Below are 46,918 nucleotides of genomic sequence, written 5' to 3' on the forward strand. Positions count from 1 at the left end.
TCATAGGCTGAACCTTGCATACGGGTTGCATTGCCTGTCTCGTCCACATATACGGCATACAAGCCGCCAATGGCTTCTCCGTTTGCTGGTGTGTAGGGGATGGCTACTGTCGCAGTACCGCTGCCGAAGCTGGCGACTGTGCCGTTGTTTCCATCACCTACGGTGATGTTGTATATGGGTCTTGTGCCAATCATTTGTTTTGCTGCTTCGGTAAGGTTTGTCTGGGGCGCAATGGTGATCTGTATGGTGCCGCTTGTTTGCTGTTGGATTTCTCTCAGCGCTTTTTGGTCAAAGGTGACTCTCACAGGGGCACCGTTGATTTCAAGGGTTGTGACGCCTGCACTCACAAGGCTGTTCAGGGCACTCTGTGTGAGGGTTGCTGTGAGTGCGGTTGTTTCCTCTGGCATGGTTACCTGCAGTGCGACTGCAACGCCGTTTGTGGTTTTGCCCTGGGCTTTGGCGTCTGCCTGGGCTTTAGAAATGGCGTCGGTGATGGCTTTATCGGGGATGGCTGCGCTGGCGGTGCCGTTTGCTCCGGCTGTGGCCGTGACAAAAGCCGCTGCGGTTATCGGTTGGTTCGGTTGATTGCCTGTGACGGTGGTTGTTCTTGTGGCACTGCTGCCGCCGGAACTTCCGCCAGAGGAGCCGCCGCCGCTTGTATAGGTAGTGACTGTCACGGTGCACCTTGCTGTGTAGCCGCCGTCGGTGGTTCTCACGGTAATGGTTGTGGTGCCGTTGCCAACAGCTCTTACTGTGCCGTTTGTGTCTACGGTGGCTACGGATGTGTTGCTGCTCTGCCATGTTACGGATTGATCTGTGGCATTGACAGGCGCGACGATGGCTGTCATGACTGCCGTTTTGGGTGTGGTGTTGCTGTACAGGGACAGGCTGTGTCTGTTCAACGTCACTCCGGTGACCGGTGTGACGCCAGCGGGAATATTCTCGTAGGTTGCCGTTATCTCCACTGCATTTGCTGGCATGGTGAAGGTGGTGCTTGCTGCCTTTGAATTTGCCAGGGTTATGCTGCCGCTTTGAATCGTCCACTCTTTGAATCGCTTACCACTGGGGGCGGTATTGGCGGTAATGGTCACAACTGCGCTTTGTGAATATTCGCCGCTTCCCGTTCCGTTAGTCACCGTTACAATGTTTTTGGGGGATTCCGTGCCGATATACACATATTTTGAAGCTGCCCACAGCGCCTCACACTCATCACGGGTCTTGGAAGAGAGCAGTGTGCCCTCGCCCGCAGGGGAAGGCTGGGTAGTATCCGTGTTGGTCCAGAATTTCAGCGCAGCGCCTGCAGTGTAATTCAAATCCGCCTCAAAAGCAACGCCACACCAGCTGCCTATAGCCGTCAGGGAAATAGCGTTACTCTCAAGGTTAAGATTATCAGCACCTTCAAACAGAAGCCCGACTGAGCCGGATGTGTAAACCTTAGCACCCTGTTTTAATGTCAGGTTATCACTAATATAGATTCCGCCGTAATTCAGGCTATCGGCATCAGCTATAACTGTGGCGTTCTCAACAGTAAGGTTTCGTGCATAAATCGATGAAGTGTTGTCATCTGTATCGCTGCCCAGTCTTGCCACAAGGGTGCCGTTTTGTATGGTGATTTCGTTCCCTTGGAGTGCTTCATTGTAATTGCCGCCTGTCATCAGTGTCAGGGTGTGACCGCCAAGGTCAATGGTCAGATTGCCTGAGCTATAGAGACACGTCCGAGTTGATGCTGGCTCATCAATAGTCACGTCTCCCGACAACTCCAGTGTTGCCATTTCAGAATCGAAATCATAAAAATCTATACTGCCTGCCCCATAGTCAGAAGTCAGGGTCAGGGTCTTGGTGGTAGCGTTCCAGCTGTAGCCAGTGCCGCTGAAATCGGTAGCCACTTTGTGTACTGTTGGCCCAAAGCTAAGGCGTGGTGCTCTTTCGGTAACCGTTAAACTCACAGGCACTGAAGCCAACATCACTGAAGTCGCATAGTCACTGCCTTTTCTGACTTCCAGTGTGGCTGTATAGGTGCCTGGAGAAAGGTCGTGGTATGGTGTTAAAGTGAATTCAGCCGACGCCTTCGGGGCGAGAGAAGCAGGTATGTTACTAACATTGCCCCAGACTCCGCCATTGAAAGAACGGATTATAAACAGTTCATTAAGCTCTGTATCCCCTGTATTCGTCATAGTGAATGTTTTTGCTTCGGCTTTATCAAGGTAGGAATAATAGCCATAACCATACCCTCTCTCCAGCGGGTCAAAGGTATAGGTTGATGGGTTCACCGTCAATACCGTTACACTGATGGTAAAGTCCTGTGTATAATCTGTACCGATTGCAATGCCATTTGTGATGGTGGCTGTTACCGTAACCGTACCTGCGGCTGTGGCAGATAGCGTGCTGTCGGTAATGGTGGCACCAGTGGTTCCCGCATCCTTAATGCTCCAGGAAATAGCCTGATTTGATGCGTTTGCAGGGGCAATCGTGCCGCTTAGATCAACGGAATCACCAATTCCCATTGTGTCCTGCACATGGGTAATGTCTGTAACCGGAACAAATTCTAACACCCTTACGGTTATCGTGGGTGGCGTTACACCATCTGCCAGTATCACATCTGCCGATAAATCAAGGGTTGGTGTCAAGGTATATTGACCTGCCGTGTTGCTGTCATAAACAGAATCATATACCCAGGTGGATACGGTTGCGGTAGAGGTTGAACTGCTGTTTACGGTGGCCGTTAAATCACCTGGAAGGGTTAACGCCTCCACAGGTGTGCCGGATGCTACTTCCTGTAAAGCTACCTCCTCCGCCAAATCTTTGAAAGCAGTAATTTCGTTTGTGGCATCTGCAAATGCTGCTATCGGCAGCATCGTAAACATCAGACACATCGCCATCAGCAAACTGCCCATACGTGTTCTTCTTTTACTCATATCTCGTATTACCTCCTTTTTTCTTTTGCACTCATGTTTACTTTATTCATTATGGTAATCTTGATTTAGGTGTTTATGTCATCCATTCGTATCATGGTTTGATTGTCTCTCTACTGGGTGCGATCAACGGCCAGCAGATCCATAAAGGTAGCGGCTGAAATCTCCAACACTTCATTGCCATCCCGGTAAAAAATCAGGCGGTATCCATCTGTTGCCACACTTCGGAAAACATCCTGATGACGCAGTAATCGAAATCGCACCGATTGCATGCGCCGGTGCATCATCAGACGAACCGTGCAGCCTGATTCCATTTCCACTTGGAGGCAGGCGTCTTCCATGGGTGTTACTGCACGAAAGATTCTGCTGTTTTGCATAATAAGCCTCCTTTCCAACTTTTTAGCGTGGCAGACTACCAGGCTTTCAGCATACTCCGTCTTTTGGGCGTTGGTATATCCCCCATCGGGTATTTATTTCAACATTAGCTTAAAAAATTAGCTTAAAAGGAAACATAAAAACGCCGTACAATTCGTGTACGACGTCTCTTCAAGGTAACTATGTTCCCCATTGGGTCTTTATTTTTAGATTTTTCCTGAATTCTTTAATTCTTGAAGCTGAACGCGGGAACGCATGCCCAGTTTATGAAAAATGCTTTTCATCGTTGACTTGACCGTTTCCTGTGAAATAAGCAATCGAGAAGCAATGTCCCTATTGGTTAACTCTCCGGCGGCCAGGTGTGCAACCTCCCGTTCCCTTGGCGTAAGCTGACCGTACAGGGTGGCTTTTCGGATTTTATCCACGCCCAACCTGTGGCGTGTGCATAAAGCTGTTAGTTTAGGTATGTGGGATTTCTTCTCTTGTAACTTTAGTAAGGGAGCCAGCATCTCGTCATATTCGGCAAAAGGAAGATAAATGTCGTCTGGCAGCGCAAGGGAAAGGGCACATTCCAATGCCGCTTCCGCTTCTTTCGGTTGCTCCAATCGGTGGTACGCAATGGCCATAAACAAATGAAAATAGACCTGAGGCAGGATAAAATGATGCTGTTCTACCGCAGGAAGCGCGCCTTGGGCAATCCCCAACAGCTTTGCATTGTGCCCTTGGTACAGCAGCCATCGCAGATATGTCAGCACGCCAAAAGGAATGGCTACATCGTATAAAATACGTGTGATTTTATTTAAATCCGTGAGCCATTCAGGTATGGCAGTCTCTCCAGCCAGAACGGAGACGAAGGACAGCGCCAAATCTGCCATTTTTTTTACAGCAGGCTCTGTACCATTTTTTCTTCTTTTCAGAATACTATTCTTAATGTTCTCAAAGCCCTCCGCATCTCCACGAAGCAACGCAATACGCAAGAGCGTCATTTCAGCGGCAATACATATGCTGTCTTGCTTTTGATTATCGGCAACGTAAATGGCCTTGTGGCACAGAACCTCGGCGACAGTGTCATCTCCCCGCATTAAAAGAGTTTCTGCCCGCATGGCACAATCTGCGCCGCTTCCGTGTCCCTCTGTTAAACGAACATAGTAGGGAAGGCATTCATCCATGCAGTCAAGTTCTTTATCAAGTGCTCCGCTGGCACTCCAAAATAAATACAGCACAGAGGGCTGGCCAAAGGACCAAGAGTCATTCCAGTCTTCACGATTGGAGTAAGGACCGCCCAATACTTCCCAGGCTTTTCGATGAAGCGCGCTCATTTTTTCAATGTCGTTAAAGGCGGTGAAAGATTCTAAAAAGGCAAGCTGTCCAATGAGTACCCGAGTATCCTCATCATTAAGCGCGTTTTTTTCAGGATTAGAAATGAGTTCATTAATCAGCAAACAGCCTTTTTCAAACGACGCATAGTTGCCCAAACGAAACAGCTCAAAGATAATCATGCACAACGTTTGAGGATAGCGAAGAAGAATGCTACTGTCACATTCTATAAATACCCTCTCCAGCACCGCTGCACTGCCAGCCTCCAGATACAAAGAAAAATCTTCGGCTTTAAGAGGGAGAGAAAGCAATGCTTCCAACTCACCGACCTCCAAATAACCGCATAGGGCGTAATAACGTTCACCTGCCACCGCGTAAGCATCAGCGGCCAGCTTTTGCATGTTGCGTATGACATTAGATGGCAACCCTTTAAGTTCCTGCTTCAGAAAGCTTTGCAATAAACTGTGCAGCGTATAGGAACCATTTTCGCGTTCGTAGTGGAGAAAAGAACCACTGCCAAGCAGCCGAAGAATACCTGCTGGAAGCGTCTTCTTTTCCAAAAAGACATGCGCCTGCTTCACAGTAAACCGTTGCAGCAAAGATACCGCCATAAGAAATTGTTGATCATCTGCCTCCAGGCGATTCCAGATGACAGCACGAATCAACGCGTCCATGCTGTCGCTTACTTCAAAATCTCCCTCCCGCAAGTAACGGATTAACTGGAGATTCAGCGCAGCAGCCCACCCCTCGGATAGCATCTGGAGCTTATCCAGTTCATCCTTAGACAGGGCAATCTCATTCGCACGAAAATAGGCGTCGGTATCCTCTTTTTGAAAAAAGAAGGTTTCATTCTGAACGAGCATCACCTGTTCTGCGGGTATTCCAACCATATCTATTGAATCAACGGTTTGGGTAATCACGACAATATGCAGGCCTGAACAACCGTGGCATGAAAGTGCGTGCAACATACGTTCGGGCAATTCACCTTGTATGTATTGAAAGTTGTCAAGTATGAGCCATGTATCTCCGTTGACTTCACACCCTCTCATTATATCCACAATATCCACAAGGTTTTCTTGTGTTGGATATTCCAAAGTCTCCAATTGCTTTGCCGCATGTTGGTCAATCTGGGAGAATGTTTTGCAGATACCCTTCCATGCTTTACGCAGCGGCTCTCCCATACAGGTGTACCAGCAAACCTGATGAGCGTAAGACTGGTGGAGGTATTCACTGATGACTGTGGTTTTTCCAAAACCGGAGGCCGCTTGCAGAACTATAAGTGGATAGTTCTTTATGCTTTTAAGGCGTTTTTGCAATGCGACCGGGATATAGATCGTCGGTTTGAGGCCTTGGATTTTATTCAGTGGCATAAATTTCCTCCCTTTGTCTGTGTTCAGATTAAATTTCCGCCCTCTCTGTAGTATACACCCTGCCTTATTGTTAAGCGCTAATTTTTAATTATACCTTAATCAGTAGAAGGTTGTGCCAAATTCCACTTCCTGTCAATCAACCTCTTCTGCCAAATCTTCAAAGGCAGTGATTTCGTTTGTAAAATCTGCAAATGCTGCTATAGGCAGCATCGCTAAGATCAGACATGTAGAAAACAGCAGGCTTCCGATTTGTTTTCTTGCTTGTTCCATGTTCGTTTCATTTTCAACATGGCCTCCTTCATTTCTGGATGGGTTACATCGACAGCCATTGCAGTATTTCTCCCAGCGCGATTCGGGGACCATCCTGCCAGAAAATGCTCTGGCCGTCGGTGTTTGGGCGGGGCAGTAACTCCAAGTCCCGCAGGCTATCGTAGCTGTGATCCGTTTTCGGCAGTCGCTGGATATCGAACAGGATCAGATGACCGTTGCTCAGCTCAATGTCCAGTGTCTGCCCGTCCACGATGTCCACCCGGGTTATTTGCAACATAAAGTATCACCTCGTTTCAGCTAGTTGCGTTTCTATGTTCCGGTGCATTAACCGGTCCATTGACCAGTACATTATAAGGGTACCGTAAAATGTTTTCTGTGTGTGAAAGGTCAAGAAATCTTATCTGTTTGAATTAACGCTTGCGACGTTTCTTTCTTCGCATAAACTATGGTAAAATAACATTCTAAGATTGAGGGGGATGTCATGAAAAGCGTAAAACTCTTGCTGATAGAGGATGAATCAGATGTGTTGGAAATCAACCGGGAGTATTTTGAAGGCAAAGGGTATGAAACCTTCTGTGCGGCCACCCTTGCAAAAGCACGGTTTCTACTGGAGGAACATGCCCCCGACCTGATTCTGCTGGACGTGATGATGCCTGACGGCTCAGGGTTTGATTTTTGCGCCGAGCTGCGGCAAAAAACAAACGCCCCCATCATCTTCCTGACATGCAGGGACGAAAATGAGAGCGTGGTAAAAGGTCTTTTGCAGGGCGGGGACGACTACGTCACGAAGCCCTATGATTTGAACATACTCAACGCACGGGTGGCCGCGCAGCTTCGCAGGGCCGGTATCATGACTGCCGGAAAAATTGAACTGCCCCCTCTGACCATTGATTTTTTATCTGGAGAAGCCACCCTTAATGGAGAACGCATTCCATTAACACAGAAGGAGTTGCAGCTTCTTGGCTGCTTTGCCCTGTTTGCAGGTCGACGGCTCAGCTTTGAGGAAATTTACCGCCGTGCATGGGGTGAGATGTCTCCCGGCGCGACAGGAACCATTAAGACTCACGTGGCAAATCTGCGCAAGAAACTGAAGCTGGATGACAACGGCTGGTTTGAGCTGGTAAGCTCCGGGAGAAACGAGTACATTTTCAGCAAGGTACGGTATTAGATTAACCGTCACGCACCGGCAGGGTGAAGAACAGGTGGGTGCCATGCCCTTCTTTACTTTCAATCCAGATTTCACCGCCGTGCTGTTCTACGATATGCTTGCAGATATATAACCCAAGTCCGGTGCCGGTATCTTGACCGCCGCCGGATTTTTGTTTTTTGCTGTACCGCTCAAAAATATGAGGAAGCCGTTCTGCCGCGATTCCAACGCCGGTATCTGACACACAGATGAGAATGTTGTCATTGTTCTTCTTTGCAGATATGGTAATCACGCCGTCTGCGGTGAAGCGCACTGCATTGGAAACAAGGTTGACAATGACCTGCGAAATTCGCGCCGGGTCGGCATCGATGGCGGGAAGTCCTCTTTCGATACGGATGTCCAGCCGGTTCCGGTTTTTGTTCAGGATCGGGTAATGGGTTTCAATGGCCGCATGGATGATTTCATCTGTATAGCAGCGCACTGGCTCCATGACCATACGCCCTTCTTCCATGCGGGTCACATCCAGAATCTGTCCCACCATCAGGGAAAGTCGCTCTGCCTCAGAGGAAATCAGCGTCATTCGGCGGGATACCTCGCTGCTGTCCAGCGTGTCAGGCCGCTCCGCAAGTTGCTTGGTGATCTGGGCATAGCCGGACACGACCGTCAGCGGCGTTTTCAGTTCGTGGGAAACATCACCTAAAAATTCTGTTTTCATCCGGTTCAGGCTTTCCAAAGCTGTATTCTCCGCTTCCAGCTTCTGCTCCATTTTTTTGGCTTCCCCCAGCACACGATTGTTCATTTGAAACAATGACACCGACTGTGCCAGCACGAACACCAGCATCGCAATTTCAGATATGGGGGTGTTGTCCCGGGCACCGAACAACTCGCTATACATCATAATGTCGGAAAGGGCTGCCAGGAAAAAGACCGCTATGCCAAACATCGCAACTGCCTGTTCCTTATTAATCGAGTTGCGCATTTTCCAAAACAAACCGGCAATTCCCAAGGCAATACACATCACAAGCAGTATTTGATACACGATCAATCCTGAAGTGTAAAAAATGGAATCTCCAAACAGCACACACACGCCGTAAAGGCAGGAGCCGAGAATCGCCGTGTATTGAATGCCCCGCAGAAATTTCCCGGTGGCATACTGTCCAAGATACAGTGCAAGAAAAACAGACAGCAGGACCATGCTCAGGTATTCCAGCATAAAAGAGAGGTTTCCGGGAATGGGGAAATAAATCCAGGCCTGACTTTGCAGGCATTCGCGCAGTGCCATGACGAGGCAGGCAAGCGCAAAATACAAGGTTTCCCGGGTGCGGGAGAGCATCAGGTAAATGCCCAGCAGCAAGACAGATGCACACAAAAACGCGCCCATAATGACAATTCCCTTTATCCGACCAAAAAAGAAGGGATCAGGCACTGTTCCACCTTTGCTCAGGCTCAGTTCTGCGAGGGATGCGCCCCGCTTGGCATGGTAAAAATGCGCGCTGTGAAGAATTATGTCCATGTCACCGTTGACCGCCGCTGCATGAAAGGTGATGTTGTTTTCCCAAACCTCTGTATCTTGCTTGGTGGTGCCGGGTTGCCCGGTTTGTGCTGCGAACCTGCCGTTGACAATCACCCGCATGGCATGGCGGCCGGAAAGGGTGAACGTCAGGGCATAGGTATCGCTGGTATCGGGAAGCTTGAGAACAAAGCGCTGAGAAAGATATTCGGCGCGTATTTTCTCAAGGTTATCAACACTTTCGGGAACAACGTCATCAGCGTTCGTTGAAGTGAGGTATGTATTGGGGTAGTAAACTGTACTGGGAGCCAGTCGGATGACCGTTTTGTCAAAGCTGGTGATGCCCGTCAAGTCATAGATGCCGTCTCTCTCGGAAATAACAACGTTGTTGAGTGCCTCCCCTGTCAACCAGGTTAAACTGGTTAGATTAGCCAGTGCCGTCAGTGCTGCCGTTGTAAGAAGGGCCGCTAATACGATAGCCAAAAGCTTATGCTTATAAATCATACTTTTGATACGCAGCATCTCCTTCTTTAACCGGTCAATCTTTCCGGATGCTTTTTCATGGTTAGATAGATTCGTCTGTTCTCCGGTTGGAAGAAACCGTCTTACGATGGGCTATTTCATTGAAGAAAAGTTCCCTGACGATGGCGTTCGGTACATCGTCATCCTTCACGCCATAGGCACGGTTTTGCGCCTGCTTAATACCCTTCATCCTGCCGCTGAAAATTTACTGTGTTTTTTGCCACATAAGCTTCCATAACCCCCTCAGGGGTAAGGCCCAGCTTGACTGCCAGAGCCATAAATTCCTGGAACAATTGATGGTAATTTTCAGCAGAAGTTTCTCTTTCAAAGTAGGTAGCTGCCCGGTAAACCCGCTGAAACTGGTCGCAGGAATCGACGGCCGCCGGCACTTCTTCCAGTTGATCAAACCGGTACCCCAGAGACAGTCCCAAACTCAGAAGAAAATGCAGTCCGTCCACATATTCCTCCAGGATCACCGAGGGGGGAGACGGGGGCTTCAGGCTCCAGAATTTGAAGCAACGGGTTTCGTTGGCCAGTTCTCCCAATTCCACCTGAAAAGCCAGTATTTTTCGACCAGTGAGGTCTTCCGCTTCAAGGCGGTGATTTTGTTGAATGTGTTTGTCAAGTTGTGCCTGCATGTCAAATAGATGGTTCCAGTTCAAAGCAGCTTCCTCCTGACAGTTGTGATTACTTGAAACATTTCCTGTTTATGCCAACGCTCCATAGATCCGCAGTGTGTCCGCCACCAGTGCCGCTTCTTCGTTTTGAAGAGGCATCAATGGGCGACGCGGAATACCACCGGTATAGCCCAGCAGGTCCGCTGCTGTCTTCAATGCTGAAACGCCTTTTCCCCGGGTAACCAGATGATTGATAGCCAGCATTTTCAGCTGTAACTGCCTGGCTTCTTCCAGGTCTCCGGCATGAAATAAATCCATCAGCCGGCAGCATTCTTGAGGCAGAATATTGGCCAGGGCCAGGGTGGCTCCCTGGGCACCCAAAGAAAGGGCCGGCAGCAGATACCCTGCATTTCCGGCAAAAACTGCAAAATCAGGTGCCGCATCCCGAATTATCTCTGCCAACTGAACAATATTACCGGAGGTATCCTTTATGCCCTGGATATTTTCATGCTGGGACAGTCTGGTCACCAGTGCCGATCCCAGATTCAGTCCCGTATTGGCAGGCATATTATACATCATAACTGGGACCGGGCAGGCGTCGGCCACATCGGTGAAATACTGATAAAGAACACTCTCATTCATGCTCCCTGTATAGTAATGAGGCGGTAGCACCAGCACGGCATCTGCTCCCAGCTCGGCCACCCTGTGACTAAAACGAATGGTTTCCAGCGTCGACTCACAACTGGTTCCCACAATGACTTTTTTGTTCCTGGGAAAATGACTGATGCAAAATGCAGCCAGTGCTTCCTTTTCCTCCTGAGTCAGGTAGACAAACTCGCCATTGGATCCCAACACCACAATTCCAGATAGGTCTGTCGCCGCCCAGCGGCTTAAATTGTGGGCCATTCCCTCATAATCAATGGTTTCATCTCGTGTAAAGGGTGTGAGTACCGGTGTGTAAATGCCGTTGAACATGAAGCTCCCTCCTTATCATCCGACGCCCTTGTTGATGCTTCTTCTTCAGCATACCTTATTTCTTCCAAAAGAAAAACCCTTTTACCGGGCACTTCCGATAAAAGGGTTTCGAGTTGGACAATGACAGAACCAATTAACGGTTCAGGTTAAGTCTAATACCAGCCGCGGAGTTTCATGGCATCGGCCACACGCTTGATGGACATCATGTAGGCAGCGGTTCGCATATCCACCTGATGTTCATTCATCAGTGCCCAGATATCATCAAACGCCTTGTTCATGCTCTTTTCCTGTTTTTCCTGAACTTCTTCAAAGGTCCAGTTATAACGCATCAGGTTCTGTACCCACTCGAAGTAAGAAACGGTAACACCACCGGCATTGGCCAGGATATCAGGAATCACCAGGATACCCTTTTCATTCATGATTTTGTCTGCTTCAGGTGTGGTGGGGCCATTGGCACCTTCACACACAATTTTGGCTTTAATATCGTTGACATTGTCTGATTTAATGACATTCTCAAGAGCGCAAGGCATGAGAATATCCACATCCAGCGTCAGTACAGCGTTGCGGTCCAGTTCTTTCTGTGCGCCGGAGAATCCGGTGATCACTTTGGTTTTATTCTGCTGGGCATATTCCATAACGGCTTTAATATCGAGGCCGTCTTCATGGTACAGGGTGCAGGATACATCAGAAATGGCAACAACCTTGGCACCCATTTCCTCCATGTACATGGCCGCGTAGGAACCTACGTTACCAAAGCCCTGAATGGCAACGGGCATCCCCTTCAGATCCATGCCTTTCTTTTGGGCTGCATAGCGGGCCATAATGGCAACCCCAAAGCCGGTAGCTTCTGTACGCGCCAGTGAACCATAGTAGCTGACGGGCTTTCCTGTGAAAACGCCGGGCTCAAAACGGCCGGTTGTTTTTTCATATTCGTCAACCATCCAGGCCATAATCTGTCCAGTGGTGCCTACATCAGGTGCTGGAATGTCAATCTTTTCGCCAATGATAGGGGCAATGGCACGGGCATATCCTCTGGAAAGTCTTTCCAGTTCACCTTCTGACAAATCGTAAGGGTTCACGATGATTCCGCCCTTACCGCCGCCGTATGGAATGCCGACAACGCCGCACTTGAATGTCATCCAGGTGGATAGTGCCTTGACTTCGTCTCTGGTAACATCCTGATGAAAACGTACGCCGCCTTTGAAGGGACCTACTGCATCATTGTGCTGTGACCGGTAACCGATGAAAGTACGAATGGAGCCATCGTCCATTTTCACCGGGATGGATACCTGAAGAACGCGAATGGGGTTTTTCAGAATTTCGTACACTTCAGGCGGGGTTCCCAGTTTGTCACACGCTGCTTTCACTTGCTGCTGTGCGATTTCAAACGGGTTAAGGGTTTTTTCGGCCATTTGACTGCCTCCTCATCATAAATGATTATTCTTGTTCAGGTGAATCTTCCTCGTTGCAGTTGCTCCCCAGAAAAGTGCATAACCTGAAAACGTTTTCATTGTCAAGGAAGAACCGGACTCATTTTCAGTCTATTTGAACTTTTCCAACAGTGAAGCTTTTGCAATTCCTTGTTTTCACCTGTGTTGATCACTTGAATTATATCACACTCATTGAAAAAGTGGTAGTTTTTTCCCCATTATTTTGGGGAGATCGATATTTTTTTATCAATTATGACGAATGACGGGCTGTTGCCATTTTCCACTGCGATACATCAGCCATCCCATGAAACAAATCAATGCATTGCTGATGACCATGGCATACCAGACGCCGTGAGACCCCAGGGATGTCCATCTTCCAAGCAGGAGAATCAGCGGGATTCTGAACACCCAAAGCCTCCCCATATCCATCATCATGGCGTAAAGGGTATGGCCTGACCCCTGAAAGGTACCCAGCAGTATTTGAAAAATGGCCATTAATGGCAGTGTCAACGTGATCAGACGGGTGTAGTCAAGACTTTGTTTTAAGACTTCCGGATCATTTTTGATGAAAGCTCCCACCACCAGATCGGCGGCCAGAAAGAGAATGATTCCGCCCAGACTCATGATGGTGATGGATCCCAGCGCCGCCGTTCTCACTGCCCGGCGTGCCCGCTCCGGCTGGCCGGCTCCCAGATTTTGACCCACCAAGGTGGCCAATGCTGTTCCAATCCCCATCACCGGCATGATAATCACCATGGAAATCCTGTTTCCAATACCAAAAGCTGCCAGGGTTCCTTCTCCATAGCCAATGACAAAGGCATTGAGAATGATGAATCCGAAGGCTGAAAATGACTGGCCGGTGGAGGCAGGTAATCCAATCCGAACAATTTGCGTCAATATGCCGCTGTCCATCTTCAGGTCTTTTCCCCTCAACCGAATACCGTTGCCCTGACGAAAAAGGCTGTAAACAGCATAGACTGCAAAAAGAGTTCGCGAGAACACCGTGGCCGCTGCCACCCCCCGAATGCCCCACCCTAAAAAAAGGATGGCAATTGGATCCAGGACAATGTTCAGCAACACACCGGAAACATTCAGTACCATTGGGGTATATGTATCTCCCTGTCCCTGGCGGATGGCATTGAACACAAAAAAAGCAAAGAGGGCAGGCAGTTCCCACAGCATGATTTGAACATACTGAAGAGCGTAGACATACACAGCTCCCTGTGCACCCATCATGCGGAGCACCCAGGGAGCCGCCAGGGTTCCCATGAGACTGATTGCCACTGCCATCAGCAGGGCAAAGGTGAGCAGCTGCCCTGCCACTTTCGTTGCCTGTGCAGGGCTGCCAGCGCCACTGAACCTTGAAATTAGCGCTGTGCCGGCAATGTTGACACCCATTCCCAGGGAAAGGGTAAAATAGAGCACAGGGAAAACCAAAATAATAGCTGCCAATTCTGAAGTTCCCAGATAGTTTCCCACCCAGTAAGTATCTGCCAGGCTGTACAGCATCTGTACAAAGTTATTGAACATGAGGGGGAGGGCCATGGTAATGAGAATTTTTGGCAGTGATCCGGATAATATCATGGCCCTTTTATCATTGATTTCCATGAAGTCGCCTGCTTTCCATAATCATCATAACATGAAAACGCCTTCCCCATTATACCATAATACAGACACTTTGGCCTGTGATTGTCTTTCTGCGAAGGACTTTCAACGAAAGTCCCTTCACCAGATTTGACCTTGCATGGTAGAATCAATACAGATGGTATCCTTTCGGGAGCCATACTCGTTGTGTTGGAGGCATGTATTATGAAAAAACTGGAAAACATTGAAAAAATGCAGCAATTTTCCTTCCAGGCCCGAAAAAAAAGCCACATCATTGGCCTGGTGCCCACCATGGGGGCCCTTCACCAAGGCCATCTATCTTTAATCCAGGCAGCCCGTCAGGAATGTCATGAAGTGGTGGTGAGTATTTTTGTGAATCCCACCCAGTTTGGCGAAAACGAAGATTACGAACGTTATCCCCGCGATTGGAATCAGGACTGTTCTCTGGCGGCCGCCGCCGGTGCCACGGCTGTCTTTTTGCCCAGTGCGTCAGACATATACCCCCCCAGCTATCAAACCACCCTGCATCTGGATTCTTTGACCCAACATCTCTGCGGCGCTCATCGCCCCGGTCATTTTGATGCTGTAGCCACTGTTGTCTGCAAGCTGCTGAATATCGTCGCACCTCATCGTGCTTATTTCGGTCAAAAGGATGTTCAACAGCTGCGCGTCATTCAGCAAATGACCGCTGATCTGAACATGAACGTTGGCATTGTCCCCATGCCAACTCTCAGAGAATCAGACGGTCTTGCCATGAGCTCCCGCAACGCTTATCTCTCCCCTTCAGAACGCCTGGCCGCCGGCATCATTTACCAGGCATTGCTGACAACTGAACAGGCGGCACAGGCTGGTGAAACATCGCCACTGATCCTTCAACAGCTGCTGCTGTCGCATTTGGTCTCCGAACCACTGGTTCATGTGGAATATGCCGCCGTTGCAGATCCCGTCACGCTGACACCCCTTGAACAACAGCAGTCATCCATGCTGCTGGCTGTGGCCGTGCGCATTGGTGATACCCGGTTAATTGACAACTTGCTGATCAACCTTCCCTCCTGCGCAGGTTTTACGAAGTGACTTCTTCTCCCAGCAGCTCCCGCTGTTTTTTCTTGCTGAGGGAGCTGACAATCAGCTCATGGGACATGTCAATCATTTGCCGCAGCACTTCACTTGGCACCTGACCGTCCAGATCCACTGAATTCCAATGTTCCTTGTTCATGTAGTACCCCGGGCGAATTTCCGGATAAGTGGCTCTCAGATGCTGTCCAAAGGACGGCTCACATTTCAGCGTGAGGATATGCCGTCCTTCATTGTCATGTCCCAGCATGCCGAACATTTTTCCACCCACCTGGTAACGGTCAACACCCCATTCTTCCTTATAATCTTTTTCTGCAGCCGGCCGGCCCAGACAGTAGGCGTCCAGCCATTCGTATGTTTGTTTCATGATGCGCCTCCTTTTTCTCCGTTGATGATTGATCGACAGCACAGCGTGCTTACTGATTACCTGCTTCCATTATCCCCTGATTCTCATTTTTCATCAAGGTGTCTTTTCATACGTATTCATTTCCATAGCAAAAAAAGTGCCCTCAATAGGGCACTCAGACTGTAGACAAAATAAGATGAAGACAAGGGATTTGGTAAGGGACAACCTTGGAAATCTTGTCAGTGTTTTTTCGAAAAGGAGAGAAAACCGCCAGCGCCTGCTGTTTGAGCGCAGCGAGTTCAGGTGCTGTTTTCGAGACTTTCGACTAAAAACACACAAGATTGGAATCAGCTGGCCAGTCCAAATCCCTTTGTCTTCAGCCTCAGTGCCCTCAATAGGGCACTCAATGTGACAGGCAAGGCACTTTGGTCAGGGCAACTCCTTGCCGGGCTTCTTGCCTGTATCGTATGATGCCGGTGGCCGAAAGCATGCCATGACCTGAAGCTTCTTTTTCTGTTAAACTGTTTTGATACACTGAATCAATGCTTCTGCATATGTTTCCGGCTGGAAGAACAGGGCTTCGTGGCTGCCCTGCAGTTCGACCACCGGTGCTTCTCCCAGGCTTTGGAACATGCCCACAAAGGCACCCGGCGGCAGCGACAGATCTTCAGTGCAATACAGCAATACCCGGGGTGTCTCCAGTTGCGCAAAGGCATTCGCTTCAATGGGTGTATCGAAGAGTGCCAGCGGCTGGGGAACCAGGTGGCTGATTAAACGATTCTGCTCTTCTTCTGAAACACCACTGGCCAGCGCCCCCCGAATGAAATCCTCCATTAACGGAATACTGTGATCCGGTGTCGCCAATGCCATTTGCTTAATTCCCATGGCCATTTCCTGATCGGGAATCATATCAAACTGACTCTTTCCCTGGGGCAGAATCCATGCATTGTTAAAGACTATTTTGCCGATTTTATCCGCCACCTTCGGTGCAGTCATCTGAATCACATGCCCGGCACTGGAATGTCCCACCAGCACCGCCGGTTCTGGCTGTTCCTCCAGTTTTTCCACCAAAGGTTTGATTGCCTGTTCATAAGTAATTCCTTTTCGATCGTCTTCAGGTCCATTGCCGGCCAGCGTCACCGCTTCTGCCTCATATCCCTTCTCTTTCAGCGCTTTGATAACACCTTCCCAGCAAGAAGCATTGTGCCATGCGCCATGAACCAAAATGATTTTCTCCATGATTTTCTCCTCCTTTTTTGATGATTCCTTTTGACGATTTTGGCAGTTCCTACAAAAACCTGCCGCCCGTCATCAATGATCCCTTTTTCAGTTCAAGCACCATCACATTCACCTGCTGTGTATCGATATCCAGAACCGTCCCCATGGCAGCCGCCACAGATTGCATCACTTTCTGACGCTCTTCCAGCGACTTGCCCTCCAGCCAGTAAACCATTGCCAGAGGCTGCCTGCCGCCTTCATGAAACCAGTCCTCCTCCGGGATTTCTTCACCCGTCACCGTCAGTCTCTCCACCGGCCAGTCCATGGCGGCGGCCACCTGAAGAGCCACCTGTCGCAGAACGTGTTTCTCCCGTCCCAGCTTCATCTTCTCCGGTCCCAGCTTCAACTGAATCAGGGGCATGATTTCCACCTCCATCTCCTGTCAAAATCCACCTTGCGTCAGCGTGAAAAATGCAGGAACATCTTCACCCTCATACTGATAACGGCGTTATAATCCTTTGTTTATATCAGCAATAACTATGCCAACATCATGTGTCTGGGAGTGATCTCCTATTCGGCCTAAAAACAGGGTGGTTTTCCTGCCACAATCAGCCTTGGCACCCATTCATCTTTTTCGCAAAAAAAGAACCCGGGTCACGGATTCATTTTCCTGTTTTCTGATTGTTCCAGATGGGAACAGTTCTATTTTGATTAATGGTTCTTCCTCACATCTTTTCAGCCTTTTTCGCCGGTGTTCCGAATGGGATCAGTGTCAAAAATGGTGACAGCGGTCGCACTCACTTCACACTTCCTCCCTGGTATCTTTTATTATTCGATAGAGGGTGGGTCTGCTGATTCCCAAGCGTCGGGCGGCTTCACTGATGTTTCCGTCACTTTCCTTCAGAACCTGCCGGGCCATCTGTCTTTCAAGATGGTTCAACAGCTTTTTCCCGTCGCCGGCAGGTGTCCATTGAATGGCGCCCTGGTTCCCAGCGGTCGTCACACTGCCGGCTTCAGCCCCTCGGTTGAGCCAAGCCGAATGATATCGGATGATTTCCGGCAAATCCGAAATGGTGATCTCATCATTCTGACAGGTGATCAGTAGTTGTTCCATCAGATTTTTCAACTGCCGCACGTTTCCCGGCCACGGGTAATGACATAAGCAGGATATGGCTTCTTCTGTCAATCGGGGTATGGCCCGTCCCATTGTCTCTGCCAGTTGTTTCAACAGCACCTCCATCAGCAGGGGAATATCCTCCCGCCGGTGCCGGAGTGGCGGTATTGCAATGTCATATCCTCCAATTCGATAGTAAAAGTCTGCCCGCCAAACACCTTCAGCCAGGGCCTGTTCCCCGGTTATTTTAGAAGCACTCACCAGTCTGAAATCAACCGGCCGTTCTTCTGTTCCACCCACGGGGAGTATCTTTTTCTCCGCCAGGCAGCGAAGCAGCATGACCTGCACTGTGGGCGACAGGCTTTCCAGTTCATCCAGAAACAAAGTGCCGCCATGGGATGCTTCGATGAGACCGGGTTTTCCGACAGACCGGGCTCCGGTAAAAGCACCCCTTCCATAACCAAAGAGAGTGGTTTCTGCCAGTGTTTCCGAAAGCGCCCCACAGTTTATCGCAATCAACGGCCCTTTTCTGCGAGCTGACAGCTGGTGAATCACCTGGGCTGCCACTTCTTTTCCCACGCCGCTTTCACCAGTAAGCATTACCGGCAGCTCGCTCTGGGCAACAGCAGCCAGCTTCTCCTTCACAACTTTCATCTCATGACTGTATCCCACCAGTTGATTCAGGGGGTTGGGCATTTTCGGCGGATCAGGTGAAGACGTCATTAACTGAACACCCTGCCAGTAACGGGTTTTATTTCGATCATATTCCAACCAGCGCCAATGTTGATAAAGATCTGCCACGCACCGCAAAAAGGGGAGCACCATGACCGGCTGGTGTACATCCAGGCTGGAGGCCCCCACTGCACCGGCAATATGTCCCCTGCCGTCTCTCAAGGGCGCAGCGGAACAGCTGAAGGCATGAAACCAGCTGTGGTAGTGCTCATACCCTGCAAGACGGACAGTGGCGGCTTCCCGCATGGCCAGGGTCACCGCATTGGTGCCGCTCATATCTTCCGTCAACTGTCCCAGAAAAAGAGAGGATACCCCCAGTTGATCCGCCATGGATGACGGAAATTGGTGATTTAATGGTTCAATAAAATTTCCCTGATTGTCATAGACAGAAAGCACCACCCGGTTCTCATCTGCAAACTCGCCGATGGCCTTCAGTGTTTCTGCAGGTCGGCGTCGGCTCCTGGTGATCCGCAGGGCTGCCACTTCCTGCCCTGGAACAAATCCAGCCTGAATCTTTCGATTTTCCCAGGGGTCCACACCCCTTTCACGGCAGTTTTGCCAAGAAGCCAAAACTACCTGTGGCACACTTGGCTGGTGAAGGTGCCCCGTTCCAATAAACTGTTGCCAGGCAACAGCTGTTTCTTTCAGGTGCTTATCTTGAGCCATGGGAATTCCTCCGGTACAGTGACGGTTCTCCATTTGTACTGCTTTGTTCCACTATACCTGTCAGTGGCGGTTCATGTCAATGCAGTGACAATCTTGGATTTTGCCTGAAGTTTCCCATCGACATTCATACGATCCCATGAAATTCCAATACCCGATTTTTCACCGAATCTGAAATCGTCCAACAGATGACTGCATCATCGCTGCCAGCTTTGCCAGGTTGTTACCTGCTTCGGCAATTTCTCCCATGGCAGCCGTCTGCTCTTCCACAGAAGCAGAGGCTTCTTCTGTTCCCGCTGCATTCTCCTGTGAAATGGCCGATAGATTCCCGGCGATCATAACCAGAGATTCTTTCTGCTGCTCCATTTTTTGACTGGATTCATTCAGGGTTCCCACCACCCGTTGCATTTCTGTCAGTGTGGTTGAGATGCCCTGAAAACCATTGCGCACTTCATCCACGTAAGCTGTTTGTTCCCGGGTCTTTTCAGTGGCACTTTGAATGGTCCCCACCGTTTGCTCCATTTTTTGTGTCAGTTCGTCAATGACAGCTGCAATTTCACCGGTGAACTGATTTGACTGTTCTGCCAGTTTTCTGATCTCTTCTGCCACCACCGCAAATCCTCTGCCGGCTTCTCCCGCCCTGGCCGCTTCAATGGCTGCATTCAGTGCAAGGAGATTGGTTTGCTCGGCAATGTTATGAATCATCTGGCTTGCCTGGCCAATTTTATCCACACTGGCACTTGTTTCGAGAATCATTTCCCTGGCTTCGTCACCCGCCTGACCACTTTGGTGAGCCTTTTCAACCAGCTGATCTACTTGCAACAGTCCATTTTGCTGCACTTCCAGCGCATCACCGATGGTTCTGTTCATAACGCTCATCATTTGACGATTCTCTTCGATACACTCTCCCAGTATATTGATACTGGTCACACTGCGTTCCGTTTCCTGTGCCTGGTCATCCGCTCCCCGGGCAATGTCTTCAATGGTTTTAGCCACTTCGGCTGCTGCAACAGAGGTTTCAGTACCGGCCTCGCCAATATGCACCGAAGCTGTGGCAACACTTTCAGAAGCTGTTTGGATTTCTGTCATCGAATCGGTGATGGTCTCAAGAAATCGATTCAGATCATGCATCATTTCACCAATTTCATCCTGCGCTTTCACTTCGATTCTTTCTGTCAGATTTAACTGCTCCGAAATCATGCGCAGTGTCGTTCCTGCATTTTTTAGCGGCCTGATGACAATAATATGCAGCAAAATCAAAATCAAGCCTGAAACCACCACCAGATTGATCACTGTCGCCACCACCAGAGACATTTCACCAGTCACCAGATCTCCCACAGCATCATCCATTCGCTGAACTACCCGGTTGATGAAGGCGGCTATGGTGGGGCTGATGAGCAATGCCAGAATCACCCCTGTTAAAAATTTGGCTTTGATGCCAATTTTGCGCTTGAAGAGACCTGTCACCCTTTTTGAATTTGCCTGTAACTGTTCTTTTTTCTTGTTCCTCATTTTATTCCTCCTTTATACTTACACTCCAATGTACTTACACTCCAGATGCCTACATTTGTCAGATCCGTTTCTGCAACCTCTCATAGCTAGTTCAAAATATGCGAATATCGTTGCTGCATACCTGCAAAGATTCCAAATGCCAAATATAGTACTAATGGATTAATTCTTTAAGAATTATTATAATTCTTTTTGTTACTTGTGTCCACTTACCCCAACCATTAATATTCGAGTAAAGAGGTGGTCAAATGAAACTTAGTACACATCTGGTCGGCCCGCGCATTCGCTTGCTTCGGGAGGAAAAGCATATTTCACGCGAGACATTAGCGGAGGTCTTAAAGCTATCAGAATCATACATCGGGCTGGTGGAAAGAGGCGCCCGCGGCATTACCCTAGAGAACCTGATAACTATCGCAAATTACTTCCATGTGACACTTGATTATTTTGTGGTGGTTGCTCCTGCCGGTAAATCAGCCGAAAGACTCCACCAGCTCTCCGGATTAATCGATGCATTACATGAAGATCAGTTCGATCTGGTGCTCCGTCTGGTCAATGACCTGAGCCGCTATTTTTATGCAGACGCACCTGGCAAACAAAATTAGGGCAGACGCACTCATTTTCCTGGGCCTCCCCCCATCTCCTCCATCACGACAAATCGCTTGTTCCAGGAAACGTTTTCCCTTTTCCGGAAAAGTTTTTTCCCAAAAAAATGTTGACAAGTCTTCTCATCCGTATTAGAATTCATTTAAGTTTTTCTTGCAGCACCTAAAAACTGAATCGTAAAAAACTCTTATCTAGAGTGGTGGAGGGACTGGCCCGATGAAACCCGGCAACCGTATCTGATCATTGATCAGGTAAAGGTGCTAATTCCTGCGAAACGTTGTTTCGGAAGATGAGAGAGACAAAACTCCTATGTGTGTTTGGCTCTCTGTCTTTGGCAGAGAGTTTTTTATTGTTCAAAAGGAGGGAGTCGCCACCATTCAAACAGCCAGTGATCCACTTAACAGCCAAAAAGAAGTCATCTGTCTTTTGGCTGCAATGACAGGGCATTTGCTCAGATAATTCTTTCGCAGAATCACCGAAAGCTTATTGCCCCCACCTAAACTGATGCATGACATTTCAAACCAAACAGGAGGAATAACACTGATGAAAAAAATTCAATTAACCTTACTTGCGCTTGTCATTTTACTGTTACTGTCCGGCTGCGGCAGCAGTGATGCCGCCGTCACCCCGCTGGACCCTCAGCATCTGATCGTTGGTGTGACTGCAGGACCCCACGAAGAGATTCTTGAAAAGATTAAGGAAATTGCCGCCAGGGACGGTGTGGAAATTGACATTCAGGTCTTCACCGAGTACGTTATGCCCAACATCGCTTTGGCAGAGGGAGAACTGGATATCAACAGTTTTCAGCATCAGCCCTATTTGGATAATTTCAAAAGCGAACGCAACCTGGAGCTGATCGATGTTGCCAGCACCGTTATCTTCCCCATGGGGATTTATGCCACCGAATATGGCAGTGTGAGTGACATTCAGCAGGGAGATCTCATCGGCCTGCCCAACGACCCCACCAACGGTGCCCGGGCACTGATTCTTTTAGAAAGCGCTGGCCTGATCACTCTGACAGAAGGTATTGGCGTTGCTGCCACCGTTATTGACATCGAAGAAAACCCCCTTGACCTGCGTTTCATCGAACTGGAAGCTTCTCAGATTCCCCGGCAGCTGGATGAACTGGCCGCAGCCGCCATCAATGCCAATTTCGCCATCGAACACGGCTACGTACCCACAGAAGACACTATCTTCCTTGAATCCGGTGATTCTCCCTGGGTGAATGTCATCGCCGTGAGAACCGGCCATGAAAATGACGATGCAGTGAAACAGTTTATTGAATACTACCATCTGGACGAAGTGCGCCAGTTCATTGATGAACATTTTCAAGGGTCGATCATTGCTGCCTGGTAAAGAACGGCAGCAAGCTTTTACAACAGGAGGAAAGGGCTGGTTTTGTTGATTCAGTTGCATCAAGTATCCAAAACATTTCAATCTAACATTCAGCAGGTGGAAGCCCTTCGGGAAGTCTCTCTTAAGGTGAATCCCGGCGAAATCTATGGCATCATCGGCCACAGCGGCGCTGGAAAAAGCACACTGATCCGCATTGTTAACCTGCTGGAGAAGCCGACTTCCGGTCACATTGACATTAACGGTGTTGATTTGACCAGGCTTTCCCCAAAAGAACTCAGGGAAATCAGGCGTTCGGTGGGTATGATCTTTCAAGGTTTTAACCTGTTGAAAACCGCCACGGTGGAAGAGAACATCGCCCTTCCTCTGCGCCTCACCGGCCTCTCTCATCAGGAGATTAGCCAGCGGGTGGAAAAATACCTGGCAGTGGTTGGGCTGACAGATAAAAAACAAGCCTACCCCGCCCAGCTGTCCGGTGGTCAAAAGCAGCGGGTGGCCATCGCCCGGGCGCTGTCCCACGAACCGAAAATATTGCTCAGTGATGAAGCCACCAGCGCCCTGGACCCGGAAACAACCGAATCCATTCTGGATCTGCTGTTGAGCATTAACCGGGAGTTCGGCATCACTATTCTTCTGATCACTCATGAAATGAATGTCATTCAGCGAATTTGCGACCGGGTGGCTGTGATGGAACATGGAAGTATTGTGGAGGAGGGAAGTCTGCTGGAAGTCTTTTCTGATCCCAGACACCCCACCACGAAAAAATTCATCAACAGTCAGTTCCCTCAAAGCGCCCTGTCACTGCTTTCCGTTGATGAGCAGGATGGCCAGCCGGTACTGGAACTGTCTTTCGTGGGCGCTGTCACCGACCAGCCCATCCTGGCAGAAGTCTCCAAACAGTTTCAGGTTTCCCCCAACATTTTGTCTGGGAATATTGTTCCCCTGAAAAATGCTCATTACGGCAAGCTTATTGTTCAACTGCTGGGTGATCGGGAGGAAACGGCAAAGGCTGTGGCCTACATCAAATCCACCGGTGTGAAGGTGGAGGAATTAAAGGGAGGTGAAGCTCATGCAAGCCTTTTATAGCCGTTGGGGAAACGTCATTTTCAAGGCAACCATCGAAACCTTTCAAATGGTCACCATCGCCATGTTTTTTGCTGTTCTCATCGGGCTTCCCCTGGGTGTCCTCCTCACCCTAACCCGCAAAAACGGAAGTCTGGAAAACCGATGGGTTTATCAGGGACTAAACACCCTCATTAACCTGATCCGCTCCATTCCTTTCATTATTCTTCTCTTTTACATTTTGCCCTTTACCAAGCTGCTGGTGGGCACCTCCATCGGCGTGAAGGGAGTTATTGTACCCCTGGTGGTTCATACCGCCCCCTTTGTGGCCCGGCTGATGGAATCTGCCCTGCTGGAGGTGGACCGGGGAGTGGTGGAGGCCTATGAGGCCATGGGGGTCAGCACCCCCAAAATCATCTGGTACGTGATTATTCGGGAGGCCCGCCCGGCCATTGTGCTGGGGCTCACCATGGCCATTATCGCTCTCATTGGTGCCACCGCCATGGCCGGCTTGGTGGGAGCCGGGGGTCTGGGGAACCTGGCCTACAGTTATGGTCACCTGCGTTACGAAGTGTCGGTGATGCACACCACAGTACTGCTGCTGATTGTTCTGGTACAGTGCCTCCAGTCGTTGGGCAACCACCTGGCAACCCGCCTTCGGAAAGAGTAACCCATCGCAAAACGAGAGCCGGCTGAAATCAGCCGGCTTTTATTACCAGGTTTCCCAACGAACGATATCAGACAGTTTTTTTCGGGGAGTGGGAGCAGGCGCATGGGCCGGATAACCCACCGTGATCACCGCCACCACATATTTGTCGCCGGGAACTCCCAATACCGGTCGAATCTCCTCCTGGGTGAACCAGGCCACCCAGCATGTTCCCAAGCCTTGATTTTCAGCCTCCAGCACCAGATGTTCCGTCGCAATCGCCGTGTCCCTGATCACTTGCTTCAGTTCATGCTGGGGACTCTCCTCTGTCAGCACCACCTCCGGGTGGCCGGTGATCCGACTGGAAAGATCAGCCACACAGGCAATGTGGACGGGAGCCGTAAGCATCCACTTCTGTTGATGCGAAACAGCCGCCACTTTTTCCCTCATTTCCTGAGACTGGATGACAATGAAACGCCAGGGTTGGGTATTATTCCCCGAAGGCGCCCACCGGGCACTCTCCAGAATAGCTGTGATTTTTTCATCCTCTACAGGCCGGTCTTCATACTTTCGAATGCTTCTTCTCGTTTCAACAGATGTCAGCATATCATCACTCCTCACGTTAATTGATTGCTGTTGCTTTCCATGAACAGCCTGCCCATTGATATCTGTTTTCATTTGTCTTGGCTGGGTATTTATATTATAATACTCTTTATTCATCCTACCCAATGAGGCGGGAAATGAACAGATTTGAAGCAAAATCTGTGAAAACGGAGGTTCTTTTATGCAAAAACGACAATTCACCCTGACCATGCTCTTACTCCTCACCTTGCTTTTGGCCGCCTGCAGTCAGTCCACCGGCAATACTGCATCACCTGCTGTCACCGTAGCGCCCGCAGCCGAAACGACGACTGCCGCATATGAAGCAGATGATTTCTTGCCTTTGGTCTTACCGGTCTATGAAGACCTGGAAGGCCATCTGGGTGAGGAAATCACTGTGAAAGGCTTTGTATTTCAGCGAGACAGCTATGGAGAAAATGAGTTCATGGTCACCCGCATGCTGGTGGAATGCTGCTTTGACGATGCAGCTCCCACCGGATTTGTCACCCGCTGGGAAACTGACGTGTTGCCGGAGGTCGATTCCTGGGTGGAGGTCACCGGTATCATTGATCAACGGGAAATCACCGATTCGGTGACAGGCATGGTGTTCATCCAGCCCTACCTCATCGCATCTTCTGTTGAGCCCATTGAACCCTACGATTCCCCCTATGTCTTTTTCGAAACAGAATAACCACCTGCACACACCGGCCACAGATCATCCGTGGCCGGTTTTTTGATGGCAGATTCGCAAAGAATGGTATAATAAGGCATGCAAGGGAGGCGCCTATGAACATTCGAACCTTTGACATTTCCAATCCCCTCCGGCATCGCCGGGACATCAGTGCCTATCTTCACTTTTGCCGTCGGGTATATGCCCAAAATCCTCACCACCGGGACCTGATCACACCGATGCTGAAGGAACTGCTGACAGGCAGGGCCGTCATCTGCAGGAGCAGCTGGCTGAAGCCGCTGATGGTGTTGAACGATAATAATCACATTGTGGCAGTCTGTCTGTTGGCAGTGGTGGACCGACTTCCCCACCTTATGCAAATCACTTACTTTGAAGCCCTTCCCCAGCAGACAGCGGCAGTCAACTTGCTGATTCAGGCGGCCAGGGAAGCCGCCGTCATTAAAAAAGCCACCGCCGTCAGCGTGGGACTGAATCTCCATGTGAACTACGGGCTGGGTCTGTTGTCCAGTCATTTTGACACTTCCCAGACCTTTGGCAGTGCCTATAACTCACCGGAGTACCCGGCCTATTTCGCCCCCCACGCAGGCCATGAAATCAAACTGGTCAGCTACCTGACCCATATGCCTGACTTCGATTTTTCGGCGGGACGCCGGTTGATGGAACGCATGCTTCCCTCTTTTCACGTGCGCCCCGCCCGGTTTCACCGGCTTAAGGAAGAAATCGCCCTGTACACACATCTGAACAATGCGGCCTTTGGTGAACATCCTTTCTATTATCCCCGGCGGCAGAACGAAGATCTTGAACTTTTCCAAAGCTTTCGCCATTTTCTGCGGCCTGAAAACCTGCTCTTTCTCCATGATGGCAACACCCCCGTGGGCTTCATGCTCTGGTACCCGGATTTTAACCAGCTGATCCCCCCCGGCGAAGGCCCCGGCCTGAAGGCTGTCATTAAAAACCGTCTTTTAGGCCGCCGCATTGACCGGTTCAAAATTGTGGAGCTGGGCATCATTCCCGCCTATCAGAAAACCGGGGCTGTCCTCACCCTTTTTGACAGCTGTTACCGCTTGACAAAAGACCGCTACCAATGGTGCGAAGCCGGCTGGATACTGTCAGATAACCGGGCTTCCACAGGCTTTGGCCGCCGCTGGGCCCATGAACCCTATAAAGAATATCGGGTCTTTCTCCTGCCTGTTCAGGAAAAGGCACCCCCAGGGGAAAGGATGACTCTGGAAGATGACCTACTCTTTTCAGCATTTCCACCACGCCCGTGATCTGCCTGCGACCTGGGATGCTGTCTGCCACAAACAGCCATGGCTTCACCAACAACTGCTGACACAGCTGGAAACCCTCAACCCCTGCAACCAGCAATACTATCTCAGCACCTTGTTGAAAACTGCCTTTGTCACCTACCACCTTAAAATTGATCCCCTGGCTCTTAAAACCAGCCTGGGGTTGAAGCTCCCCGCCACCATTGTCGGCATGCCTCTTTCCCTGTCAGTTCCCGGTTATGCCGCCACCCCACCAGGTTTGGAGGCCATGGCCACTTTCATCCGCCAACAATCCGGCCTGTGGATGATTCTCAACGCCACGGAACAGACAGCCGAGTCCGCTTTTCCCTTTCCCTGCACCCCTGCACTCCCCGCCTGTTCCATGCCCATTGCCTGGGATACTTTCGATGCCTATCTGGCTGCTCTCCGCAGCCACTACCGCCACCGTCTGAAGAAAGCGCTGAATCGGGGGCGGTCACTGACGGTATCGATTCTGCCTGAAGGCGCGCCCCTGCCGCCGGCTCTTTACCGCCTTTATGAGCAGGTTTACCGACGGTCACCTCACAAACTGGAAAAACTGTCGCCTCTTTTTTTTCAGCATTTTCCAGCAGAAATTCATTCCTTTTATTTGGAAGAGCAGCCGGTGGGGTTTGTGCAGCTCACTGTTCATCAGCAGGAAATGACCTTTCTTTTCTGTGGGTTTGAAAAGCAACTAACCACCACCCATGACCTGTATCAAAACATGCTCCTTTATCTGGTGCGGCAGGCCATTGACAGACACTGCCACACCCTGCATCTGGGACAGACTGCCGTTGAAACCAAACAGAAACTGGGCGCCCGTTTGGAACCCCGCAGCCTCTATCTCCACCACTCCCAGCCCCTGGTACGTCATCTGGCCCGTCACCTGACCCCCCTGCTGGGGTATCGCGACACCCCATCCCATTACCGGGTTTTCAGAGACTCATTATCTGGCTATTTTCCTGGCGAAAACCGCTGATGAAACGGTTGATCAGTATTCTCTGATCCCTTTGAAAGGATGTACTCCCATGAAGTTCTTACTGGTTAAATGCCACCAACCCACCCTATTCACTGCCCTTCAGCCCATTGTCACCGAACCCCTGGAACTGGAAGTGCTGGCGGCTGTGATTCAGCGCCACGGGCACACCTGCCGTCTTTATGACAGCTGGTTGGAAGAAATATCCTTTTCCCAGGTGCTTGAGGAAGCATCTCCCCAGGTGCTGCTGCTTTCCGGCTATATCACCGCGCTGGAAACGATGAAGGCCACGGCAGCTCAGGCCCGGAAACAATTGCCCCAGCTGCTGATTCTGGCAGGAGGAGTTCATGCCTCCCTGAACCCGGCCGATTTCATGGTGACCGCCATCGACCTGGTGGTTCACGGCAACGGAGTGGTGGTGTTGGACCAGCTTCTGGCCACGGATTGCAGGCGGGAATCCTGGCCTCTGACAGATGGCATTGCCTATCAGGCTGACGGCCAGTGGCATCTGAACCCTGCCAGCCTGATGACAGCTCACCACCTTTCAACCAGTCAGGCAACCAGTCAGGATTCGGAATCGCCCTGCAACGAAACCCCGCCGGCTTCCACACTGCCACCCCTGCCAGACCGCCGCTATTTCAACACCTACGCCCACCGCACCCATTACATGACCCAGCGCCCTGTGGCACTGATTCAAACCGCCCTGGGCTGCCCATATACCTGCGACTTCTGTTATTGCCGTCACCTGAACGGTGGTGCCTACACACCTTTTCCCCTGGAGCGGGTAATGGATGATCTGGCCGCCGCCAAGAGTCACCTCTGCTGGATCGTGGATGACACTTTTTTACTCCACCGCCCCCGGGTGGAAGCCTTTCTAGACCAGCTGCAGCAGCGGCAGATTAACCGGCAGTTTATTGCCTACGCCCGGGCCGATTTCATTGTGAACCATGCCGATCTGCTCCCCCGTCTGAAAGCCGCCGGGTTCAGACAACTCATTGTTGGTCTTGAAGCCGTGGACCAACAGCGACTGGATGACTACGAAAAGCGCCTTTCCCCGGAGATGAACCAGCAGGCTGTCACTCTCATGAAAAGGGCCGGGATGGAAATGGCCTGTCTTTTCATGGTGCATCCCCAGGACCGCCACTCCGATTTTCGCCGGCTTCGCCGCTGGATCCGCCGCAACCGGCTGGCGCCTTACACCCTGAGCATCTACACACCCATGCCCGGCCTTCCCGGATATGACGCCGCCAAGCCCTTGTTCACCACCTCCGACCCTGCCAAATGGGATTTTCTTCATCTGGTGCTACGCCCCACTCACATGAAACCCTGGGTCTTTTACCTTCAGATGGCGTACACCTACTCCCTCCAGCTTTTCTGGAGCCCTCTGGTGCGCCGCACCGTATGGCGGGCTGTGACACGTACCTGCCGCCGCCTGCTGCATTTGCCACCCCATCAATCTCTTCAGGAGGAAACCCCATGATCTTTAAACCCGCTTCTTTTCGGCTTTGGAATTTCTGGGCCCCTTATTATGAAAAACTCTGGGTGCAGTCCGTCTCCCTCACCCCCACCCGCCGGGCAGTGATTCAGCAGGTGTCGGCGTGGATTCAGTCGTATCAACCGCTTCACGCACATCAGGCTCACGAGACCCATACTGCCCAGCCATCTTCACCGACGTTCCCGAAGCTGCGCATTTTGGACGTGGGCTGCGGCACCGGCCAGCTGCTCCGGGACATTCGCCGCGCCTTTCCCCACCTTCCCCTGGAACTGACTGGGGTGGATTATGCCCCGGCCATGATTGCCCAGGCACAGGCGCTGGAATCCGGCGAAACCCGCCCCATTACCTACGCCTGTCTGACCGCCCAGCAACTGGACCAGTTGCCCCAGCCCTGCCACCTGATTCTCTGCACCCATTCTTTTCCCTATTATCCCGACCAAAGGAAGGCCCTGGACCAGTTTCGCCAGGCCCTGGTGCCCGGCGGGCATGTGATCATGGCCCAGGCTGCCGGCGTGACCCTCTATGATCGTTTCGTTCTGTTCTTTGTCAAATGGACCACAGGCGCGGCCCTTTACCCCAGTGAACCGGCAGTGCGTCAGCTGATCCATCGCCGTTTTCAGGTAAAGCTGGTGCGGCCCCTGCGGGGAAAATGGTTTATGCCCACCATACTGCTGTTCCATTTAGAGGAGGCTGCCCAATGAACCTGCTGCTGGTGCGGCTGAAGCCCCCCAAAGAAACCATTGGGTTGCAGCATGTGATGATCTGCGAACCCCTTGAGCTGGAATATGCCGCCGCCATGGTTACCCAACCGGGTGTCACGGTGCAGGTGCTGGATATGATTCTGGAAAAAAGACCCCTGGAAACCCATTTAAAGGAAATCAGGCCCCATCTGGTGGGCTTCACCGGGTATATTACCCATGTGAACCTGATCCGGGAGGCGGCCAGACAGGTGAAGGCACTGCTGCCCCACTGCGGCGTGGTAGTGGGAGGTGTGCATGGGGAAGTGCTTCCCGAGGATTTCCACGACCCGGCCATCGATGTGATTTTGGAATCCCACAGTCTCAGTGCATTTCAGCAGTTGGTGACCCACTTGCTGGCCCTGGGCCAGGCCGATCCCAGGACACCCCTGTTTCCACTGAAATCCCCCTTGGCCATTCAGGGCATTCATCAGCCGGGGACCCGGCAGCCAAAGGAAACCTCCTTTGACTACCCCCTTCCCCTGCGCCAGGCCACGGCAAAATACCGACACCGGTACCATTACCTCTTTCATCGTCCCTGTGCCCTGATGAAAACCTCCTTCGGCTGCCCCTACCAGTGCACCTTCTGTTTTTGCCGCCAGATCACCGGAGGCGCCTACTTCACCCGACCGCTGGACTCGGTGGTGGCCGAGCTGTTGAGCATCGAAGAGGAACACATCTACATTGTGGATGATGATTTTCTCGTATCACACCAGCGGGTGCTGGACTTCTGCCAGGCCGTGGATGAGAAGGGCATCCGGAAACGCTATCTGGTATATGGCCGGGCCGATTTCATCAGCCGGCATCCGGAGGTGATCCGCCGTTTTCGTCAGAGCGGTCTGGAAGCCGTCATTGTGGGGCTGGAATCTTCCCGCCCGGAAGATCTGGACCAGTACCACAAACAAACCACCCTGGAAGAAAATGAACGCGCAGTGGCCATCCTTCACCAATATCAGGTGGTGGTGTATGCCACGCTGATCCTCGACCCCGCCTTTACCCCCGCTGATTTTCGGCGGTTGGGACGATGGCTGCGAAACCTGTCACTGGTGTTTGTCAACCTGCAGCCATTAACCCCCCTTCGGGGAACGCCCCTTTACGACAGCTACCGGGACCAACTCACTGAACCGGAAGCACATGTGGAAAAATGGGACCTGGCCCATCTGGTGCTGCAGCCCGCCGCCATGAGCCGCCGCCGGTTCTACCTGGAACTGCTCCTTCTCTACATTCGGGTGACTCTTCATCCCCGCAGCCTTTTTTGGCTGCTGAAACGCTACGGCCTGTGGGAATCGCTGCGCCTTTCCAGAGGCAGCAGCCACATCACCCGGCAATACCTGGTAAAAATCCTGCGAGGGCACTGACTCCCTCCTGATTTCACTGTTCTTCAAGAAAATAAGACCGACACGTTATCTTTCGACAGGAAAGGAACCCTGCACCCCATGATAAAGAAAAAACTGCTGTTGATTCAATCCAGCCCTTACGACCCCCAGGGCAACCCCATCAAACGGAAAAAGCTCTATTTTGTGGGGTTGGCCCTCCCCCTGCTGGCGGCCCTCACCCCTGGTGACTGGGAGGTGGAAATCTGCCTGGAAACCATTGATCCCGTTCCCTTTGACACCGACGCCACCCTGGTGGCCATCGGCAGCATGGGCCACGCCATCATCCGTTCCCGTGATCTGGCTCTGGCCTTTCGCAAACGGGGAAAACCGGTGATCATGGGAGGCTACATGGCCAGTCTCATGGCCGAAGAAGCCAAAAAATACTGTGACAGCGTGGTCATCGGCGATGCGGAGCCTGTGTGGGAACAGGTATTGACAGATGCCGCCGCGGGCACACTGAAGCCTTTTTATCAGGCCCCGCTCACCACTAGTGCCGCCGGTACCGCCTATTCCACCCCGATGCCCCGGTTTGACCTGATCATCAACAAATCCATCGGCAATTTTTTGCCGGTACAGGCGGGCCGCGGCTGCCCCAACACCTGCAGTTTCTGCTCTGTCGCATGTCTTTACCAGGGCCATTACCACCAGCGTCCGCTGGAAGAAGTGGTACGGGATATCCATCAGGTGCGTGACCTGGGTTTTCGCCGTTTCCTGCTGTTGGATGACAACATCGTTGCCAGTCGGGACTATCTCATGGCCCTGTGTCAGGCCATTACACCGCTGAAAATGACCTGGTTTTCCCAGTGTGACATTACCATCGGCAATGACCTGGTTCTGCTGAAAGCGCTGGCCGACAGTGGCTGCCAGGTGCTCAGTTTCGGTCTGGAAAGCATCTCCCGGGAAAGCCTGGTGGCCATGGAGAAGGGCTGGGCCCACCCCGATGAGTACCCCCGCCTCATCAGGAACATTCAGGCGGCGGGCATCGATATTTCCACAGAAATGGTGCTGGGAGCTGACGGCGATACCCTTGAATCCATCGAAGCCACCGCCCGGGTTATTGATGAACTGGGGGTGGTGGTTCCCCGGTTCTACATTCTCACCCCCATCCCCGGCACCCGTTTTTTTGACCAGATGCAGGCGGCGGGGCGCATTGTGGAAGATGACATTCACAGCTACAATGGCACCCGGGCCGTTCATCAACCCCGGCACATGACCCCGGAAGACCTGACAGAAGCCTACTGGTTGCTTTACCGCCAGGTATTTTCCTTCCGGTCCATCCTCCGGCGCACCCTGCTGCGACCCGGCACCTGGCGAAATCTGCCCTTGTCACTGTTCTATCTGGTGGTGAACCTCACCTATCGAAACCAGATTCGCCGGGGAATTCCGCCCAATATTTTGTAGCAGGCTGAAGAGCATCGTCCCCGCCACCAGGGAGATGATGTGCTGTGGATGTTTATCTGAAAAAGAGAGGAAGTAACAGATGCGTATTTTATTGGTTCGCCCACCCCGGATGAAACAGGCGGTGATCATTGGCGAATTTATGTTCAGCGAGCCCCTGGGGCTGGAAATGATGGTCACCGTGTTAAAGGATACCCATGAGGTGGAGATCCTGGACATGATGACGGACTCGATGTCTCTGGAAACAAAACTGGCGGCTTTTCAGCCCCAGGTGGTGGGCATCACCTCCCTGTGCATTGATGTGGAGGCGGTGCTGGCCCTGGCCCGACAGACCAAGACCTTCAACCCCGCCATTCAGGTGGTGGCGGGAGGTACCCAGGCCACCCTGCAGCCCCAGGCTTTCATCCATGCGGCGGTGGATCATGTGATCCAGTATGCCGCCCGCCAGAACATCACCCAGCTGATGAACCTTCTGGCAGTGGCGTTGTGTCCCTCCGCCACCGCTGAGCTTCCCCTCATTGAGGGGATCCGAAGCCGCAGTCATCAGTATCAGGAGGTTCCGCCAGTGAGTTTTCCGCCATGCAACGAGTACATCCTGCCGGACCGAAAGAGTACCCTCCAGTATCGTTCTTCTTATTCCTACTTCGGTTACCGCCCCTGCGCCCTGCTGGGAACTTCCCGGGGGTGCAGCAAAACCTGCGATTTTTGCCTGCGGTGGCGGCTGGAAGGTTCCCGGGAGCACTATTTCCCCATGGAGCAGGTGCAGGCAGACATCGAAAGCATTGAAGAACCAAATGTGATGATTTTTGACAATGATTTTCTCCACAACCCCCACCGGGTGATGGCCTTGTGTGATTATTTGGAAGCAGCGCAGATTCATAAGAACTGGATCTGCTATGCCAGTGTTCACAGCATTCTGAACCATCCTGAAGCCGTGGCGCGGTTCCGTGATCTGGGGCTGCAGGCGGTGCTGGTGGGGTACGAAACCTTCAGCGACGAAGAACTGGCCCAATACCGCAAAAAAACCTCCCGGCAGGAAAGCCTGGAGGCGAGTCGTTTCTTAAAAAAGCTGGGGGTGGATGTGTGGGCTTCCTTCATGGCCCACCCTGACTGGAGCAAAGAAGATTTCCGTGCCTTCCGCCGGTTCATCAGGGAGCTTAACCCGGAGATATCCAGCATTTCACCCCTGACGCCCTTTCCCGGACTGCCTCTCTATGAACAGTACCAGGACCGCCTCCTGTACCCCCGGGAGGCCTATGCTGCCTGGAGCTTCGGCCAGGTGATGATTCGCCCTGGAAACATGAGCCTGGTGGGTTATTATGGGGAACTGCTGAAAACCAATTTCTACGTGAACCTGGTCTGTAACAGCCTGGGGTATGTGGTGAACAAATTTGGTCCCCTGAGCCTGCTCCGCCTGACCCGGGGTTCGTTACTGCTGTTGATACGATATCTGAAGCTGATGTGGCAGGCACGCTGAAGCGGTACGACATGTCACCCGTCAGTCACCGGTTATTGCTGACTCTCGCCCGGCTCATTGCAACTACCCCGTCAACAGCACCCTCACCGACCCGCTTCATCTTTGCACATCTGCCACAAAGAGGCATCGGAATGGTTCCGCTGAAGGACCGTTTCAAATACCATCACCATCTGCGGATCAAACTGGGTTCCCGAGCTTCTTTTGATTTCCGCCAGGGCGGCTTCGGCGGGCATGGCATTCCGATAGGGGCGGTCATTGTTCATGGCATCAAAAGCATCCACAATGGCCAGAATCCGGCATTCAATGGGAATGACTTCTCCTTTCAACTGCAGGGGATACCCGGAGCCATCCCACTTTTCATGGTGCTTCAAAATCAGCTGAGAAATTTCCTTCAGCTCCGGCGAAGCGGCGGCGATACGCTCCCCAATGCGGCTGTGGGTCTTCATTACTGCCCATTCCTCTGCGTTCAGCTTGCCGGGCTTTTTTAGAATACTGTCGGGAATCCCCACTTTTCCCAGATCATGGAATTTGGTAAGGAGCCGCAGGCTGTCTTTCTGTGATTGAGAAAGTCCCAGCTGCTCACCCATGGCTTCTGCCAGAAATGTCATTCTGTCGGCATGCCCCTCCGTGATGTAGTCTTTGGCTTCCAGCGCCTTCATCAGTGTGCGCACCAATGCACTTTTGCTGCTGCTTTCCTTCAACAGCTTATGCTGATATAGGTGGTGATCTGCCTGCTGGTGCAGTTCCTTGGTGGCCAGGCACCCCTGCTGATGATAGGCATAACCGTAGGAAACGCCCAGACTGCCTGTCTCTATTTCCCGGTTATAGGCTTCCAGTCTTTCCCTGAAAGTCTGCAGCATGGTTTCGATGCTTTCAATGGGCTCCTGTTCCACCAGCACCGCGAATTCATTGCCGCCGATACGGGCCAGGTAATGGGTATCCTTCACCAGTTGTTGCAATAGTTTTGCCAGACTGACAATGATCTGATCTCCTGCCAGGTGCCCGAGAGTGTCATTGATCACTTTCAATCCGTCAATATCAAAAAGAATGAGAGCAATCCCTTTCAGGTCTTTGCCCTCTAATTCCAGCAGTTTCTCCTCAAATTTACGACGGTTATACAGGCCTGTGAGGTGATCTTTTTCCGCCAGGGTTCGCAGGCGGTTTTCCAGCTGGCGCTGCTCTGTAATGTCCCTGACAATGATCAAGACTTCTTCCAGCTCAGTGGCATGCATCCGGGCTTCATAAGTGATGCTTGTCCCCTCGCCTTTCAGCTCAAAAACTTCCTGCTGCATCTCTTGTGTTTCCAGGCATTTCATCACTTTTTCCCGCAACATATCAGTAATTCCAGGCTCACGGAGAATGGCCAGGGAACGGTTGGTTTCCTGGCGGGACCCGGCAGAAAAGGGAGCCAGATGCCCCCGGGCATCGCTCACCAACAGCATATCGGGAATGGCCATCATCAGGGTGCGGTTCCTGGAATGGGATTTTTCTAGAGAAGCCATTTTTTCCTGCAGTTCCGGGTAATAGCTCTTTCTGATGGAGCCTTCTCCCAAACCGATGATAGCTTCCCGGGTGACCTGCTTTTTATCCTTGGGGGTGGAAAAGTTTTTCATAAATGGTCACAACCTCTGCTTTGGTTAGTTTTTTGGGGTTGGTCACCATGCAGGGGTCCTGCAAAGCACTTTCCGCCATTTTATCGATCTGCCCCGGGGTGACCGTGACAGCAGGGAGGGTATCCGGTATTCCCACCCGCTGCCGTAACGCTGAAACCGCCTGTACCAGTTGCCGACGCAACTGGTCATCATCGGCCGCCTCCATGGGCAGCTTCATCTGACGGGAAAGATGTTGAAATTGGGAAACCGCATGGGGATAATTGAGGAAGATCAGATGTTCCAACAGAATACCGTTGCATTCGCCATGAGCCAGGTCCAAAAGCCCCCCAAGGCTGTGAGCCAGAGCGTGAACCGCCCCCAGGCTGGCGTTGGAGAAGGCGAAACCGGCATGAAGAGATCCCATCATCATGTTCCGCATGGTTCCCAGGGTACGCTCCGGTTGAACAGCGGCTTCCAGATTTTCTGTCACCAGGCGCACCGCTTCCAGGGCATGCACATCGGTTAGTTCGGATCGGGCATTGGAAACGGCTGCCTCGATGGCATGGGTAAGGGCATCCATTCCAGTGCAGGCGGTGAGGTAGGGGGGCATGGTGAGAAGGGGTACCGGGTCAATAAGGGCCAGATCAGGCACCACTTTTTTGCTGATAATCGCTTTTTTCACATGCGTCTGGGTGTCTACAATAATGGCAAACTGGGAGACATCCGCCGAGGTGCCGGCGGTGGTGGGAATGCAGATGAGAGGCGGACCCGGCAGGCGTACTTCATCCACACCTTCATAATCGAGGATATGACCGCCATTGGTGGAGACAATGCCAATGCCTTTGGCGCAGTCCATGGGGCTCCCGCCGCCCACAGCAACGATAAGATCGCATTCATTGGCCAGAAACAGCTCTGAACCCAGCATGACTTCATAATCCTTGGGATTTTCTGTCACATCGGTGAACAGCTCCACTTCTTTGTCAAGCTGGCGAATGGAGTCGATAATGCCGGCAAACCAAGGTTGCTCGACCACCTGGGGGTCAGTCACCACCATCACCCGCCGGGCTCCAAAGTGGGCCACGTAACGGCCAGCCAGCAGCCGGGCATCGGTACCCACAATCACTTCCGGCACCACAAACTTTCGAAGCTCTTTCATGGCTCTGTCTGGCATGCCCATCCCTCCCCGGAAAATACTACTGGATTGATACCCGTAAATGAGTGCTGTAATCGACAGTCGGAGTGAAATGTTCTGACAATGGTCTGATTTCAAATAACGTTTGCTTGCAGCATCATTTCAGAGAAAAAATGAAAGCCTTTCAGCATGGTCTTCAACCAGGTGAAAGGCTTTTCAACATTTAGAAACGGGTGATGGTTACCTGTTTCCCCATTTTTTTGAGGATGGCCACCAGTTCTCCCACCACATGATATTTCCGGTTCAGGTTTTCAAAGTCGGAGTGTTGCCGATGGGCTTCATTGACAGCATGCCCCATAAAGAGGTGAATGCGAGTGGACTGCTGCAACAGATATTGGGAGAGCTGGCCGGCGCCGTGCTTTTCTTTCAGCCGTTGTCTCACATTCTGAGTCAAGTGATATCGCTCAAGATTTCGCAGGGTTTTCAGTGTATAATCCAGTGTCAGAACCCCTTCGGTAATCAAGTCAATGCCTTTCATGCGGGAAATGGGGGGAATCCGATCGGTGACACTGCTGGTCTCCACCACCAGCTCCCGGCCTGTTTCCCGGGCCACAATGTTGGCCGCCGTTCCGCCGCAGATGACCTTGCTGCCCTCACTGGCCAGAAAAGCCTTCACCAGGGGCACGTCTTCATTCCGGGAGACGGGGGGGCCGACGAATAGATTCAGGGGACTGGCCTTTCTGTACTTCAATGTCACAGCAGTCGCATCGTCAGCCGGGTGGCCGTCATACAGGTCATGACACTTGGTCATCAGCTCCCGGGGCAGCATTAACCCGCTCTGAGTCGCTGCATTTTGCCGCAGGTACTCTGCCACATGCTCCCATTGCCACCCCATGCTGAGCAGATTTCCTTTCCCGGCATGCACCACCCCATCAGACACCAGGGTCAGGCTGTCACCCGGAGCCATGGTCCCTTCGGTTTCAAAAATTTTCTTGCCGTGAAGCATGGATGCACCGGTATCCTGATGAAACACCATTTGTTTTTCCCGACTGAAATAGAAAGCCGGCGGGTTGTCGTATTCCACCACCCGCACTTTTCCCGTTTTTTCCATCTGAACAATAGTAAAGGTGGAATAGGCCATCCCCAGGTCCTGACACACAGGCAGGGTATGCACGATGGTGTCCACCACCTGGGAAAGCTCGGCACCTTTCTTCATCATGGTGGCCGCAATCTTCGCCGTCAGTCCTGCCAGAATGGAAGCTTTAACGCCGCTGCCCATGCCATCGGAAAGCACCGCAATCACGCCGTCTCCCGTTCTCACAATTTCCACCTGATCCCCACAGGCAATTTCTCCCTGTTTCACCAGTTGTGCCACACCCACTTCAATATCCATGTTTATGATTCCTCCGCCCTGTCCAGGGTCAATGCCATCATTTGATCCAGTATCACTTTGGTTTCTGCAGTGGTTTCTCCCAACAGGCTGCAAATCTCCTGGGCCACCCGCATCTGGCGGTGAATCACCTCTTGGGCGGTTTCCACCGTTTGCCGCCGGACTGCCCGCAGCTCCTGCTCTTTCTCTTCTTCCCGGGTGACATTGTTGAGAATGGCCAAAATAGTGTCCTGTTCCCGAATATAGAGCAGATGCTGAATCACCGTCAGCCCCTGGCTTTCCAGGTAGACTTTTTTGCCGCACTGGCTGGTTCCGGTTTCAAAAACCTCCAGATAGTCTTCAAAGTCCAGGATTCCCGCCAGATGCACCCCCACTTCTGCTGTTTCGATTTTTAGATGCTTCACCGATGCCGGATTAATGCTGGTTACCTTCAACTCCCGGTTCACAGTGAAAATAAAGTTGGGGGAATGCTCAAAAATCAAATCGGAAATGGTTTCAATCTTTTTGCGCATGTAGGGAAGACACATGGAATCATTGGCCATGTGGTTATAAACGGCAATGGCCCGTTCCCGGCAGGTGTCGAACCCACAGGTGCCGCAGTTCAGTTCTTCTGCGGGTTTGAATTTCCCCATCTCCTTAATGATTTCTTCCAGCCGATCCGAAGGCGGCATTTTCCAGACAACCTGTCTGTCAGGGAAGGTTCTGGCGAAAAATCCGGGAAGATGTTGCTTGGGTTTGTCTGCCTTCTCATGAAACGGCTGGTGCGTGCTGCTTCGTTCCTCGATAAGTTTCTCCATCATCCCGCGACGCCGGTATACTGTGGCTGTCTGTTGATTAAAGGCCGGGCCGCCGAGACAGCCGTTTCGGCAGAAAGAAATGTCCACAAAGGCGGGTTCCAGCTCACCCCGTTCCATGGCAACAATCGCTTCCCTGCATTGTGCCACCCCTTCCACCTGCACGAAGGTTCGGGGAGATGCTGGTGTCACCTGTTCATAAAAAGACCCGTTACCCTGGAAACTAAATCTGACGGCCCGCTGGCTGCCCTGCCGATCCATGGGCTGAAGGGGCAGTTCTTTCCAGTGGGGACAGTCTTCCTCCAGCCATTCTTCCAGTTCCCGGAAGGTGAGGGCCGAATCTACCGCTTTGTCCACTTTGGAGAACCACAGGTTTTCCACCCGGCTGGCAATGCAGGGGCCAAAGTGGATGACACGACTCGCTTGTCCGTGAGTTTCCTTAAGGATTTTTCCGTGGGCGATCATGGCCGGCACCACCGGTGCCATGTATTGGCGAAGCTCGGGATGGTATTTTTGAATCAGTAGATTGGCAGAGGCGCAGCCGGCTGTAATAAAGTAGGGTCTGTCCCACTGGCGGTAGGTTTCATGGATGGAATCTATCAGAGCATCCATCCCCACACTGGTTTCTTCCACCACCTGAAACCCCAGAAAGCGCAGGGCTGCCGGCAGCCGCCCTGCATCATCGCCAAAGTAAGCCGCATAGGTGGCATCCAGGGAAGCCAGCATGTGTTGCCCATTGGATATGAAAGACTTGATTTTAATAAGGTGATTTCTGGGTGCCTTGTGGTTGTGGGGACAAATGATGAAGCAATTGCCACAGGCAATACAGCGGGAGGGGTTGATACGGGTGAGGTTTTCCTTAAAATTTATGGCTTTCACCGGGCATTGGCGAATGCACTTGTAACAGTTCTGGCAACCGGAGGTGGCAAGTGTCAGGGCATCGTTAACTCTCATGGGATCTGCTTCCTTTCTTAAACTCCCTGTAACTGAATGTACTTTACTGAATGACAGACGCTGCAAATGCCCCCTGCAGAACAAGAGGCATTTGCTTAATGGGGAAGATGTGAGCTGTGTTGGATGGTAAAAGCAGTTAATATTGTTAAGTTTTTAACTTTGTTGCTTGTCTATAATATAACATATTATTCATCTGAATGGAATGCCTTCTGCAGGATTATTTTTAAAGCAACCTTGTTTTTTAAGCACTTCATCTCTCCCAGGAAAGTCTTGCATCTTTATTTTCTGCTGCATGTATTTGATTGAATATTCATCCTCAGACGCTATGACCCTATTTAGCAGTACTGATACCGATGATGATTGTCATTTTTTTAACTTTATTAGCCAAATTTTTCCTGTCTTCATCTGGCATCTTGTCACCCTAATCCCCCGACCTACTTGAATCTTTAATTCCTAAAAATCAACTCTCGAAAGCCTTCTTCATGCATCATCGTCTTATTTCCCATTCATGAAGGCAAGGAATTCATCCAGCTCACGGGTAGGCAGATTGGCTGTTTTTTTGATGGTATGTTAAAATAAAAGGAATCAATCGCGAAAATAAAAACGTTGAAAAAAGAATGCCCAAAGCTCTTTGGAGGTGAGTTCCAATGGATCAAAGCTTCAAAATTGCTGTGTGCGATGATGATCAAATGATTCGACATCAATTGGATAAAGCCATCTCAAAGTTCTCAGAAAAAAAGTTGGAACCGTTTGAATCAATGACCTTCTCATCGGGAGAAGAGCTGATTCACCAGCTCCGTAGAGGCAATACCTTCGATTTGATTTTTTTGGATATAGATTTAGTGACCGTCACAGGCATCTATGTGGGTCAGTTCATCCGTAATGAGTTGTCCGATGAGCTAACTCAAATTGTCTATATTTCAGGCACTGAGCAATATGCCATGTCACTGTTCGAAGTGAGGCCCATGCACTTTCTAATTAAACCGATTAAAGATGACAAAGTGCAAGAAATGATCGCGTTGGCGGTTCAAATAAAGAATCAATTGATTCCGGTATTCGAATTTCAAACAAATCGAAACAGCATACGCATTCCAGTGGGAGAAATCATCTATTTTGAAAGTCATGGACGTAAAGTCTTTCTGGTGACAAAGAGTGAAACCTATCCATTTTATGGAAAACTTGCAGAAATCGAAACCCAACCACAACATCATTTGTTCCTTCGAATCCATCAATCATACCTTGTCAATTACCAGCACATCACCACCAGTGGTTTTGATCATGTACAAATGACCAATCAGACTACCCTGCCCATTAGCAGTAAGTACCGAAAAAGTGTTAGAGATAGAATGCTGACCTTGTATAAGAGCAGGAGATGACAACATTATGAACATTTACCATATCGCCTACCTATTGGCAAACACTTTATGGTTTTACACATTATTCCGCTTCATGAGGTTATCATTTCATCAAAGAAGAAAAACCTCATTGAAAACAGAAATTGTCTCTTATGTGCTCTTTCATGTCATGATCGGTATCATCTATTTTGTTCTTAATCTTCCTTGGCTCACAATGCTTAGTAATCTTGCCGGTATTTTATTGCTGACAATGAACTATGAATCCAATTTGCGTAAAAAAATACTTACAACACTTCAAATTTACCTGATTACGATGTTAGGTGAAACAGTGACGGTTTTGTTTTTGCGACAAATGATGGCAGATTTTCAGCCTGTAGGTATCAATTATGAATTAATCTTGTCATATTTTATTAGTAAACTGGTGATTTATATGTTTGTCCTTGTGCTGGGAAACTTGCGCCAAATAAAGCACCATGAACCAATCAAAAATGCTCATTGGTTCGCAGTGTTTCTAATTCCACTGGGCAGTATTCTCATCACTTATATTGTGGTCATTAATATCTATTTAGAGAACGAAATAGCTGCTTTTATGGCCATTTCAGTGATAATGACCATTAATGTATTGGTTTTCTACTTGTATGATGAAATTATACAATTTAACCGTCATTTACTTGAAAAAACAGTGCTTCAAAATCAAAACCTGGCCTTATTACAACAGCTCAGCCTATTTGAAGAATCACAGTCCAGATTAAATGCATTTAAACATGATTTGAAACAGCACCTTGGTACAATGCAGGTAATGGTTCAAAATGAAGAACATGATATGGTCAGCGACTATTTAAATGAGTTAAATGAACAAATGAATCAAGTTGATGGTTATGTGTCAACAGGAAATGCTGGGCTTGACAGTGTGATTAACCTGAAAATCAACGAAGCGAAAAACAAGGGAATTGAAATCAACTACCGTATCCAGGTGCCTGAAGATCTTTCGTTTAAACCGCTGGATATTAGTGTGATTATGGGAAATTTATTGGACAATGCAATCGAAGCTACCCAGTTAGTACAACAAGAACGTCAGATAATTTTAATAATCGAATGGTCAAAAAAATGTCTCTTTATTCAAGTGGAAAACCCATACGATGAACCTATTAAATATAGTGACGAGGGGAGATTAATAAGCCATAAAAATGTAGCGGGGCATGGTATCGGATTGCAAAATGTTAGACAAACACTGGAAAAGTATAATGGCACACTGGAGGTGAACCATCGAAACCAAAAGTTCAGCGTGGCTGCCATTCTTTATCTTTAACTTATGAAAATGCCCGGGACATGTCAATTATGACATGAAACCCGGGCATTTTTGACATTTTACTCTTCTGTTAAAGAAACTTGTGGTACGGTTATTTTGAAAGCAAATTAATTATGAAAAATGGAGGGGAAGTGTATGAAAAGAAAAGCTAAATTGTTACTGATAAAAATCGGAAAAGTAGTGGCTTCTTTAGCAGTATTAGTGACGGCACTTAATGTCAATTCTACTTGCATGTTTCTAATACATCAACCCAAATTGCCTGATGAAGCCTCAAAACTTAAGAAAAAAAGACAATGAATGCAGTCATAGGCACGTTGACAAACTGGATGATAAAAAGCGAAATAATCTTTTTGGATGATGTAGAGATCTTCAACTATGGTATAAGGCAAATCTGCATGGTGGGCGTGAGTACGATTTCAACACTTCTAATCGGATGGAGTATGGGAATGCTATGGCAGGCAATAGCTTTCTATTTTTTCTACATACCACTAAGAAGCTTTGCCGGTGGGTATCATGCAAGAACGCCCATTGCATGTTATATTTACTCACTAGTACTAATAGCCGTTGCATTGAAAAGCATCGATTTTATTTCTACAACACCCATTGCAGGTTACCTGCTCATTGGCATTTCAACAGTCGTTATAATAATATTGGCACCTGTGGGAGACCAAAATAAGCCACTTACGCAACAAGAACAAAAAAAATATAAGACGGTTACAATAAGAATTCTCGCATTTCACTTATCAGCATTTTTAGTAACATCAACTATTTCTGTGGAAGTTATGAGTATCATCTTAATCGCGATAAGTACTGTTGCCTTTATGCTGCTTTGTGGATCTGGAAATAACAATTGAGTATGAATGAAATGCTATAAGAAGTCATGTATTCATTTGCAAAATCAGCATTCTTTAACCACATCTTGAAGCAGTTATGGTCTTTGTTTGGGGAGAAATGTTGAATTTGCAAATGGGTGATTAATCAATAAGGGGGGCAACTATTAGTTGAGTTAATTACACATTTCACCTTTTTGCCAAATCCAAAAGAGAATACCAACCAAAACCACCATAGGCGGTTCTTGAAAAAATTTAATCAATAGGTTAGTAGAATCAACCCCTTAGCAATAGTGCACTAGTGTAATGTATCATTGATAGTTAGAATATATGGCTGCTCATCTCATGTCTAAACGTCGCCGTATTCAAACTTAGGATATAGCGAAACAAGTTTTGTCCTCGCCTGATTGTTAGTAAACTGCCAGTTGATTTTTGAAGCGCTTTTGTTTCGGTTAACTTCCCATGAGGCCAGTTCAGAACGAAGCTTCTGGAGATCTTGGACTCTACGATTAAGACATTGCCTGGTCATTACATTTAACTCTATTTCAGCAATGTTCAACCAACTGCCATGCTTTGGTGTGTAGTGAACTTCCAAGCGCTTGGCGATTCTTCGCGCCTCTGATGGAGGAAACTTTTTGTAGAGCGAGCTGATTTTATGGGTGTTCAGATTATCCAACACCAGTATTATTTTCTCAGCCTCCGGGTAACAAACGTCTGCAAGGTATTTGATTTCTTCTGCCCAGTCGATGGCAGTCCTTTGATTGCGAGCGTTCACATGTCTGAATCCGCCCAGAGGTTCTGTAAAGACGAGGATGCTGCATGTACCCTCTCGCACATATTCTGAATCAGTTTTCTTGTCACTACCCGGGCGCATGGGCAATGGTTCTCTTGCTTCACCAAGAAGTTGATAGGGTTTTTCATCCATACAAATGACTGGCCGAAACTCGTTGTAAGGCAACTCATAGACATCAAGGATCTCTTCCATGCAGGCTACGAATTCGGCGTTTTCTTTGGGGGGGATGCACCAGTATTTGTTTTTGTGAGGTCGCAACTCGTTTTTTTTAAGGATCTACCAATGGCATCTTTGCCAACGGGCACTTCAAGTTCCACCCGTGCTTTTTCTTCCAAAAGGCGAAGTGTCCATCTGGAATGGCCTTCAGGTGCTGGTCCACAGGCTATTTCGATGAGTTTTGCTTCAGCTCGACCATCCAGTTTTCGGCGGGCATTGTCTGAGTTGACACTTCTTTCCACTGAAAGCACATTGTCAATGCCTCCATCGACATAGTACTTGATTACATTATAAACAGTGGCATTACACACTCCCACAGACTTAGCGCACTGTTCTTGGGTATACTGTTTTCCGTGTGCTTCATCAAGAGCAATTAATATTTGGCATCTGCATTTGATGGTTCGTGTGGTCTCTTTTTTGCGTATGACAGATTTTAATTTGCGCAACTCTTCATCCGTTAACGAGATCACATATTTCTTTTTCTTTGACATTTTCAGATCACCGCCGTTTCTTTTATTATATCACGAAACGACTGTATTTTCAGTTATTATGTGCACAATTTATAACTTATTTATCAACGATATATTGCGCTAGTACCATATGGGTTATAGGATATTATTAGATGGCCATCTATAATATATAGCAGAAAAAAATAAAACATAATGTCCGTTATCCATGGAAGCAAAACGAAAGAGGTGCTTAAACAATGGAAATAAACAGAGCTTTATTAAAAGCGATTGCTGTATCACTTGTAATTTGCATAAGTTTTGTAATACCTGTGTCCGCCTATAGTGAATATGATAATCTGGATTGGCACTCAAATAAAGCAGGATACTCAAATGAGCTGTCAAGTGTCGATAAAGCAATAATTGAAGAAAGAATCAAGGACCTTTCGTTGTCAAATTTACACGAGTTGTCGCATGAAAATCAGAAATTAGTTAATGAGACGATAACTGGTCGAAATAGTTTACGTATAGCAGCGGTTTATGAAAATGAAGCTGTTTTAATATACGCTACATCTAATCCCAATGTGCACGTAGGCATAACAGGTGATTTTGTTGAAGTAATAAAACTAAATGATGATGGCACAATCACTATAAATGATGAACAACATACTGTTGAAGTTGTTATTTCCGAAGATATTGATGAAAAATCCTCTGCATTAAGTAAGGAAGATAAGTCTGGAGATATGGATTTACAATCCCGCAGCAGTTATCTTCCTATTTCAAACCCTGGAGGAAACTGGACACATATTAATACTAGAAATATTGATATAACATTGCAAAAAAATATAGTTTCTTATACTACTGCAGCTCTCGCGGTTATCATTTGCTTGAAAGTACCAGCCCTATTAGTAAGCGAACAATTTTATATAGGAATGGCGTCGCAATTCATATCTAATGTGGCTGTTAGGAATTCTAACTTTGTGAGGATCAATCAAAGAAAGTACAGTCACAACACGGGATTCAAAACCTATCGCTACCGAGAAAGAGGTTGGTCAAAAAATTTACAAGGCCAAATTGTGACAGATAACATATGGTATGCAAGATATATTGCTTGGGCGCCTAATTAATATTACATTAACCGAAGAACATTTGCACGAACTTTTTTCAAGCGATGATCGTGATCAAGCCGTTGCAAAACTTTAGAATAAATATTCAATCAGGTGCTGCTCGCCTAATCTAAAGAGCAGATTGGCGCAGACCATTATGAACGATCCGAAGACCAGAAAGCTTATCAAAATGTTTTTCGAGACCATTAACTCACCCGTGCAGTGTCCCACGCCCTCCGTGTTTTGCGCCAGCGCAATGGAGAGTTTAAAACCGTTTTTTTCAGCGTTATCAGATATGTGAACAAGCTTTAGTGCTTGCAATGATCGAAATGGCGGTATACAGTGTATCCAGAAGCAAAGTTGAAAACCTCACCTGCGAAGTTTGAGTAATACACAGTTTCCAATGTCCTGCAAAAGTCGTATAGGACATTGGAAACTGCAAAACGTTATAATATATGGAACGAAAAATAATAGGGCAAAATTATATTAGATAGCAAAAGACCTGAATCCGTGACACTCAGCACAAAAACAACTATCGAAGCTTAAAAGGCCCAAAAACCCTTAAAATTTGACACCCTGGATGGGCCATTGATCC

Annotated in this window: 41 protein-coding genes and 1 riboswitch (1 of these 42 running past the window's edge); of the genes, 19 read left to right on the forward strand and 22 right to left on the reverse strand. The window is 49.6% G+C overall.

Annotated elements, in window-relative coordinates; all coding sequences use genetic code 11:
• The 5 genes from QOL74_RS14855 to QOL74_RS14875 all read right to left on the reverse strand — a co-directional run.
• Nucleotides 1-2,915, reverse strand: the 5' portion of a protein-coding gene (locus QOL74_RS14855; RefSeq protein ID WP_283410285.1) for an S-layer homology domain-containing protein. The gene continues 1,006 nt to the left of window position 1, outside the view; only the first 2,915 of its 3,921 coding nucleotides appear in the window; the start codon lies at nt 2,913-2,915; its stop codon lies beyond the left edge, outside the window.
• A 110-nt stretch (nt 2,916-3,025) separates the two neighbouring features.
• Nucleotides 3,026-3,289, reverse strand: coding sequence for a hypothetical protein (locus QOL74_RS14860; RefSeq protein ID WP_283410286.1), 264 nt, complete (start codon nt 3,287-3,289; stop codon nt 3,026-3,028).
• Between the two features lie 204 nt (nt 3,290-3,493).
• Nucleotides 3,494-5,974 carry a LuxR C-terminal-related transcriptional regulator gene (locus QOL74_RS14865; protein WP_283410287.1) on the reverse strand — a complete coding sequence of 827 codons (2,481 nt, stop codon included), beginning with the start codon at nt 5,972-5,974 and terminating at the stop codon, nt 3,494-3,496.
• Nucleotides 5,975-6,106: 132 nt separating this feature from the next.
• Entirely contained in the window at nt 6,107-6,244 is a 138-nt protein-coding gene (locus tag QOL74_RS14870) for a hypothetical protein (RefSeq protein ID WP_283410288.1), read from the reverse strand.
• Between the two features lie 43 nt (nt 6,245-6,287).
• Nucleotides 6,288-6,521: a DUF2442 domain-containing protein gene (locus tag QOL74_RS14875; RefSeq protein ID WP_283410289.1), complete on the reverse strand. Its 234-nt coding sequence runs from the start codon at nt 6,519-6,521 to the stop codon at nt 6,288-6,290.
• Between the two features lie 204 nt (nt 6,522-6,725).
• Here QOL74_RS14875 and QOL74_RS14880 point away from each other — a divergent pair, with 204 nt between their 5' ends.
• Complete coding sequence (locus tag QOL74_RS14880) at nt 6,726-7,412, forward strand: response regulator transcription factor (RefSeq protein WP_283410290.1); 687 nt, start codon at nt 6,726-6,728, stop codon at nt 7,410-7,412.
• A 1-nt stretch (nt 7,413) separates the two neighbouring features.
• Here the strand turns inward: QOL74_RS14880 and QOL74_RS14885 are convergent, their stop codons facing one another.
• From QOL74_RS14885 to QOL74_RS14905, 5 genes are all read right to left on the reverse strand, one after another.
• A complete protein-coding gene (locus QOL74_RS14885) occupies nt 7,414-9,423 on the reverse strand; it encodes a HAMP domain-containing sensor histidine kinase (RefSeq protein ID WP_283410291.1) in 2,010 nt (669 codons plus the stop codon).
• Between the two features lie 176 nt (nt 9,424-9,599).
• Entirely contained in the window at nt 9,600-10,085 is a 486-nt protein-coding gene (locus QOL74_RS14890; RefSeq protein ID WP_283410292.1) for a dUTP diphosphatase, read from the reverse strand.
• Between the two features lie 45 nt (nt 10,086-10,130).
• A complete protein-coding gene (locus QOL74_RS14895; RefSeq protein WP_283410293.1) occupies nt 10,131-11,015 on the reverse strand; it encodes a dihydrodipicolinate synthase family protein in 885 nt (294 codons plus the stop codon).
• Nucleotides 11,016-11,167: 152 nt separating this feature from the next.
• Entirely contained in the window at nt 11,168-12,427 is a 1,260-nt protein-coding gene (locus QOL74_RS14900) for a Glu/Leu/Phe/Val family dehydrogenase (RefSeq protein WP_283410294.1), read from the reverse strand.
• 264 nt (nt 12,428-12,691) lie between these two features.
• Nucleotides 12,692-14,053, reverse strand: coding sequence for an MATE family efflux transporter (locus QOL74_RS14905; RefSeq protein WP_283410295.1), 1,362 nt, complete (start codon nt 14,051-14,053; stop codon nt 12,692-12,694).
• 201 nt (nt 14,054-14,254) lie between these two features.
• On the opposite strand from QOL74_RS14905, the gene panC reads away from it, so the two are divergent.
• Nucleotides 14,255-15,124, forward strand: coding sequence for a pantoate--beta-alanine ligase (gene panC / locus QOL74_RS14910; RefSeq protein WP_283410296.1), 870 nt, complete (start codon nt 14,255-14,257; stop codon nt 15,122-15,124).
• Here the strand turns inward: panC and QOL74_RS14915 are convergent.
• The 5 genes from QOL74_RS14915 to QOL74_RS14935 all read right to left on the reverse strand — a co-directional run bounded on the left by QOL74_RS14915 (nt 15,114) and on the right by QOL74_RS14935 (nt 20,709).
• Nucleotides 15,114-15,491: an MmcQ/YjbR family DNA-binding protein gene (locus tag QOL74_RS14915; RefSeq protein WP_283410297.1), complete on the reverse strand. Its 378-nt coding sequence runs from the start codon at nt 15,489-15,491 to the stop codon at nt 15,114-15,116. The two genes, panC and QOL74_RS14915, sit on opposite strands and share 11 nt — an antisense overlap.
• A 495-nt stretch (nt 15,492-15,986) precedes the next feature.
• Nucleotides 15,987-16,709: an alpha/beta fold hydrolase gene (locus QOL74_RS14920; RefSeq protein ID WP_283410298.1), complete on the reverse strand. Its 723-nt coding sequence runs from the start codon at nt 16,707-16,709 to the stop codon at nt 15,987-15,989.
• 49 nt (nt 16,710-16,758) lie between these two features.
• Nucleotides 16,759-17,118, reverse strand: a complete 360-nt coding sequence (locus tag QOL74_RS14925) for a hypothetical protein (RefSeq protein ID WP_430383877.1) — start codon at nt 17,116-17,118, stop codon at nt 16,759-16,761.
• 372 nt (nt 17,119-17,490) lie between these two features.
• Nucleotides 17,491-19,200: a sigma-54 interaction domain-containing protein gene (locus QOL74_RS14930; RefSeq protein ID WP_283410299.1), complete on the reverse strand. Its 1,710-nt coding sequence runs from the start codon at nt 19,198-19,200 to the stop codon at nt 17,491-17,493.
• Nucleotides 19,201-19,359: 159 nt separating this feature from the next.
• The gene (locus QOL74_RS14935) at nt 19,360-20,709 is read right to left on the reverse strand and encodes a methyl-accepting chemotaxis protein (RefSeq protein ID WP_283410300.1); all 1,350 of its coding nucleotides are present in this window, start codon (nt 20,707-20,709) and stop codon (nt 19,360-19,362) included.
• 245 nt (nt 20,710-20,954) lie between these two features.
• Here QOL74_RS14935 and QOL74_RS14940 point away from each other — a divergent pair, with 245 nt between their 5' ends.
• The 4 genes from QOL74_RS14940 to QOL74_RS14955 all read left to right on the forward strand — a co-directional run bounded on the left by QOL74_RS14940 (nt 20,955) and on the right by QOL74_RS14955 (nt 24,394).
• Nucleotides 20,955-21,308 (forward strand): helix-turn-helix domain-containing protein, encoded by a 354-nt coding sequence (locus QOL74_RS14940; protein WP_283410301.1) that lies wholly within the window; start codon nt 20,955-20,957, stop codon nt 21,306-21,308.
• 185 nt (nt 21,309-21,493) lie between these two features.
• Nucleotides 21,494-21,605: riboswitch (SAM riboswitch) on the forward strand.
• 247 nt (nt 21,606-21,852) lie between these two features.
• Complete coding sequence (locus QOL74_RS14945) at nt 21,853-22,665, forward strand: MetQ/NlpA family ABC transporter substrate-binding protein (RefSeq protein WP_283410302.1); 813 nt, start codon at nt 21,853-21,855, stop codon at nt 22,663-22,665.
• Between the two features lie 42 nt (nt 22,666-22,707).
• On the forward strand, nt 22,708-23,748 hold the full coding sequence (locus QOL74_RS14950; RefSeq protein ID WP_430383878.1) for a methionine ABC transporter ATP-binding protein: 1,041 nt from the start codon (nt 22,708-22,710) through the stop codon (nt 23,746-23,748).
• On the forward strand, nt 23,732-24,394 hold the full coding sequence (locus QOL74_RS14955; RefSeq protein ID WP_283410303.1) for a methionine ABC transporter permease: 663 nt from the start codon (nt 23,732-23,734) through the stop codon (nt 24,392-24,394). The genes QOL74_RS14950 and QOL74_RS14955 overlap by 17 nt, the downstream gene beginning before the upstream one ends.
• Nucleotides 24,395-24,436: 42 nt before the next feature.
• Here the strand turns inward: QOL74_RS14955 and QOL74_RS14960 are convergent, their stop codons facing one another.
• Complete coding sequence (locus tag QOL74_RS14960) at nt 24,437-24,976, reverse strand: nitroreductase family protein (RefSeq protein WP_283410304.1); 540 nt, start codon at nt 24,974-24,976, stop codon at nt 24,437-24,439.
• A 178-nt stretch (nt 24,977-25,154) separates the two neighbouring features.
• Here QOL74_RS14960 and QOL74_RS14965 point away from each other — a divergent pair, with 178 nt between their 5' ends.
• The 8 genes from QOL74_RS14965 to QOL74_RS15000 all read left to right on the forward strand — a co-directional run bounded on the left by QOL74_RS14965 (nt 25,155) and on the right by QOL74_RS15000 (nt 34,406).
• On the forward strand, nt 25,155-25,661 hold the full coding sequence (locus tag QOL74_RS14965) for a TIGR03943 family putative permease subunit (protein WP_283410305.1): 507 nt from the start codon (nt 25,155-25,157) through the stop codon (nt 25,659-25,661).
• Nucleotides 25,662-25,756: 95 nt separating this feature from the next.
• Entirely contained in the window at nt 25,757-26,932 is a 1,176-nt protein-coding gene (locus tag QOL74_RS14970) for a hypothetical protein (protein ID WP_283410306.1), read from the forward strand.
• Complete coding sequence (locus QOL74_RS14975; protein ID WP_283410307.1) at nt 26,895-27,926, forward strand: GNAT family N-acetyltransferase; 1,032 nt, start codon at nt 26,895-26,897, stop codon at nt 27,924-27,926. Before QOL74_RS14970 ends, QOL74_RS14975 begins: the two co-directional genes overlap by 38 nt.
• Before the next feature lie 49 nt (nt 27,927-27,975).
• Nucleotides 27,976-29,403 carry a B12-binding domain-containing radical SAM protein gene (locus QOL74_RS14980; protein WP_283410308.1) on the forward strand — a complete coding sequence of 476 codons (1,428 nt, stop codon included), beginning with the start codon at nt 27,976-27,978 and terminating at the stop codon, nt 29,401-29,403.
• Nucleotides 29,400-30,119 carry a class I SAM-dependent methyltransferase gene (locus QOL74_RS14985; RefSeq protein WP_283410309.1) on the forward strand — a complete coding sequence of 240 codons (720 nt, stop codon included), beginning with the start codon at nt 29,400-29,402 and terminating at the stop codon, nt 30,117-30,119. The genes QOL74_RS14980 and QOL74_RS14985 overlap by 4 nt, the downstream gene beginning before the upstream one ends.
• A complete protein-coding gene (locus QOL74_RS14990) occupies nt 30,116-31,513 on the forward strand; it encodes a B12-binding domain-containing radical SAM protein (RefSeq protein ID WP_283410310.1) in 1,398 nt (465 codons plus the stop codon). Before QOL74_RS14985 ends, QOL74_RS14990 begins: the two co-directional genes overlap by 4 nt.
• Before the next feature lie 78 nt (nt 31,514-31,591).
• The gene (locus tag QOL74_RS14995; protein WP_283410311.1) at nt 31,592-32,932 is read left to right on the forward strand and encodes a B12-binding domain-containing radical SAM protein; all 1,341 of its coding nucleotides are present in this window, start codon (nt 31,592-31,594) and stop codon (nt 32,930-32,932) included.
• A gap of 79 nt (nt 32,933-33,011) precedes the next feature.
• Nucleotides 33,012-34,406 (forward strand): B12-binding domain-containing radical SAM protein, encoded by a 1,395-nt coding sequence (locus QOL74_RS15000; protein ID WP_283410312.1) that lies wholly within the window; start codon nt 33,012-33,014, stop codon nt 34,404-34,406.
• An 83-nt stretch (nt 34,407-34,489) separates the two neighbouring features.
• Here QOL74_RS15000 and QOL74_RS15005 read toward each other — a convergent pair whose 3' ends face one another.
• The 4 genes from QOL74_RS15005 to QOL74_RS15020 form a co-directional block, all read right to left on the reverse strand.
• Nucleotides 34,490-36,019, reverse strand: a complete 1,530-nt coding sequence (locus tag QOL74_RS15005; protein WP_283410313.1) for a sensor domain-containing diguanylate cyclase/phosphohydrolase — start codon at nt 36,017-36,019, stop codon at nt 34,490-34,492.
• On the reverse strand, nt 35,991-37,169 hold the full coding sequence (ercA, locus tag QOL74_RS15010) for an alcohol dehydrogenase-like regulatory protein ErcA (RefSeq protein ID WP_283410314.1): 1,179 nt from the start codon (nt 37,167-37,169) through the stop codon (nt 35,991-35,993). The genes QOL74_RS15005 and ercA overlap by 29 nt, the downstream gene beginning before the upstream one ends.
• Nucleotides 37,170-37,353: 184 nt before the next feature.
• Nucleotides 37,354-38,523 (reverse strand): PP2C family protein-serine/threonine phosphatase, encoded by a 1,170-nt coding sequence (locus QOL74_RS15015; protein ID WP_283410315.1) that lies wholly within the window; start codon nt 38,521-38,523, stop codon nt 37,354-37,356.
• Nucleotides 38,524-38,525: 2 nt separating this feature from the next.
• On the reverse strand, nt 38,526-40,268 hold the full coding sequence (locus QOL74_RS15020; protein ID WP_283410316.1) for a [Fe-Fe] hydrogenase large subunit C-terminal domain-containing protein: 1,743 nt from the start codon (nt 40,266-40,268) through the stop codon (nt 38,526-38,528).
• A gap of 647 nt (nt 40,269-40,915) precedes the next feature.
• On the opposite strand from QOL74_RS15020, the gene QOL74_RS15025 reads away from it, so the two are divergent.
• The 4 genes from QOL74_RS15025 (at nt 40,916) to QOL74_RS15040 (ending at nt 43,786) form a co-directional block, all read left to right on the forward strand.
• Nucleotides 40,916-41,644 (forward strand): LytR/AlgR family response regulator transcription factor, encoded by a 729-nt coding sequence (locus QOL74_RS15025; protein ID WP_283410317.1) that lies wholly within the window; start codon nt 40,916-40,918, stop codon nt 41,642-41,644.
• A 109-nt stretch (nt 41,645-41,753) separates the two neighbouring features.
• A complete protein-coding gene (locus QOL74_RS15030; protein WP_283410318.1) occupies nt 41,754-42,932 on the forward strand; it encodes a GHKL domain-containing protein in 1,179 nt (392 codons plus the stop codon).
• A 135-nt stretch (nt 42,933-43,067) separates the two neighbouring features.
• On the forward strand, nt 43,068-43,229 hold the full coding sequence (locus QOL74_RS15035) for a cyclic lactone autoinducer peptide (RefSeq protein ID WP_283410319.1): 162 nt from the start codon (nt 43,068-43,070) through the stop codon (nt 43,227-43,229).
• A complete protein-coding gene (locus QOL74_RS15040) occupies nt 43,226-43,786 on the forward strand; it encodes an accessory gene regulator ArgB-like protein (protein WP_283410320.1) in 561 nt (186 codons plus the stop codon). The genes QOL74_RS15035 and QOL74_RS15040 overlap by 4 nt, the downstream gene beginning before the upstream one ends.
• A 325-nt stretch (nt 43,787-44,111) precedes the next feature.
• Here the strand turns inward: QOL74_RS15040 and QOL74_RS15045 are convergent, their stop codons facing one another.
• Both QOL74_RS15045 and QOL74_RS15050 read right to left on the reverse strand, forming a co-directional pair.
• Nucleotides 44,112-44,813: an IS630 family transposase gene (locus QOL74_RS15045; protein ID WP_283410321.1), complete on the reverse strand. Its 702-nt coding sequence runs from the start codon at nt 44,811-44,813 to the stop codon at nt 44,112-44,114.
• Nucleotides 44,753-45,262: a helix-turn-helix domain-containing protein gene (locus QOL74_RS15050; RefSeq protein WP_283410322.1), complete on the reverse strand. Its 510-nt coding sequence runs from the start codon at nt 45,260-45,262 to the stop codon at nt 44,753-44,755. The genes QOL74_RS15045 and QOL74_RS15050 overlap by 61 nt, the downstream gene beginning before the upstream one ends.
• A 215-nt stretch (nt 45,263-45,477) precedes the next feature.
• On the opposite strand from QOL74_RS15050, the gene QOL74_RS15055 reads away from it, so the two are divergent.
• The gene (locus tag QOL74_RS15055) at nt 45,478-46,344 is read left to right on the forward strand and encodes a hypothetical protein (protein WP_283410323.1); all 867 of its coding nucleotides are present in this window, start codon (nt 45,478-45,480) and stop codon (nt 46,342-46,344) included.
• Nucleotides 46,345-46,918: the final 574 nt, after the last annotated feature.

Source organism: Anoxynatronum buryatiense, assembly GCF_900182905.1.
Taxonomy (GTDB): domain Bacteria; phylum Bacillota; class Clostridia; order Peptostreptococcales; family Tindalliaceae; genus Anoxynatronum; species Anoxynatronum buryatiense.

What these genes read in the sequence shown, in the direction of transcription:
- QOL74_RS14945 (WP_283410302.1), top strand. Translation starts at nt 21,853, where the DNA reads ATGAAAAAAATTCAATTAACCTTACTTGCGCTTGTCATTTTACTGTTA.
- QOL74_RS14980 (WP_283410308.1), top strand. Translation starts at nt 27,976, where the DNA reads ATGAAGTTCTTACTGGTTAAATGCCACCAACCCACCCTATTCACTGCC.
- QOL74_RS14995 (WP_283410311.1), top strand. Translation starts at nt 31,592, where the DNA reads ATGATAAAGAAAAAACTGCTGTTGATTCAATCCAGCCCTTACGACCCC.
- QOL74_RS15055 (WP_283410323.1), top strand. Translation starts at nt 45,478, where the DNA reads ATGGAAATAAACAGAGCTTTATTAAAAGCGATTGCTGTATCACTTGTA.
- QOL74_RS14940 (WP_283410301.1), top strand. Translation starts at nt 20,955, where the DNA reads ATGAAACTTAGTACACATCTGGTCGGCCCGCGCATTCGCTTGCTTCGG.
- QOL74_RS15025 (WP_283410317.1), top strand. Translation starts at nt 40,916, where the DNA reads ATGGATCAAAGCTTCAAAATTGCTGTGTGCGATGATGATCAAATGATT.
- QOL74_RS14900 (WP_283410294.1), bottom strand. Translation starts at nt 12,427, where the DNA reads ATGGCCGAAAAAACCCTTAACCCGTTTGAAATCGCACAGCAGCAAGTG.
- QOL74_RS14985 (WP_283410309.1), top strand. Translation starts at nt 29,400, where the DNA reads ATGATCTTTAAACCCGCTTCTTTTCGGCTTTGGAATTTCTGGGCCCCT.
- QOL74_RS14970 (WP_283410306.1), top strand. Translation starts at nt 25,757, where the DNA reads ATGAACATTCGAACCTTTGACATTTCCAATCCCCTCCGGCATCGCCGG.
- QOL74_RS14875 (WP_283410289.1), bottom strand. Translation starts at nt 6,521, where the DNA reads ATGTTGCAAATAACCCGGGTGGACATCGTGGACGGGCAGACACTGGAC.
- QOL74_RS14915 (WP_283410297.1), bottom strand. Translation starts at nt 15,491, where the DNA reads ATGAAACAAACATACGAATGGCTGGACGCCTACTGTCTGGGCCGGCCG.
- QOL74_RS14865 (WP_283410287.1), bottom strand. Translation starts at nt 5,974, where the DNA reads ATGCCACTGAATAAAATCCAAGGCCTCAAACCGACGATCTATATCCCG.
- QOL74_RS14860 (WP_283410286.1), bottom strand. Translation starts at nt 3,289, where the DNA reads ATGCAAAACAGCAGAATCTTTCGTGCAGTAACACCCATGGAAGACGCC.
- QOL74_RS14880 (WP_283410290.1), top strand. Translation starts at nt 6,726, where the DNA reads ATGAAAAGCGTAAAACTCTTGCTGATAGAGGATGAATCAGATGTGTTG.
- QOL74_RS15015 (WP_283410315.1), bottom strand. Translation starts at nt 38,523, where the DNA reads ATGGATATTGAAGTGGGTGTGGCACAACTGGTGAAACAGGGAGAAATT.
- QOL74_RS14975 (WP_283410307.1), top strand. Translation starts at nt 26,895, where the DNA reads ATGACCTACTCTTTTCAGCATTTCCACCACGCCCGTGATCTGCCTGCG.
- QOL74_RS15040 (WP_283410320.1), top strand. Translation starts at nt 43,226, where the DNA reads ATGAATGCAGTCATAGGCACGTTGACAAACTGGATGATAAAAAGCGAA.
- QOL74_RS14905 (WP_283410295.1), bottom strand. Translation starts at nt 14,053, where the DNA reads ATGGAAATCAATGATAAAAGGGCCATGATATTATCCGGATCACTGCCA.
- QOL74_RS14960 (WP_283410304.1), bottom strand. Translation starts at nt 24,976, where the DNA reads ATGCTGACATCTGTTGAAACGAGAAGAAGCATTCGAAAGTATGAAGAC.
- QOL74_RS14920 (WP_283410298.1), bottom strand. Translation starts at nt 16,709, where the DNA reads ATGGAGAAAATCATTTTGGTTCATGGCGCATGGCACAATGCTTCTTGC.
- QOL74_RS15035 (WP_283410319.1), top strand. Translation starts at nt 43,068, where the DNA reads ATGAAAAGAAAAGCTAAATTGTTACTGATAAAAATCGGAAAAGTAGTG.
- QOL74_RS14895 (WP_283410293.1), bottom strand. Translation starts at nt 11,015, where the DNA reads ATGTTCAACGGCATTTACACACCGGTACTCACACCCTTTACACGAGAT.
- QOL74_RS14990 (WP_283410310.1), top strand. Translation starts at nt 30,116, where the DNA reads ATGAACCTGCTGCTGGTGCGGCTGAAGCCCCCCAAAGAAACCATTGGG.
- QOL74_RS15000 (WP_283410312.1), top strand. Translation starts at nt 33,012, where the DNA reads ATGCGTATTTTATTGGTTCGCCCACCCCGGATGAAACAGGCGGTGATC.
- QOL74_RS14965 (WP_283410305.1), top strand. Translation starts at nt 25,155, where the DNA reads ATGCAAAAACGACAATTCACCCTGACCATGCTCTTACTCCTCACCTTG.
- QOL74_RS14935 (WP_283410300.1), bottom strand. Translation starts at nt 20,709, where the DNA reads ATGAGGAACAAGAAAAAAGAACAGTTACAGGCAAATTCAAAAAGGGTG.
- panC (WP_283410296.1), top strand. Translation starts at nt 14,255, where the DNA reads ATGAAAAAACTGGAAAACATTGAAAAAATGCAGCAATTTTCCTTCCAG.
- QOL74_RS14885 (WP_283410291.1), bottom strand. Translation starts at nt 9,423, where the DNA reads ATGCTGCGTATCAAAAGTATGATTTATAAGCATAAGCTTTTGGCTATC.
- ercA (WP_283410314.1), bottom strand. Translation starts at nt 37,169, where the DNA reads ATGCCAGACAGAGCCATGAAAGAGCTTCGAAAGTTTGTGGTGCCGGAA.
- QOL74_RS15005 (WP_283410313.1), bottom strand. Translation starts at nt 36,019, where the DNA reads ATGAAAAACTTTTCCACCCCCAAGGATAAAAAGCAGGTCACCCGGGAA.
- QOL74_RS14930 (WP_283410299.1), bottom strand. Translation starts at nt 19,200, where the DNA reads ATGGCTCAAGATAAGCACCTGAAAGAAACAGCTGTTGCCTGGCAACAG.
- QOL74_RS15050 (WP_283410322.1), bottom strand. Translation starts at nt 45,262, where the DNA reads ATGTCAAAGAAAAAGAAATATGTGATCTCGTTAACGGATGAAGAGTTG.
- QOL74_RS15020 (WP_283410316.1), bottom strand. Translation starts at nt 40,268, where the DNA reads ATGAGAGTTAACGATGCCCTGACACTTGCCACCTCCGGTTGCCAGAAC.
- QOL74_RS14870 (WP_283410288.1), bottom strand. Translation starts at nt 6,244, where the DNA reads ATGGAACAAGCAAGAAAACAAATCGGAAGCCTGCTGTTTTCTACATGT.
- QOL74_RS14955 (WP_283410303.1), top strand. Translation starts at nt 23,732, where the DNA reads ATGCAAGCCTTTTATAGCCGTTGGGGAAACGTCATTTTCAAGGCAACC.